Source organism: Azospirillum brasilense, assembly GCF_007827815.1.
GTDB classification, from domain to species: domain Bacteria; phylum Pseudomonadota; class Alphaproteobacteria; order Azospirillales; family Azospirillaceae; genus Azospirillum; species Azospirillum brasilense_C.
In genome coordinates, this window is sequence record NZ_VITH01000003.1 from 283,069 (window position 1) to 340,739 (window position 57,671).

General features: G+C 68.5%; 38 protein-coding genes (2 of these 38 only partly in view). 13 read left to right on the top strand and 25 right to left on the bottom strand.

What is annotated here, in order from left to right; all coding sequences use genetic code 11:
- The 5 genes in view from napF to FBZ83_RS08095 are tightly spaced (at most 45 nt apart) and all read left to right on the top strand, a layout consistent with a single transcriptional unit that may run on beyond the window.
- Positions 1–253 carry the 3' end of a ferredoxin-type protein NapF gene (gene napF, locus FBZ83_RS08075; RefSeq protein WP_145681957.1) on the top strand. It extends 269 nt beyond the left edge of the window, so only the last 253 of its 522 coding nucleotides appear in the window; its start codon lies beyond the left edge, outside the window; the stop codon is at positions 251–253.
- Complete coding sequence (locus tag FBZ83_RS08080) at positions 231–557, top strand: chaperone NapD (RefSeq protein WP_145681958.1); 327 nt, start codon at positions 231–233, stop codon at positions 555–557. The genes napF and FBZ83_RS08080 overlap by 23 nt, the downstream gene beginning before the upstream one ends.
- A gap of 45 nt (positions 558–602) precedes the next feature.
- Positions 603–3,095 carry a periplasmic nitrate reductase subunit alpha gene (gene napA, locus FBZ83_RS08085; protein WP_145681959.1) on the top strand — a complete coding sequence of 831 codons (2,493 nt, stop codon included), beginning with the start codon at positions 603–605 and terminating at the stop codon, positions 3,093–3,095.
- Positions 3,096–3,110: 15 nt separating this feature from the next.
- Positions 3,111–3,593: a nitrate reductase cytochrome c-type subunit gene (locus FBZ83_RS08090; protein ID WP_145681960.1), complete on the top strand. Its 483-nt coding sequence runs from the start codon at positions 3,111–3,113 to the stop codon at positions 3,591–3,593.
- Positions 3,590–4,276, top strand: coding sequence for a cytochrome c3 family protein (locus tag FBZ83_RS08095; protein ID WP_145681961.1), 687 nt, complete (start codon positions 3,590–3,592; stop codon positions 4,274–4,276). Before FBZ83_RS08090 ends, FBZ83_RS08095 begins: the two co-directional genes overlap by 4 nt.
- 69 nt (positions 4,277–4,345) lie before the next feature.
- Here the strand turns inward: FBZ83_RS08095 and FBZ83_RS08100 are convergent, their stop codons facing one another.
- From FBZ83_RS08100 to cyoA, 9 genes are all read right to left on the bottom strand, one after another.
- Positions 4,346–4,630, bottom strand: a complete 285-nt coding sequence (locus tag FBZ83_RS08100; protein WP_014241890.1) for an HU family DNA-binding protein — start codon at positions 4,628–4,630, stop codon at positions 4,346–4,348.
- 231 nt (positions 4,631–4,861) lie between these two features.
- Entirely contained in the window at positions 4,862–5,215 is a 354-nt protein-coding gene (locus tag FBZ83_RS08105; protein ID WP_014241891.1) for a hypothetical protein, read from the bottom strand.
- A gap of 126 nt (positions 5,216–5,341) precedes the next feature.
- On the bottom strand, positions 5,342–5,875 hold the full coding sequence (locus FBZ83_RS08110; protein ID WP_145681962.1) for a response regulator transcription factor: 534 nt from the start codon (positions 5,873–5,875) through the stop codon (positions 5,342–5,344).
- The gene (locus FBZ83_RS08115) at positions 5,865–7,139 is read right to left on the bottom strand and encodes an ATP-binding protein (protein ID WP_145681963.1); all 1,275 of its coding nucleotides are present in this window, start codon (positions 7,137–7,139) and stop codon (positions 5,865–5,867) included. The genes FBZ83_RS08110 and FBZ83_RS08115 overlap by 11 nt, the downstream gene beginning before the upstream one ends.
- A gap of 199 nt (positions 7,140–7,338) precedes the next feature.
- Positions 7,339–8,073 (bottom strand): SURF1 family protein, encoded by a 735-nt coding sequence (locus FBZ83_RS08120; RefSeq protein ID WP_211101630.1) that lies wholly within the window; start codon positions 8,071–8,073, stop codon positions 7,339–7,341.
- Positions 8,070–8,486, bottom strand: a complete 417-nt coding sequence (gene cyoD, locus FBZ83_RS08125) for a cytochrome o ubiquinol oxidase subunit IV (RefSeq protein WP_114857025.1) — start codon at positions 8,484–8,486, stop codon at positions 8,070–8,072. Before cyoD ends, FBZ83_RS08120 begins: the two co-directional genes overlap by 4 nt.
- The gene (gene cyoC / locus FBZ83_RS08130) at positions 8,483–9,118 is read right to left on the bottom strand and encodes a cytochrome o ubiquinol oxidase subunit III (RefSeq protein ID WP_114857026.1); all 636 of its coding nucleotides are present in this window, start codon (positions 9,116–9,118) and stop codon (positions 8,483–8,485) included. The genes cyoD and cyoC overlap by 4 nt, the downstream gene beginning before the upstream one ends.
- Before the next feature lie 3 nt (positions 9,119–9,121).
- Positions 9,122–11,128 (bottom strand): cytochrome o ubiquinol oxidase subunit I, encoded by a 2,007-nt coding sequence (cyoB, locus tag FBZ83_RS08135; protein ID WP_114857027.1) that lies wholly within the window; start codon positions 11,126–11,128, stop codon positions 9,122–9,124.
- 13 nt (positions 11,129–11,141) lie between these two features.
- The gene (cyoA, locus tag FBZ83_RS08140; RefSeq protein ID WP_145681964.1) at positions 11,142–12,317 is read right to left on the bottom strand and encodes a ubiquinol oxidase subunit II; all 1,176 of its coding nucleotides are present in this window, start codon (positions 12,315–12,317) and stop codon (positions 11,142–11,144) included.
- Positions 12,318–12,590: 273 nt separating this feature from the next.
- On the opposite strand from cyoA, the gene FBZ83_RS08145 reads away from it, so the two are divergent.
- Both FBZ83_RS08145 and FBZ83_RS31375 read left to right on the top strand, forming a co-directional pair.
- Entirely contained in the window at positions 12,591–13,835 is a 1,245-nt protein-coding gene (locus FBZ83_RS08145) for an MFS transporter (RefSeq protein WP_432612487.1), read from the top strand.
- Between the two features lie 525 nt (positions 13,836–14,360).
- Complete coding sequence (locus tag FBZ83_RS31375) at positions 14,361–14,534, top strand: hypothetical protein (protein ID WP_186466006.1); 174 nt, start codon at positions 14,361–14,363, stop codon at positions 14,532–14,534.
- A 25-nt stretch (positions 14,535–14,559) separates the two neighbouring features.
- On the opposite strand, the gene FBZ83_RS08150 is transcribed toward FBZ83_RS31375, so the two are convergent.
- The 6 genes from FBZ83_RS08150 to FBZ83_RS08175 all read right to left on the bottom strand — a co-directional run bounded on the left by FBZ83_RS08150 (position 14,560) and on the right by FBZ83_RS08175 (position 20,999).
- Positions 14,560–15,468, bottom strand: coding sequence for an NAD(P)H-hydrate dehydratase (locus tag FBZ83_RS08150; protein WP_186466007.1), 909 nt, complete (start codon positions 15,466–15,468; stop codon positions 14,560–14,562).
- A 24-nt stretch (positions 15,469–15,492) separates the two neighbouring features.
- Entirely contained in the window at positions 15,493–16,257 is a 765-nt protein-coding gene (locus FBZ83_RS08155) for a histidine phosphatase family protein (protein WP_145681966.1), read from the bottom strand.
- A gap of 83 nt (positions 16,258–16,340) precedes the next feature.
- Positions 16,341–16,715 carry a hypothetical protein gene (locus FBZ83_RS08160; RefSeq protein WP_145681967.1) on the bottom strand — a complete coding sequence of 125 codons (375 nt, stop codon included), beginning with the start codon at positions 16,713–16,715 and terminating at the stop codon, positions 16,341–16,343.
- Between the two features lie 84 nt (positions 16,716–16,799).
- Entirely contained in the window at positions 16,800–18,440 is a 1,641-nt protein-coding gene (locus tag FBZ83_RS08165; RefSeq protein ID WP_247888212.1) for a sensor domain-containing diguanylate cyclase, read from the bottom strand.
- Between the two features lie 199 nt (positions 18,441–18,639).
- On the bottom strand, positions 18,640–20,628 hold the full coding sequence (locus FBZ83_RS08170; RefSeq protein ID WP_145681969.1) for a BCCT family transporter: 1,989 nt from the start codon (positions 20,626–20,628) through the stop codon (positions 18,640–18,642).
- A 131-nt stretch (positions 20,629–20,759) separates the two neighbouring features.
- Positions 20,760–20,999 carry a hypothetical protein gene (locus FBZ83_RS08175; RefSeq protein ID WP_145681970.1) on the bottom strand — a complete coding sequence of 80 codons (240 nt, stop codon included), beginning with the start codon at positions 20,997–20,999 and terminating at the stop codon, positions 20,760–20,762.
- A 107-nt stretch (positions 21,000–21,106) separates the two neighbouring features.
- Between FBZ83_RS08175 and FBZ83_RS08180 the strand changes: the two genes are divergently transcribed.
- Complete coding sequence (locus FBZ83_RS08180) at positions 21,107–22,744, top strand: lysylphosphatidylglycerol synthase domain-containing protein (RefSeq protein ID WP_145681971.1); 1,638 nt, start codon at positions 21,107–21,109, stop codon at positions 22,742–22,744.
- Here FBZ83_RS08180 and FBZ83_RS08185 read toward each other — a convergent pair.
- The gene (locus tag FBZ83_RS08185) at positions 22,719–24,173 is read right to left on the bottom strand and encodes a TrkH family potassium uptake protein (protein ID WP_145681972.1); all 1,455 of its coding nucleotides are present in this window, start codon (positions 24,171–24,173) and stop codon (positions 22,719–22,721) included. The genes FBZ83_RS08180 and FBZ83_RS08185 overlap by 26 nt on opposite strands.
- Before the next feature lie 332 nt (positions 24,174–24,505).
- Here FBZ83_RS08185 and FBZ83_RS08190 point away from each other — a divergent pair, with 332 nt between their 5' ends.
- Entirely contained in the window at positions 24,506–24,877 is a 372-nt protein-coding gene (locus FBZ83_RS08190; protein ID WP_145681973.1) for an Rrf2 family transcriptional regulator, read from the top strand.
- A 388-nt stretch (positions 24,878–25,265) separates the two neighbouring features.
- On the top strand, positions 25,266–25,772 hold the full coding sequence (locus FBZ83_RS08195) for a hypothetical protein (protein WP_247888213.1): 507 nt from the start codon (positions 25,266–25,268) through the stop codon (positions 25,770–25,772).
- 79 nt (positions 25,773–25,851) lie between these two features.
- Here the strand turns inward: FBZ83_RS08195 and FBZ83_RS08200 are convergent, their stop codons facing one another.
- From FBZ83_RS08200 to FBZ83_RS08235, 8 genes are all read right to left on the bottom strand, one after another.
- The gene (locus tag FBZ83_RS08200; protein ID WP_145681975.1) at positions 25,852–26,577 is read right to left on the bottom strand and encodes a SapC family protein; all 726 of its coding nucleotides are present in this window, start codon (positions 26,575–26,577) and stop codon (positions 25,852–25,854) included.
- A 42-nt stretch (positions 26,578–26,619) separates the two neighbouring features.
- A complete protein-coding gene (locus FBZ83_RS08205) occupies positions 26,620–44,523 on the bottom strand; it encodes a filamentous hemagglutinin N-terminal domain-containing protein (protein ID WP_145681976.1) in 17,904 nt (5,967 codons plus the stop codon).
- Between the two features lie 21 nt (positions 44,524–44,544).
- A complete protein-coding gene (locus tag FBZ83_RS08210) occupies positions 44,545–46,104 on the bottom strand; it encodes a ShlB/FhaC/HecB family hemolysin secretion/activation protein (protein ID WP_247888214.1) in 1,560 nt (519 codons plus the stop codon).
- Between the two features lie 805 nt (positions 46,105–46,909).
- Positions 46,910–47,728 carry a FadR/GntR family transcriptional regulator gene (locus FBZ83_RS08215; protein ID WP_145681978.1) on the bottom strand — a complete coding sequence of 273 codons (819 nt, stop codon included), beginning with the start codon at positions 47,726–47,728 and terminating at the stop codon, positions 46,910–46,912.
- 149 nt (positions 47,729–47,877) lie between these two features.
- Positions 47,878–48,543 carry a GntR family transcriptional regulator gene (locus FBZ83_RS08220; protein ID WP_186466008.1) on the bottom strand — a complete coding sequence of 222 codons (666 nt, stop codon included), beginning with the start codon at positions 48,541–48,543 and terminating at the stop codon, positions 47,878–47,880.
- A gap of 124 nt (positions 48,544–48,667) precedes the next feature.
- Positions 48,668–49,432 carry an SDR family oxidoreductase gene (locus tag FBZ83_RS08225; protein WP_145681980.1) on the bottom strand — a complete coding sequence of 255 codons (765 nt, stop codon included), beginning with the start codon at positions 49,430–49,432 and terminating at the stop codon, positions 48,668–48,670.
- A 45-nt stretch (positions 49,433–49,477) separates the two neighbouring features.
- The gene (locus FBZ83_RS08230; RefSeq protein ID WP_145681981.1) at positions 49,478–50,677 is read right to left on the bottom strand and encodes a mandelate racemase/muconate lactonizing enzyme family protein; all 1,200 of its coding nucleotides are present in this window, start codon (positions 50,675–50,677) and stop codon (positions 49,478–49,480) included.
- Positions 50,678–50,777: 100 nt separating this feature from the next.
- Positions 50,778–51,818 carry an L-idonate 5-dehydrogenase gene (locus FBZ83_RS08235; protein WP_145681982.1) on the bottom strand — a complete coding sequence of 347 codons (1,041 nt, stop codon included), beginning with the start codon at positions 51,816–51,818 and terminating at the stop codon, positions 50,778–50,780.
- Between the two features lie 753 nt (positions 51,819–52,571).
- Between FBZ83_RS08235 and FBZ83_RS08240 the strand changes: the two genes are divergently transcribed.
- The 3 genes from FBZ83_RS08240 (at position 52,572) to FBZ83_RS08250 (ending at position 56,262) form a co-directional block, all read left to right on the top strand.
- Entirely contained in the window at positions 52,572–53,609 is a 1,038-nt protein-coding gene (locus FBZ83_RS08240) for a 2-hydroxyacid dehydrogenase (RefSeq protein WP_211101631.1), read from the top strand.
- 186 nt (positions 53,610–53,795) lie between these two features.
- Positions 53,796–55,199: an MFS transporter gene (locus FBZ83_RS08245; protein ID WP_145681983.1), complete on the top strand. Its 1,404-nt coding sequence runs from the start codon at positions 53,796–53,798 to the stop codon at positions 55,197–55,199.
- A 100-nt stretch (positions 55,200–55,299) separates the two neighbouring features.
- A complete protein-coding gene (locus tag FBZ83_RS08250; RefSeq protein ID WP_145681984.1) occupies positions 55,300–56,262 on the top strand; it encodes a DUF4862 family protein in 963 nt (320 codons plus the stop codon).
- Between the two features lie 54 nt (positions 56,263–56,316).
- Here the strand turns inward: FBZ83_RS08250 and FBZ83_RS08255 are convergent, their stop codons facing one another.
- Positions 56,317–57,671 carry the 3' portion of a heavy metal translocating P-type ATPase gene (locus tag FBZ83_RS08255; RefSeq protein WP_145681985.1) on the bottom strand. Its footprint extends 754 nt past the window's final position, so the window shows 1,355 of its 2,109 coding nt (coding positions 755–2,109); its start codon lies off the right edge, out of view — the gene reads right to left on this strand; its stop codon occupies positions 56,317–56,319.

Here is a 57,671-nt window from a genome sequence, read left to right on the forward strand (position 1 = left end):
CGCCCGCCCCTGGACGCTGACGGCGCGGATGGCGCCGTCCTGCCTCGCCATGAACCGCATCGTCTGCCGGAGCTGCCGCGACGCCTGCCCGGAATCGGCCATCCGCTTCGCCCTGGCGCCGGGCGGCGTGGCGGTTCCCACGGTGGAGGACGGCGCCTGCACCGGATGCGGCGCCTGCCTGGCCGCCTGCCCCGCCGACGCCGTCACCCTGCACCCAGCGGAGACCGTCCATGAGACCGTCCAAGCATCCTGACGCCCGAGACGGGCCGGCCGACGCGTCGGCGGAATGGCACATCGCCTCGATCCTCGTCCATCTGCGGCCCGAGCGCAGCCCCGACGTGCGCGCCGCCGTCGCCGCGCTGGGCGATGTGGAGGTCCATGCGGAGGAGCGGGGCCGCATGGTGGTGACCGTGGAAGGTCCCCACGAGGGCTGCATCGCCGACCGCATGACCGCCATCCACCTGATGCCCGGCGTGATGTCGGCGGTCATGGTCTTCCACCACGCCGAGCCGCTGTCGGCCCGGACCCCGGAGGAGGCCGGCCCGGCGCAGCTCTGACGCGTCCGGATTTCACATTCGTCAAGAAAAAGGGGGGAGGAACCCATGCTTGACCGGCGGGATTTCATCAAGGCGCAGGCGGTTGCGGCCGCCGCGACGGCGGGGGGCATCAGCCTGCCCGCCATGGCCCAGCCATCCATGGTGGCGGGCGAGGACGCCCAGCTCACCTGGTCGAAGGCGCCCTGCCGCTTCTGCGGCACCGGGTGCAGCGTCATGGTCGCCACCAAGGACAACCGCGTCGTCGCCACCCACGGCGACATGCAGGCGGACGTCAACCGCGGCCTGAACTGTGTGAAAGGCTATTTCCTGTCCAAGATCATGTACGGACAGGACCGGCTGACCCAGCCGCTGCTGCGCATGCGCGACGGGAAGTACCACAAGGACGGGGAGTTCCGCCCGGTGTCCTGGGACGAGGCCTTCGACGAGATGGCCCGCCAATGGAAGCGGGTGCTGAAGGAGAAGGGGCCGGACGCCGTCGGCATGTTCGGGTCCGGCCAATGGACGATTTGGGAGGGCTACGCCGCGTCCAAGCTGATGCGCGCCGGCTTCCGCACCAACAACCTCGACCCCAACGCCCGCCACTGCATGGCGTCGGCCGCCGTGGCCTTCATCCGCACCTTCGGCATGGACGAGCCGATGGGTTGCTACGACGATTTCGAGCACGCCGACGCCTTCGTCCTCTGGGGCTCCAACATGGCGGAGATGCACCCCATCCTGTGGACGCGCATCACCGACCGGCGGCTGGCTCACAACCATGTGAAGGTGGCCGTCCTCTCGACCTTCGAGCACCGCAGCTTCGAACTGGCCGACGTGCCGATGATCTTCGAGCCGGGGACCGATCTGGCCATCCTGAACTTCATCGCCAACCACATCATCCAGACCGGGCGGGTGAACAAGGAATTCGTCGAGAAGCATTGCAGCTTCCGCCTCGGCCAGAAGGACATCGGCTACGGCCTGCGTCCCGAAAGCGTGCTGGAGGTGCGCGCCGCGAACGCCAAGGACCCGACCGATTCCAAGCCCATGAGCTTCGACGAGTTCGCCACATTCGTCAGCGACTACACGCTGGACAAGGTGGCGGAGCTGAGCAAGGTGCCGAAGGAACGGCTGCTGGCGCTCGCCGAGATGTACGCCGACCCGAAGATCAAGGTCATGTCGCTGTGGACCATGGGTTTCAACCAGCACGTCCGCGGCGTCTGGGTGAACCACATGGTCTACAACATCCACTTGCTGACCGGCAAAATCGCCGAGCCGGGGAACAGCCCCTTCTCGCTGACCGGCCAGCCCTCGGCCTGCGGCACGGCGCGCGAGGTCGGCACCTTCGCCCACCGCCTGCCCGCCGACATGCAGGTGACCAACCCCACCCACCGTTCCCACGTCGAGGAGGGTTGGAAGATCCCTAAGGGGCTGCTGCCCGGCAAGATCGGCTACCACGCCGTCCTGCAGGACCGCATGCTGAAGGACGGGAAGCTCAACGCCTACTGGATCATGGTCAACAACAACCTCCAGGCGGCGCCCAACAGCGACAACGAGACCTATCCCGGCTACCGCAACCCGGAGAATTTCATCGTCGTCTCGGACGCCTACCCGACGGTGACCGCCGCCGCCGCCGACCTGATCCTGCCCGCCGCCATGTGGGTGGAGAAGGAGGGCGCCTACGGCAACGCCGAGCGGCGGACCCATTTCTGGCACCAGCTCGTCAACGCGCCGGGCGAGGCGCGCTCGGACCTCTGGCAGCTCATGGAGTTCTCCAAGCGCTTCACCACCGACGAGGTGTGGCCGAAGGAAATCCTCGACGCCAACCCCGACTTCCGCGGCAAGAGCCTGTTCGACGTGCTGTTCCGCAATGGCAACGTGGACCGCTTCCCCCTGTCGGAGATGGACCCCGCCTACGAGAACCGGGAGTCGAAGGCGTTCGGCTTCTACGTCCAGAAGGGGCTGTTCGAGGAGTACGCCGCCTTCGGGCGCGGCCACGGCCACGATCTGGCGCCCTTCGACACCTATCACGAGGTGCGCGGGCTGCGCTGGCCGGTGGTCGAGGGCAAGGAGACGAAGTGGCGCTACCGGGAGGGGCTTGACCCCTACGTCCCGAAGGGCGAGGGAGTGCGCTTCTACGGAAACCCGGACGGCAAGGCCAACCTGTTCGCCTTCCCCTACGAACCCCCGGCGGAATCGCCGGACAAGGACTTCGACCTGTGGCTGGTCACGGGGCGCGTGCTGGAGCACTGGCACTCCGGCTCCATGACCATGCGGGTGCCCGAACTCTACAAGGCCATGCCGATGGCGTTGGTCTACATGCACCCGGACGACGCGCAGTCGCGCGGCCTGCGCCGTGGCTCGGAGGTGCGGGTGATGTCGCGGCGCGGCGAGATGCGCACGCGGGTGGAGACGCGCGGGCGCAACCGGCCGCCGCGCGGCGTGGTCTTCGTGCCCTGGTTCGATTCGGCGCGCCTGATCAACAAATGCACGCTCGACGCCACCGACCCGATCAGCAAGCAGACGGACTTCAAGAAGTGCGCCGTCAAGATCGTGGCCGTCTGAGGGAGGACCGCAACCATGCGCCGCCATCTCATGCTCGCGCTGGCCGCGGCTTTGCCCTGCCTCGTGCCGGCACTGCTCGCCGCCCAGGGAACCGGACAAGTCCGGGAGCCCTTCCGCCCGCCGATCCAGTTCACCGACGAGGACCCCGCCCCGCCGATCCCCGCCGACGTCACCGACGACCGGCGGGTCGCCCGCAACTATCCGGAGCAGCCTCCGGTCATCCCGCACAACATCCGCGATTATCAGATCAGCCTGAACAACAACCAGTGCCTGACCTGCCACAGCCGCCAGTTCACCGGGGCCACCCAGGCGCCGATGATCAGCATCACCCATTACGTGGACCGCGACGGCCAGACGCTGGGCGCGGTCAGCCCGCGCCGCTACTTCTGCACGCAGTGCCACGTTCCCCAGACCATGGCCCAGCCCATCGTCCCGAACACCTTCAAGGACATGGACAGCCTCGTCAGCCGCCCATCGGACGGGGGTGACCGGCGATGAAGCTGCCCGACTTCCTGCTGCGGCCCTGGCGGATCATCGCGGGGCCGAGCCGCTACCTCAGCCTGGGTTTCCTGACGTTGGGCGGCTTCCTGGCCGGCGTGATGTTCTGGGGCGGCTTCAACACCGCCCTGGAGGTCACCAACACCGAGAAGTTCTGCACGAGTTGCCACGAGATGCGGGACAACGTGTTCGAGGAACTGAAGACCACCATCCACTTCACCAACCGCTCCGGCGTGCGGGCGACCTGCCCGGACTGCCACGTCCCGCACAACTGGACCGACAAGATCGCCCGCAAGATGCAGGCGTCGAAGGAGGTTTGGGGCAAGATCTTCGGCACCATCGACACGCGCGACAAGTTCCTGGAGAAGCGGCGCGAGTTGGCCGAGCATGAATGGGCGCGGCTGAAGGCCAACAATTCGCTGGAATGCCGCAACTGCCACAGCGCGGAATCGATGGACATCACCAAGCAGGGCGCGCGGGCGGCGCGCATCCATCAGCAGTATCTGTTCAGCGGTCAGCGCACCTGCATCGACTGCCACAAGGGCATCGCCCACCGCCTGCCGAACATGGACGGCGTGCCGCCGGGCTGGAGCGAGGCATCCAGCGATACGGGCAGCGAAACGGACGACCCGCTCGGCCGCTGGTTGGCCGACGCCACGCCGGGACCGGCAAACCCGCATTGAGCGGGCGGTGATATCCCCTCTCCCGGGGAGGGAGAGGGGTTACCGGCTCCGTTACTCGGCCTTGCCGCCTTACTCGGCCTTGCCGTTAACGGCGTCCTTGAGGGCCTTGCCGGCGGAGAACTTCGGCGCCTTGGAGGCGGCGATCTTGATCTCCGCGCCGGTCTGCGGGTTGCGGCCCGTGCGCTCGCCGCGCTCGGCGATCTCGAACTGGCCGAAGCCCGGCAGCTTGACCGTCTCCCCCTTGACCAGCGCGTCCTGCAGGCTCTCCAGAACCGCGTCCAGCGCCTTGCCGGCGTCGGCCTTCGTGCCGCCCAGCTTGCCGGCGATCGCGTCGATGAGATCGGCCTTCGTCATTCCCAAATTCCCCTTGTTCGTGGCGGAACCCCAGCATGTTCCAGGGCTCCAGGCGCCTTTGACCTACCCTGCCGGGCGGCGGCGCGCAAGATGCTCCCGCCCGGAATCGACCGGGCGCGACGCTGTGACCCGCAAAAAAACGGCGTTTCCCGCCAATCCGGCGGATTCGACTATGCCGAACAGGCGAGCCCTCCCCCGACCGACGTCAGTTGACCAAGTCAATCGTCCAAGTCAATTGACCAGGGCGGCCTTGACCAGCACCGCGGCGCTTTCCGTGGTGTCGCGCTTGTCCAGCTTCTTGGCGACCTCCTCGATCTCGGCGACCGGCATGACCCGGCGGGCCTGCTTGGCCGCGGTGACGAGGCGGCGCTGCGCGAGACGGACCTGATCGCCCAGCTCGGTCAGCGTCTGGTAAGCCTTGCGGCGGGCCTGGGTGTCGATGCTGCCGCTCGTCTCGGTCGCGCGTTCGGTCGCAGCAGCCAGATCCTTGCACGACTGCAGGTACGTGGAAATGGCGTCCGTCAGAAGACGGCGGGCCTCGGTCCGCGGATCGGAGGGGCTGCTGCTCGACGTGGAAAGAGACACTTCACACTGCTCCTTGCTGCTGCGTATGACACACGACTGTAACAGGCCGTGAAAAATGGGCGGACTGGCCGCCATTGTCCAGCGGCCTTGCGCATCCTTTGACCGACTGGACAGGAGAAAACGGAATCAGGGCACCTGTTTCTTCTCCAGCTTGCGGGCCAGGGTGCGCCGGTGCATCCCCAGCCGGCGGGCGGTTTCGGAGATGTTGAAGCCGGTTTCCGCCAGGGTTTCGTGGATGCGCTCCCACTCCAGCGTCTTCAACGAGGTCGCCCGCGCGCCCAGCGCGATGGAGGGGTCGCCCTCCGTCCGCTCGAAGGCCGCCTCGATGTCGTCGGTGTTGGACGGCTTGGCGAGGTAGTGGCAGGCGCCCAGCTTGATCGCTTCGACCGCCGTGGCGATGCTGGCGAAGCCGGTCAGGACGACGATCCGCGTCTCCGGGTCGCTGGCGTGCAGTTCCCGCACGCATTCCAGGCCGGAGCCGCTGCCCAGCTTCAGGTCGACCACCGCGTAGGCGAAGGGCACGGTGTCCAGCAGAGCCCGCAGCCCGTCCAGGGTGTCGCACCAGTAGACCTGATAGCCCCGGCGCTCGAAGGAGCGGCGCAGGACCTTGGCGAAGGCGGCGTCGTCCTCCACCAGGACGAGGGAACGGTCAGTCTCCATGGTTCTCTCCCGCGGACAGGGCGGCGAGCGGCAGGGTCATGGTGACGGAAGCGCCGCCGCTGGGGCGGTTGCGCGCGGCGACCGTGCCGCCCAGCTTGCGCACCACATTGACCACCAGGAAGAGGCCAAGCCCGCCGCCGGGCCGCCCCTTGCTCGACCGGTAGGGTTTGCCGAATTCCGCCAGCATCCGCTCCTCGAAGCCGGGACCGGCGTCGTTGACCGTCAGGACGAGGCTGTCGCCCTGCCGCCCGGCGGCGATGCCGACCCAGCCGGGGGACACCTCCAGCGCGTTGTCCAGGACATTGAAGATCACCTGCTTCAGCGCGAGATCGGAGATGATCCCCTCGCGCGAGCGGACGCTGTTGTCGTAATCGACGCAGGCCGGCGACCGGCTGGCCTTCCACTCCTCCACCAGATCGTCCAGGAAGGCGGTCACGGTGGTGCGCAGCGTCCCCTCCCCCCGCGCCTCGCCGGAGGACAGCAGGATGCCCGACACGATGGCCTTGCAGCGGTTGATCTGGTTCTGCATCTCGGCGATGTCCTCGGCCATGTCGGGGTCGCCCTTGACCACGGGCATCCGCCGCCAGTCGTTCACGATCACCGACAGCGTGGCGAGCGGCGTCCCCAGCTCGTGCGCGGCGCCGGAGGCGAGCAGGCCGAGGCGCACGATGTGGTCCTCCTCCATGGAGCGCTGGCGCAGATCGGCCAGATGGGCGTCGCGGGCGCGCAGGTTGCGGGTGATCTGGGTGATGAAGGGGACGATCAGGCTGGCCGTCAGCACGAAGCACAGGAACATGCCCTGGATGTGCAGCCCCAGCAGAAGCCCCTCCAGCCCCGGCGGCAGGGCCAGCGGGCGGTAGGCGCCGATCAGGAAGGTGAAGCAGGCGGTGGCGACCAGGACCAGCGCCCAGGCCGACCACGCCTCCAGCAGCACCGCCCCCAGGGTGATCTGCAGCAGGTAGAGCGAGATGAAGGGGTTGGAGGCGCCGCCGCTGAGGTAAAGCTGCACCGTGAGCGCCGACACGTCGATCAGCAGTTCCAGGAACAGTTGGGTGTTCGACACCGATGTCTGGCGGCGCAGATGCAGGACGCTGGCGATGTTCAGCGCGACCAGGAACAGGATCACCGCGCCCATCTGGTCGAGCGGCAGGGTGATGCCCATCCGGTGGTGCACGATCAGGATCGTGATCACCTGCCCGGCGACGGCGAGCCAGCGCAATTGCACCAGCAGGAACAGATTCTTCTTGTCGGTGGTGTCGCGCACGGAAAACGTCTGGCCCTTCGCCGGCTTCCTTCGGTCCCCATTCATATGGGCCCGACTCATATGGGCATGACGGCCCGGCTTGGCAGCCTTGACCCGGACTCCGTCCGGCCTTGATAGCACAAAAAAGCCAAGCGGAAGGGTCCGCGAGGCATCCCTTTCCAAACGGCAAAAAGACCATGAAGAAAAAGAGATTATTTCTTCAACCGCGGCGGCGCCATTCACTGCGCGCGACATAGAGGGCGGCGGCGATCAGCATGAGATCCAGAGCGAACCACGTCAGCGCATAGACGAGGTGGTTGTTCGGGAACTTCAGGACGGTCAGCCCGCCGACCGGAGAACCGCCTGGCGGGCTGGCCTCGGCGTCGATGAAATAGGGAGCCGCCTCCGTCACGCCGCGGGCGGCGGCGATGGCCGCCACGTCGCGGGAGTACCAGCGGTCCTGCGCGGGATCGTTGGAGCGCAGGAAACCGCCTCCCGGCTCCGTCACCCGCAGCAGGCCGGTGACGGTGGTGTCCACGTCGATCAGCCCGTCGGGGCGGCTGTCGGTGCTGCGCCGCTCGGGCGGCACGAAGCCCCGGTTGACCAGGACGGTGAAGCCCCGGTCGGTCCGGAAGGGGGTGAGCACCCAGAAGCCGCCGCCCCGCTCGGTCACCGCCTGGACCAGGGTTTCCTGGTCGTTCAGGAAACGCCCGGTGACGCCGACCCGCCGGTATTCCTGGCTGGCCGCCGTGACGGCGGGCCACTCCTCCGGGCCGGGGGCGGGAACGGGGGCGGCCCGCGCCCGTTCCTCCACCCGCTGGATCAGGTCCAGCTTCCAGAACAGCCGCTCGACCTGCCAGACGCCGAGCGACGTGAATACGGCGACTCCCGCCAGCGCCAGGATCCCGAGAAGGATCAGCCCCCGGCGCGGACGGTGGGTCGCCGTGCCGGTCACGGCAATTGGCTCGGGTCGTGGATCGGCATCATGTTGGTGTTCAGGTGGTACATCACCCACAGCGAACCGGCCAGCATGATGACCACGACGATCAGCGTGAAGATCAGCGACAGCATGGTCCACCCGCCTTCCGCCCGCCCGTTCATGTGCAGGAAGAAGATCATGTGGACGACGACCTGGACGGCGGCCAGAGCCATGATCGCCATCGCGGTCATGTTCTTGTCGAGGATCGTCCCGTCCATGACCAGCCAGAAGGGAATGACCGTCAGGATCACCGACAGGACGAAGCCGATCACGTAGCTGCCGAGCGTCCCATGGGCGTGCCCGTCGTCCCCATGGCCGTGGTCGTGATGGCCGGCCCCGTGGTGACCGGCCCCGTGATGACCGGAATGATGTTCGGCGTGAGAACTCATCGCAGCATTCCCATCAGATAGACGAAGGTGAAGACGCCGATCCAGATGACGTCCAGGAAGTGCCAGAACAGGCTCAGGCACATCAGGCGCCGGCGATTGGCCGGGATCAGACCGCGCTTGTTGACCTGGACCATCAGCGTCACCAGCCAGACGAGGCCGAAGGTGACGTGCAGGCCGTGGGTGCCGACCAGCGTGAAGAAGGACGACAGGAAGGCGCTGCGCTGCGGGGTCGCCCCGATGTGGATCAGGTGGGCGAACTCGTAGAGTTCGATCGCCAGGAAGGCGGCGCCGAACAGGCCCGTCACCGCCAGCCACAGCTGGGTCTGCGACACCCGCCCCTTCTCCATCGCCAGCATGGCGAAGCCATAGGTGATGGAGGAGAACAGCAGCATGGCGGTGTTCAGTGCCACCAGCGGCAGGTCGAACAGGTCCTTGGGCGCGGGCCCGGCGGCGTAGTTGGCGCCGAGCACGCCGTAGGTCGCGAACAGCACCGCGAAGATGAGGCAGTCGCTCATCAGGTAGATCCAGAAGCCCAGCATGGTGCTGGAGCCTTCGGGGTGCGCGTGCTCGTCCACAACGTGGAACACCGGAGCCTGGCCGCGGGGCCGCTCGGCTGTCAGGGTCGTGCTCATGCTTTACACCTGCCCAGAGAGGAGTCGGGTCCGCTCGTTCTCGGTCCGCACCACCACGTCCGCGGGGATGTGGAAGTCGCGGTGATAGTTGAAGGTGTGGTGGATGGCCGCCGCCAGCAGGGCGACGAAGCTCACCGCCGCCAGCCACCAGATGTACCAGACCAGGGCGAAGCCGAGGACCACGCTGATCCCGGCCAGGATCACGCCGGTGCCGCTGTTGCTGGGCATGTGGATCGCCTTGTAGCCGCCCAGCGGACGCTTGTAGCCGCGCTTCTTCATGTCCCACCACGCGTCGTTGTCGTGGATCATCGGGGTGAAGGCGAAGTTGTAGTCCGGCGGCGGCGAGGAGGTCGCCCATTCCAGGGTGCGGCCATCCCACGGATCGCCCGTGCGGTCGACCAGCTCACGGCGCTTCCAGACGCTGACGGCGATCTGGAGGAGGAAGGCACCGATGCCCGCGGCGATCAGAACGGCGCCGACGGCGGCGATCTGGAACCAGATCTGCAGCGACGGGTCCTCGAACACGCGCAGGCGGCGGGTGACGCCCATCAGGCCCAGGACGTAGAGGGGCATGAAGGCGACCCAGAAGCCGATCACCCAGCACCAGAAGGACACCTTGCCCCAGAAGGGATCGAGGCGGAAGCCGAAGGCCTTGGGCCACCAGTAGTAGATGCCGGCGAACAGGCCGAACAGCACGCCGCCGATGATGACGTTGTGGAAGTGGGCGATCAGGAACAGGCTGTTGTGCAGGACGAAGTCCGCCGGCGGGACGGCCAGCAGAACGCCCGTCATGCCGCCGACCACGAAGGTCAGCATGAAGGCGACGGTCCACATCATCGGCAGTTCGAACCGGATGCGGCCGCGGTACATGGTGAACAGCCAGTTGAAGATTTTCGCACCCGTCGGGATCGAGATGATCATCGTCGTGATGCCGAAGAACGAGTTCACGCTGGCGCCCGACCCCATGGTGAAGAAGTGGTGCAGCCACACCAGGTAGGACAGGATCGTGATGACCACCGTCGCGTAGACCATGGAGGTGTAGCCGAACAGCTTCTTGCCCGAGAAGGTCGAGGTGACCTCGGAGAAGATGCCGAAGACCGGCAGGATCAGGATGTAGACTTCCGGGTGGCCCCAGATCCAGATCAGGTTCACGTACATCATCGGGCTGCCGCCGAGATCGTTCGTGAAGAAGTTCGTGCCGACGTAGCGGTCCAGAGAGAGCAGGACCAGCGTGGCGGTCAGGATCGGGAAGGAGGCGACGATCAGCACGTTGGTGCAGAGCGACGTCCAGGTGAAGACCGGCATCTTCATCATGGTCATGCCGGGGGCGCGCATCTTGACGATCGTGCAGATCAGGTTGATGCCGGACAATGTTGTTCCGACACCGGCGATCTGCAACGCCCAGATGTAGTAGTCGACACCCGTCTCAGGGCTGTAGGCGATGTTGGACAGCGGCGGATAGGCCAGCCAGCCGGTGCGCGCGAACTCGCCGACGAACAGCGAGACCATGATCAGCACAGCACCGCCCACCGTCATCCAGAAGCTGAAGTTGTTCAGGAACGGGAAGGACACGTCGCGGGCACCGATCTGCAGCGGCACCACGTAGTTCATCAGACCCGTGACGAAGGGCATCGCCACGAAGAAGATCATGATGACGCCGTGGGCGGTGAAGATCTGGTCGTAATGGTGCGCGTTGAGGTAGCCCTCGCTGCCGCCGAAGGCCATGGCCTGCTGGAGGCGCATCATGATGGCGTCGGCGAAGCCGCGCAGCAGCATGATCAGGCCCAGCACCATGTACATGATGCCGATGCGCTTGTGGTCGACGGTGGTGAACCACTCCTTCCAGAGATAGCCCCACAACCGGAAATAGCTCAGCGCCGCGACGAGCGCGAGGCCGCCCAGCACGACCGCGACGAAGGTCGCGACCACGATGGGCTCGTGATAGGGGAAGGACTCCAGGGTCAGACGCCCGAAGAGCGGGTGGGTGGCGACGGTCGATGTGTCGATCATGGCGGTGGGCCGCTCAGGGATTGGCCGTCAGCCGCGGCCCGAACGCAGGGGCGGGCGCGGAGATCGGCGTGATGGAGGAGCGCGGCAGACCCGCGCCGGAAATCGGTGATGCGTCCGCGGGAGCGTTCAGCACGCCCAGCGACGACTCGACGGCGCGGCCGGTCAGCTCCTCGGTCGAGCAGATGCCCGCCACATAGACCGGAACCGGGCCGAGAACGGCGGTGCCGCGGCGGGACAGCTTGTCGTGCATCAGCGGCATCACGTTGTCGATGCCGGCCAAGCCGAGGCCGCCCTTGGCGTCGATGGCCATCATGTCGTGCATGCACATCTTGCCCGGCTCGACGCACATCCCGACGATGGCCTTGAACAGGCCCGAATCGACGGCGCCGTAGCGGCGCACCGGCTCGTTCTCGCTGGGACGCTCAAGCTGGAGATAGCCATCGCGGTCGAGCTTGCCGCCGCCCGCCTTGATGTCCGCCACCCACTTGTCGAAGCCGTCGGCGGCCAGACCGTGGAAGGTGAAGCGCATGTGCGAGAAGCCGGCGCCGCTGTAGTTGGCGGAGAAGCCCTTGTAGCTGCCCGGCTCGTTGATGACGGCGTGCAGCTTCGTCTCCATGCCGGCCATGGCGTAGATCTGCCCGGCCAGCGCCGGGATGTAGAAGGAGTTCATCACCGTCGAGGAGGTGATGTTGAAGCGGATCGGCCGGTCCACCGGGGCGGCCACCTCGTTCACCGTGGCGATGCCGTATTCCGGGTAGATGAACAGCCACTTCCAGTCGAGCGCCACGACGTTGACGTCGAGCATCTTGGTGTCGGCCGGGACCGGGCGCCCGGCGGCGATGCGGTCGAGCGGGCGGTAGGGGTCGAGCAGGTGGGTCGCCATCCAGGTGAGGGCGCCCAGGCAGATGATGATGAGCAGCGGGGCCGCCCAGATCACCAGCTCGAGCTGCGTCGAATGGTCCCAATCCGGGTCGTACTGGGCCGTGCTATTCGACTGGCGGTAGCGCCACGCGAACAGCACCGTCAGCACCATCACCGGAATGATGATGAGAAGCATCAGGAGGGTGGAAATGGTGATGAGGTTCGCCTGTTGGCTCGCCACGTCGCCGGACGGGCTCATCACCACAAGGTTGCAGCCGCTCAAAACCGCCATCAGCGGCAGGAGGGCCAAGGCGCGGAAACGGGTCAAGGCAGGACCTGTCAGCAGGGGTTCGCTTTGGATTTGGGCGAAGAGCTAACCCCCACGGGCCCGGTAGGACATTGGACAATTTGTCCAATGCGCCGCGATTCCACGCCGCCATTGACGCACATCAAAGCAATGCGCCCATGGGCGTGGCAGAATGCCGTTGCGGTGCCTATTTAATTCCCTCTGACGCAATTGCCAGACGGTGGGGGGACCATGGGATCATCGACCACGGCGACCGAAAGGGACGCAAGACTGGTCAATGCCCGCGACCACAGGGTGAATCCCGGTGAAATCGCGATTGGCGTCATCATCGGACGGACGTCCGAATTCTTCGATTTTTTCGTTTATGCCATCGCTTCGGTGATCGTCTTCCCGAAGCTGGTCTTTCCCTATCTTGACCCGCTGACCGGAACGCTGTGGTCCTTCGCGATTTTCGCGCTGGCCTTCGTCGCCCGCCCGGTGGGCAGCATGCTGTTCATGGCCATCGACCGTGCCCACGGGCGTGGCGCCAAGCTCACCCTCTCCCTGTTCCTGCTGGGCACCTCGACGGTCGCCATCGCCTTTCTGCCGAGCTACGAGCAGATCGGTGCTGCGGCGATCTGGCTGCTGGCGGCGGCCCGCATCGGCCAGGGGCTCGCGCTGGGCGGCGCCTGGGACGGCCTCGCCTCGCTGCTGGCGCTGAACGCGCCGGAGAACCGCCGCGGCTGGTACGCGATGATTCCGCAGCTCGGCGCCCCCATCGGGCTGATCGTGGCGAGCGCTCTCTTCGCCTATTTCGCCGGCAACCTGTCGGCCGAGGATTTCTTCAGCTGGGGCTGGCGCTATCCGTTCTTCGTGGCCTTCGCCATCAACGTCGTGGCGCTGTTCGCGCGGCTGCGCATCGTGGTGACGCCGGAATACACCCACCTGTTCGAAAGCCGCGAGCTTCAGCCGGTCCCGGTGACCGAAATGCTGCGCAACGAGGGCATGCGCGTCGTGCTGGGCGCCTTCGCCCCACTGGCCAGCTTCGCGCTGTTCCACATGGTCACCGTCTTCCCGCTGTCCTGGATCTTCCTCTACACGCAGGACACGCCGGCGGACTTCCTGCTGATCGAGGTGGTCGGGGCCTTCTTCGGCCTGGGGGCCATCATCGCCTCCGGCTGGATCGCCGACCGCATCGGCCGCCGCACCCTGCTGGGAAGCTGCGCCGCCGCCATCGCGGTGTTCAGCGGCGTGGCGCCCCTGCTGCTGAACGGCGGGCCGCTGGGCGAACTGGTCTTCATGATCGTCGGCTTCGTGATCCTGGGCCTGTCCTTCGGCCAGTCGTCGGGCGTGGTCGCGTCGGGCTTTACCCAGCGCTACCGCTACACTGGTGCGGCGATCACGTCGGACCTCGCCTGGCTGTTCGGGGCGGGCTTCGCGCCGCTGGTCGCGCTGGTGTTGTCCGCCAACTACGGCCTGTTCTCGGCCGGCGCCTACCTGCTGTCGGGCGCGGTCTGCACGTTGCTGGCCCTGTGGCTCAACAAGACGCTGGCCAAGTGACCTGAGCAGGCGTCGGGAACCGGACCGGCCTTGTCCTTGCGGGATGCGGCCGGTCCGGTTCCATCTTTTCATGCAGAAGGCGCAGGACGACGACAGCCGGCGCTTCGCAGCGCTCATGATGCGGCCGGTAATCGCCGGTCAATCGTCAATGTCGTTCAGGATGGCGGCAATGGGGCGGTCTTCCAGGCGGCCGTTTTTGCAGTCGTCGACGCCCATCAGGATGGCGCGCCGAAGCTTCCCCAGCTTTTCACGCTCGACCGCCTTTTCCCCGATGAAGCCGACGAAGCGCCTCGGGCGGGCCGCTGTTCATGCTTTGCATCGACCACGTCCTTCTTCCGAAGGACATCTCGGGACGATTGGCAATCTTTGTCAAGACGCCAGGAACTTTCCGAAATTGCTCACTCGAACGCGCTTCGCTACCCGGCGGCGGTACGCCGGAATCCCGCACAGCGGCTACCCCCGACTTTAATCGTCGTTAAGAGATCGGCGTGCATCCTGCCCTTACACACAGATCGGCAGGTCATCATGTCCCAGTACAATCCCGCTGTCGGCACCACCGAGACCGTTTCCTTCCCGCTCCCCCTCTCCGCTCCGGCCCCGGCCAAGAAGCTGCGCGGCCTGCCGCTGGTCGCCCTGTGGGGCGGGCTGATCGCCGCTCCCTGGGTCGTCCTCTATCAGGCCGCCAAACTGGTGTTCTGAGACTGGCGTTTCGAGGCCGGCGGTCTCAGGCCGACAGTTCGGCCATGATCTCCGGCACCTGGGCCAGCAGCTCGCGGGCCAGGAAACCCAGCGGGCCGCGGCGGGCCAGACGGTTGCCGGCCTCGCCATGCAGATGGACTCCCCAGATCGCCGCCTGGGCCGGGTCGGCGCCCCGCGCGGCCAGCCCGGCGATGACGCCCGCCAGCGTGTCGCCCGAGCCCGAGGTGGCAAGCCCGACATTGCCGCCGTCATAGGCCCACATCCGCCCGTCCGGCGTGACGATGTGGGTGCAGGCCCCTTTCAGCACGACGATCACTTTGTGAAGGTTCGCAACGCGGCGGGCGGCGGCGGGTGGGTCGGCCTCGACCTCTTCCCGGCTGATTCCGGACAGACCGGCCATTTCGCCGGCGTGCGGCGTGATGATCGTTCGCCCGCCGCGGCGGCACAGCGCTTCGTTGGCGTTGTCCAGGCCCATCAGCGCTTCGGCGTCGATGACCAGAACGGGGCCGCCCTCCCCGTCCAGCCCGGCGATCAGCGCGCCGGTCAGGTCGGCGACCGCCCGCTTGTCCATCATGCCGGGACCGACCAGCACCGCGGTGCAGCGGGCCGCCCGCTCGCACAGCGTGTCGACGCAGTCGGGGGCGATGCCGCCCTCCGCTGTCTCCCGCAGGCCGAGCACCAGCGCCTCCGGCACGGCAAGCCCGAGATGCGGGGCCACGCTGCGGCAGGTCGCCATCTGCAGCTTGCCCGCCCCGGCGCGCAGCGCCGCCGTCCCGGCCAGCAGCACGGCGCCCGGCACCTCGACGCTGCCGCCGATGACCAGCACCCGGCCCCGCCCGTCCTTGTCGGCACCATCGCCGGGATGAGGCAGCGGCATGGACCGCAGCAAGTCGCGGGTGACCGGGATCGAGTCGTTCATCGGAGAATCGTTCATCGGACGGCGCTCATCGGAAAACACTCATCGGACAGCCGCGTTGGCGTCGGGCTCGGCGGTCAACGGCGCTCCGGCCACCTCCAGCGGGGCGACGAAGTTGTAGCGGCGAAGCTGCATCCGCCCGCTGTGCCCCTGGTCGGGATCAAAGGCGTATTCGGTGACCCCGCAATTCGCCACGTCGCCCTCGCGGTCGATGGCGAGGATCTGCTCCTCCGTCATGCCTTCCAGCAGGTAGCGCAGGCACAGCACGACGACCTGATGGCTAACCACCAGCACGCGCTGCCCACCATGGTGCAGGCTGATGGTGTCGAGCGCGCTGCGCAGCCGCAGGATCACGTCGCACCAGCTCTCCCCGGCCGGCGGGCGGAAGTAGAATTTGCCGAGGATGCGGCGGAACTCCGCCTGCTCGGGGTGCTCCTGCGCGATGCCCAGCGCGGTCAGCCGGTCGAGGATGCCGAACTCCTTCTCGCGCAGCCGTTCGTCCACCACGAACTCCGTGGGCTCGACCGGCAGGCCGCCCCCGGCGTGGATGATCTCCGCCGTCCTCCGGGCCCGCAGATAGGGAGAGGTCAGCACCACGTCGGGCCGCTCGCCCGCCGGCAGCGCGGCGAACCAGCGCGCCAACGCCTCGGACTGCTGCTCCCCCTGGAGACTGAGCGGCACGTCGACGTCGCGCTCGGCGATGTCGATCCGTCCCACCCCGGCGGCATAGGCGGCGTCGCGCGCGACGTTGCCGGCGCTTTCCCCGTGACGGACGATCCACAACCTCTGCGGCCAGCGCTGCTGCATGGTGAACGACCCCTTCCCGCCTCAACCAAGGCTTTCAACGGGAAAAAGGCCGTTCCGTCACGCAGCAGTCCGTCTTTCCGCCATCAGGCCGTTCGGCGCTCGAAGATGCGTTCGGCGGTGGACTTGCCGGGGCGCCAGGGCACGATGCTGATGGGAGCCGCCGGGTCGAGGCTGCCGTTCGCCCGCAGACAGTCGATGGCGGCCAGCGGCTCGTCCCCATGGGGCAGGCCGGGCTGTTCGAGCAGATACCGGCGTTGGTTGTCGGTCACAGCCCAACCCGGCGGACGGCCGAGCGGGCTGGTGGCGACCACGCCGATCGGTTCGGAGACGAGCCACGCCTCGTCCGTGACGCTCCAGCCGACGAGGCGGCGTTCGCCGGGACCCGTCCCGGCACCGATATCGAGCCAGGCCCATTGGCGCAGGCGGGTGGTGCGGTCACCATCGACGCAGACGAACATGATCCCATCCTCTCCCGTCAAGAACCGGTCAGGCGGGTATTGTTCTTCTTTTGTTCCGACTCCGCAAGCGGATTCCGCACCCGGTCAGTCCGGATTCTTGCGGAGAATATCCTTGTAAAAGACATGGGTGCCGCGGCCCGCCTGCTTGGCCCGGTACATCGCGCCATCCGCCGCCACCAGCAGGCTGCGGGCGTCCGACCCGTCGGACTGGGACAAGGCGATGCCGACGCTGGCGCCGATCACGGCGGTCATCCCCTGCACCGGGATGGGCAGCGCCACCGCCTCGACGATTTTTGCCGCCACGCCACCGGCGTCCGCGGCGGAGGTTACATCCTCCAGCACGATGGTGAACTCGTCGCCGCCGACACGGGCCACCGTGTCGCTGCGGCGCAGGCATCCGGCGATTCGCGCCGCGGCGATGCGCAGAACCTCGTCCCCGCAATCGTGCCCCATCCGGTCATTGACCGCCTTGAAGCCGTCGAGGTCGATGAACAGGAGAGCCAGCGATCGCCCCGACCGCCGCGACCGGACCAACGCCACGTCCAGCCGGTCGAAGAGAAGTCGACGGTTGGGCAGCCCGGTCAGGGCGTCGTGGTTGGCGAGGTGGTCCTTCTCCGCCTCGCTCCGCCGCAGATCCTCCTCGGCGGCCTTGCGCAACGTGATGTCCCGCCCGACGCCGACCAGCCCGAGAAGCTCGTTGCCGGCGTCGCGAATCGGCGCCTTCAGGATTTCCACCCAAATCCGCCCACCGTCGGGCAGCGGAATGCTCTCCTCGTTGCGCCGCGGCTGACCCTCGGCATAGACCGAGGCATCGCCCGCGCGGATGCCGTCGGCCATCTCGTCAGGCCATATCTCGTGGCTGTCCAGCCCGATCAGCTGCTCCAGAGGGCGCCCGGTCCAGGAGGCGAAGGCGCGGTTGGCCTTGCGCAGCACGCCGTCGCGGTCCTTGAAAAAGACGGCGTCGGGGATGGTGTCGATGATCCCCTGCAACAGGGCGTGCTGCCGCAGAAGCTGCTTCTCCGTCTGCCGCCGCTCGGTGATGTCGCGGGCGATGCCGACGACGCCGAGCATTTTGCCGCTGCGGTCGAGGCAGACGGCCTTGGCGGTCTCCATCAGCACGCGGCGGCCGTCCGGGTGGACGAACCACTCCTCGCTGCGCGAGAATCCCTTCTGCATGGCGATCTGGTCGGTCCGCCGCCGCCGCACCGCTGTTTCCGCATCGAACAACCGGTGGTCGGTCAGCCCCAGCGGCGGTCGCCCCGCATAGTCGAGCATCGCCCGGTTGACCTTGAGATAGGTGCCGTTCACGTCCTTGAAGAAGACGATGTCCGGCATCGAGTCGATCAGGCTTTGCAGCATGGCGCGCTCGCGGTCGAGCGCCTCGGTGTCGGTCCGGCCATGGTCCGGATCGGCCAGGGGAGCGGCGAGCTGCGCCTCGTGCAGGATGCCCAGGCGCCCGTCCGGCAGCGCCATGCCGCTGCGCCGCACCCAGGCGGCAACCGGGCGTCCCTTGGGGTAGAAGGTCCAGCGGCCCGCCGCCGTCTCCCCTTCGGCCTGCGGCGCGTCCTCCGGCTGGCTGCCGAAGTCGCGGGTCTGGAAATCGGCGAGCGACGCGGCGTTCCACAGCTCCAGGGCGGCGCGGTTGCCCCAGAGCATCCGGCCGCCGTCCTGCAGCCAGACCGGCGCCCACAGCCCGTCGAGCAAGGGAAGGTCGGCAACGGTCATCGAAGCCGTCATTGGAGCCGTCATCGGGCGGCCCGTCGACGCGCACGCCTCCTCGCCGGGGGCGCCGACCCCGGACTGGTTCTGATCCGCCTGATGACCCATGGTGGTCGCCGCCGCCTCGGCACGAAGAAAGCACCGGACGGCTTTCTAGCATAATTCGAGGCAATCTTCTCCTGCTACCGCAAGAGGCCGCGCTCTTTCACCAGCCCCTCCACTTTCCATACTCCTGCACGAAGTCGCGGACGATTGCTTCCCGCCCGGCGAGCGCCGGCAACAATTGTTTGTGCAGGCCGCCGCGCAGGATCACCTCGACGCGCATCTGCCACCGCTCGTCCGCCTCTTTGAGATCGGGCAAGGCGAAGGTCAACGGGTGATAGGCCCGCGCGCGGATGTCGTAGCTGAACTCCTCCTCCCCGTCGCGCAGCACGACCAGACCGGCGTTGAAGGGGCCGACCTCGATGACCGCCCGGCGGCCGAGCCGCTCCAGCTCCGCCGCAATGTCGCGGAAGGCGGGCTCGACCGTTTCGGTGATGAAGCGGGCGACCTCGCGCCGCGCGCTGGCGGCACCGGGCGGGGCCGTCGCCGCGATGGCCGCCTTGCGCCCGATCACGGCGGCCAGCTGCTGACGCCAGTCGCCGTCGCCCACCGGCTGCACCGGGGCGCCGCCCTCCGACGCGGTGGGCACCCGCGCCACCCGCCGGTCCGGTCCCGCCCGGCGCTCCGCCCGCAGGCTGGTCACCAGCCCGACGCACATCAGCACCATGACCACCGCGAAGGGCAGCGCCGTCGTCACCGCCGCCGTCTGAAGCGCCTGCAACCCACCGACGAGGAGAAGCACCGCCGCCACCACGCCGCACAGCACCGCCCAGAAGATGCGCGTGGCGATGGGCGGGTCCTGGTTGCCGCCGGACCCGATGATGTCGATCACCAGGGCGCCGGAGTCGGCCGAGGTGACGAAGAAGGTGACGACGATCAGCGTCGCCAGCGCCGAGGTGATCACGCTGAGCGGCAGGCGGTCCAGCATGACGAACAGGGCCGTCGGCACGTTGTCCTTGACCGCCGCCGCCATGCCGCCGCCTTCGAACATCTCCATATGGATCGCCGTCTCGCCGAACACGGTGAACCAGACGAAGGTCAGGGCCACCGGGGCGAACAGCACGCCGCCGATGAATTCGCGGATGGTGCGGCCGCGCGACACCCGCGCGATGAACATCCCGACAAAGGGCGCCCAGGAGATCCACCAGCCCCAGTAGAACATCGTCCAGCTCGCCTGCCACTCCGCCCCGGTGTAGGGCAGCGTGCGGAAGCTGGTGTAGGGCAAGGTCCACAGATAGCGCCCGATGCTCTCCACCAGCGTGGACAGAAGGAACACCGACGGGCCGAGCAGGAAGACGAACAGCAGGAGCAGCAACCCCGCCAGCATGTTCAGCTCGCTGAGCCGGCGGATGCCCTTCCCGACGCCGCTGACCGCCGAGGCGGTGGCGATCGCCGTGATGACGGCGATCAGCACCATCTGCTGCACAGTGCCGACGCCGACCAGCCCGAGGTAATCGAGCCCGGCGTTGATCTGCATGACCCCCAGCCCCAGCGAGGTGGCAATGCCGAACAGCGTGCCGACGATCGCCACGATGTCGACCAGATGGCCCGGCCAGCCGCGCAACCGGTCGCCCAGCAACGGGTAGAGCGCCGACCGGATGGTCAGGGGCAGGTCGTGCCGGTAGGCGAAGTAGCCCAGCGACAGGCCGACGACGATGTAGATGCCCCAGGCGTGCAGCCCCCAATGCAGGAAGGCCAGATTCATCGCCTCGCGCGCCGCGTCGGGGGTTCCGCCCTCGCCGATCCGTGGGTTGGCGAAATGCAGCACCGGCTCCGCCACGCCGTAGAACAGCAGGCCGATGCCCATGCCCGCGCTGAACAGCATGGCGAACCAGCTCAGATAGCTGAATTCCGGCTCGTCGTCGTCCTTGCCCAGCTTGATCGATCCGTAGGGGCTGAAGAACAACCAAAAGGCGAACAAGAGGAAACCGGCAACGGTCAAGATGTAGAACCAGCCGAAGTTGCCGACGATGGCGGACTGGAGAGCGGCAACCCGTTCCCCGAACGGCTCGGTGAAGACGCTGGCGAGAAGGACAAACAGGAGAATCAGTCCCCCTGCGGTGAAGGAGACGGCTTTGTTGATCCCGTGCATGGTTTTTCTCCGGGTCCGGGCAGCGCACCCGAAACCGAGGCGCGGCGTCTTGGCCCAGACAACGGATCAACCCGGCCGGAGTTTCAAAAAAAAGCCGCGCTCATGCTTCCGGCGGACGGAGCGGCGCCCCGCTATTGCCGAAGGGCGCTGGCTTTGCGCTCCGACCGCGAGCGCCGCCGCAGGATCAGCGCGTACCAGACCAGCAGAACCGTGGTGAGCAGCGACAGGGTGAAGGACACGCCGTCCGGGCGCAGATCATAGCCCGTGGCGCCACCGAACAGCGTCACCGAGCTGTCCCAGAGATAGGCGAGCAGCAGGATCAGCGTGTTGGTCCCCGACAGGCCGGTGGCGAGATAAAGCACAAGATGCATCCGTTGCCTCCCGAAGAGCCCGGCCTGGCCATGCGCTTTTTCGGTGCGCGGTGTTGTTCTTGTCCAAAGCCCCGTCATCCTAGGCGCCCGGAGCGATCCTGTCAGCCATGGCCCACACCGAAAGCCCTCCGACCCGGACCCAGCGGCTCCTGCGCTACGGCACGGGGGTGCTGATCCTGGCCCTGCTGGCCGGGGCCCTGGTCATCCTGAACCGCTGGCTGGAACAATACAGCGTCGCCGACATCCGGCAGGCGCTGAACCGCATCACCGGCGTGCAGCTTCTCGCCGCCTCGGCGGCGGCGGCGGTCAGCTACTGGCTGCTGACGCTCTACGACCTGCTGGCCCTGCGCCACCTGCGGCGGCCCCTGCCCTACCGCTGGGTGGCCTTCACCGCCTTCACCAGCTACGCCTTCAGCCACAGCCTGGGCTTCGCCAGCATCATCGGGGCGACCGTGCGCTACCGCCTCTACGCGCCGCACGGGCTGGGCGGGGTGGAAGTGGCCCAGGTGACGCTGTTCGTCGTCACCACCTTCATGCTCGGGCTGGCGACGGTGATGCCGGTGGTCATGCTGATCGACCCCACGGCGCTGAAGGCGCTGCATGTCCCGCCGGGAAGCGCCGTTCTGCTGGGGCTGGCGGCGCTGACGATCCTGTCGGCCTATGCGGTGGGCGGATTCTGGTTGCGCCGGCCGCTGCGGCTGTTCGGGCACGCCATCGCCTTCCCCCGCCCGTCCATCGCGATTCGGCAGCTTCTGCTGGGGCTGTGCGACCTGTCGCTGGCCGCGCTGGTCCTCTATCTCTGCCTGCCGCCGAGTGACGCGGTGAGCTACGCCGACGTGCTGGTCGCCTTCGGGCTGGCGCTGGTCGCCGGCATCATCAGCCATGTGCCGGGCGGGCTGGGGGTGTTCGACGCCATCGTCCTGGTCAGCCTGACCCCGGCGATGCCGGGCAACGACGTGATGGCGGGGCTGCTGGTCTTCCGGCTGATCTATTATCTGGCGCCGCTGGTGATCGCCGGGCTGATGTTCGGCGGGGTGGAGGCCTTCCAGGCCCGGCGCCGCATCGGCGGCCTGTCGCGGGACATCTCCGCCGCCATCAGCCCGGCGGTGCCGCTGGTGCTGGCCGCCTGCATCTTCATCACCGGGGCCTTCCTGCTGTTCTCCCGCGCCACGCCGGAGGAGACGTTGCCCGCCCCCTTCGACGCCACGGCGCTGCCGCTGGTGGAGATGTCGCACTTCACCGGCAGCGTCGCCGGGGTGCTGCTGATCCTGCTGGCCCACGCAGTGCAGCGGCGGCTGCACGCCGCCTGGGTTCTGTCGCTGGTGCTGCTGGCGACCGGCTGCGCCTCGGCCCTGCTGAAGGGTGGCGACTGGCCCGAGGCCATCGTGCCCGGGCTGATCTTCCTGGCCCTGCTGCCGGCCCGCAAGGAATTCCACCGCCGCGGCAACATCCTGCGCAACCCCCTGACGCCGAGCTGGTTCATCGCCACCGGCGTGGCCCTGGCCAGCGCCTTCTGGCTCGGCCTGTTCTCCTACAAGCACATCGCCTTCAGCGACGAGCTGTGGTGGCACTTCACGCTGCACGGCGACGCCTCCCGCTTCCTGCGGGCGTCGGTGGCGGTCGGCGTGATCGCACTCGGCGCCGCCCTGGTCCATCTGGTGTCGGCGGCCAGCCGCGACCCGCGGGAACGGGAACGGGAGGAGAAGTCCCCCGGCCCCCTCACCGCCGCCAGAAGGACGGACTGAGCACGACCAGGATGGTGAAGAACTCCAGCCGCCCCAGCAGCATGCCGGCGGCCAGCGCCCATTTCGCGCCGTCCGGCAATGTGGCGAAATTCCCGGAGGGTCCGATGGTCGGGCCGAGGCCGGGGCCGACGTTGCTGACCGCCGTCGCCGCCCCCGACAGCGCGGACACCACGTCCACCCCGAGGAAGGCCAGGACGAAGGCCAGCACGAACACCGACATCAGGTAGACGAAGCCGAAACCCATCACCGAGATCATCACGTCGGCACTGACCGGCTTGCCGTTGTAGTTGAGCGGAATCACCAGATTGGGGCTGTAGAGGCGGCGCTGCAGCGCGCGCAGCACGATGAACAGGATCTCGAACCGGAAGATCTTCAGCCCGCCCGAGGTCGATCCGGTGCAGCCGCCGACGAAGGTCAGGATGAAGAAGACCACCGACGCCAACGGCCCCCACCGCTCGTAGTCGATGGAGGCGTAGCCGGTGGTGGTGACCACCGAGACGACGTTGAAGGTGGTCACACGGATGGCGTCATCCCACGGCACATCCCGCGTCAGAGTCAGCCAGATCGACATGCCGAAGGACACCGCCGCGAGGAAGCCGAGGTACCAGCGGATCTGCGTGTCCGCCCAGAAGCTGGCCGCCCGCCCCTGGGCAAGGCTGATGAAGCGGACGAAGGGCATGCCGCCCAGCACCATGAAGACCACCAGCACCCACTCGATGGCCGGGCTGTTCCAGCTGGCGATGGACGCGTCGCGGGTGGAGAAGCCGCCGGTGGACACCGCGGTCATCGCGTGGTTGACGGCGTCGAACCAGGACATTCCCGCATAGGCGAGCATCGCCGTGCAGACCGCGGTCAGGCACAGGTAGATCCAGCCCACCGCGATGGCGAGGTCGCTGGCCCGCGGCGTCACCTTGTCCGACCGGTCGGAGGATTCCGAGCGGAAGAGCTGCATGCCGCCGACCTGGAGGAAGGGCAGGATGGCGATGGCCATGCCGATGATGCCGATGCCGCCCAGCCATTGCAGCAGCGACCGCCACAGCAGCAGCCCCGGCGCCAGACCGTCCAGCCCGGAGATCACTGTGGCCCCGGTGGCGGTCAGCGACGACATCGCCTCGAAATAGGCGTCGGCCGCCGTCAGATCGATCTGCGACACCATGAAGGGCACGGCGGCGAAGGCGCAGATGACCACCCAGGACAGGGCGGTCAGCAAAAAAGCCTGGCGAACGTTCAGCGCGATCCGATCCATGCGGTTGGCCAGCATGAACTGGACGCCGAAGAACAACGTCAGGGCGCAGGCGATGGCGAAGACCATCCAGTCCGGATTGCCGGCCGCCAGATCGACGGACATCGGAAGCAGCATCGCGACGGCCAGGACGCTGAGAAGCGCGCCGATGATGAAGAAGACGGGGCGGGTGTCGAAACCAGTCATGCACGAGCCATAGCCGATCGGAATTGCGGCCTAAACTGTCATGATTGCGCCGGCTCGGCATTCCCGAACCGATCCGCGCGGCGATTTTTCCTTCGGGTTACCCCAATGGGCCGGATTGCGCCCGGCCACGCCGGCCAATTCACCCAGTGAGCACGGAAATACTCCGAAAGATGCCTGGAATCGGGCCGGATGCGCCCCCGCAAAGAGGGGCGCGGGGCTGGACGGCGGCGGACATCCTGTGCACACTCCGCCCAGACGTACGGCTCAAATCGTCGAGCCTTCCCGGATGATCGGGACCCGCGGGGAACTGGAACAGACAATGGACTGGCGGCGTGCTTTCGGACGATGCCCTTATCTTTCTTCAGCATTCGATCAAGACGGTGTGGACTCTGGAGATCCTTCTGATTTTGCGGCGTGATCCAAACCGGACATGGAGTTCGGAGGAAATCATTCGCGAATCGCGCAGCAGCACGCTCATCCTCCAGGAAGTCTTGGCGAATCTTCATCAGGCTGGTTTGATCGACGCGGAGGGTGACCATCCCATCCGCTACCGCAGCGCGACACCGGCCCTGGAGCGCCTGGTTGGGGAGATCGCCTCCGCACAGGCCCGACGCCCGGCGGCGGTCACGAAGGCACTGCTCTCCGTGTCGTCGGACAAGGTCCAGACCTTCGCCGACGCGTTCCGTGTCGGAAAAAGGACATGAGGGGTCGATCATAATTCACCCCGGAGTCGGGTCGGATTTTGCTAAACTCCCGTTCGAATCAACGGCAATTGCCCCGTCGCCGTTTCCTGAAGCGGGCGGACCGCCGCGATTGCTTTGAGCCGCCGACCGAATGGCTTCGATGTCCTGTGGAGTTTCCATTATGCCGTTTCACCGACCGGCCTTTGGGCGACCGGCCCTGGGGCTGTCCCTCGCCGCCCTTGCCCTGGCCGGAATTCTGACGGGCGCGGCCCAGGCCGCAACCACGGATCGCAACCCCGCTCCCGCGGCCCAAACCGCTCCAGCCACCGGGCCTGCCACAGGGCCCGCCGGCGCGGCCGAGACGGCCCCCGCCGCGAAGGTCACAGGCTTCCGCTCCGCGCGCTTCGGCATGACGGGGGACGAGGTCGCGAAGGCCATCGCCAAGGATTTCAAGATCGAGGGCAAGGACATCCGCCGCGAGACCAACGCGACGGAGCGGACCACCAGCCTGATCGTGAAGGTTGACGACCTGCAAACCGGCGCCGGCCCGGCGGTCGTCGCCTACATCCTCGGCCATTCGACGCAGAAGCTGTTCCAGATCAACATCATGTGGGGCGGCGCGGTGAATCCGAAGGTCGATCCCAACGCCCTGGTCGGCGCGGCCAACGCGCTGCGCAACTACTTCGTGGCGCAGGGCTACCGGCAGGAGGGCATGCTGCTCAACGCGCCGGTCGGCGACGGATCGCAGGTGGTGGTCTTTCGCGGCACCGACAGCCAGGGGCGCATGAGCCTGCTGACCCTCGCGGTCCCGCCGAAGCCGTCGGACGATACCCCGGCCCTGCCGCCGTCGCTCCAGCTCTCCTACATCGAGAAGCCGAACGAGCCGGACGTCTTCAAGATCGAAAAGGGCTTCTGATCGCCGGCCCTCCGCCGGTCCGCAACGAAAAAGGGCGGCGCCACCGTGGCGCCGCCCTTTCCGTTTCCGGCGGACCGGATCAGCCGCGGTGGGCGAGGCGGTCGACCAGACCCGACCAGCTGCTGACCGAGATCAGGTGGGCATAGACCAGCCCCAGCCAGCCGCGGTCGCGCCACTCCACCAGCGTCTCGGCGGGAAGCTGGTTGAAGGCCGCCTCGTCGATCACGTTGAAGCCGGCGAGGCTCAGCCGCTCGCCGTTGTTCAGGGTGATGTCGGCGCGCTTCTCCGACATCAGGCCGGCGGCGACCACCGCCTCGACAAACTGCGTGGTGTAGGCGCTCTGCGCCTGGACTTCCTTGACGAATTCCAAGGCGTTGTTGGTCAGGGCGGACGGCTGCCCATCGACGAAGAAGGGGTTGTCACGGCCGGGGACGACGGAATCCGCCGCCTCGTCGATGCAAAGGGTGAGCTGGGACTTGTCCTCGCTCTCCAGGAAAATGAACGGATAGCGGCGGACATAGGCGGGAATGTAAGCCCCCTCGTCCCACACACCGTTCGCGTCGACGAACAGATTCTCCCCGCTGCGCAGGCCGAGCAGCGCCACCGGCTGTGCCGTCGGGCCCTCCGAGAACAGGATGGGGAAGTGCTTGCAGGCCGCGGGGAACTCCGCCGCCATCAGCGGCACCGAGTTGGTGGCGGTCGCGAAGGCGAAGTTCGGCTCGGTCCGCAGCGACAGATCGGCGTCACGGGCGGCCACCAGCGGGCGGGGGTTCTTGTAGAACAGGGGCAGGGTTGGGTTGGTCATCGTTCGCTATCCAAAGGGGAAGGCCGTGGAGAAAGGCGCGCCTCAGCGCGCCTCCTCCTCCTCCGTTTGCTGGTTGCCAGTGGCGGACGGCGCGGGGCCGGTGGTCAGGATCTCCGGCTGCGCGCCGGCGCCGGTGGTGGACGGGGTGGTTCCGGCGCCCGTGGACAGAACCTCCGGCTGGGCCCCCGCGCCGGTCAGGGTCGGGGGCGTGCCGGCCAGGGTGAGAACCTGCGGCGCGGCGTAGGCGGCCAGGGCGTTCGGCGTGAGCCCGGCGCGGGTCGTCGTGCCGGTGAACAGGCTGGTGACGCCGGGGGTGCTGGGAACCGGGACCACCACCACCACGGTGGCGGCGACCCGGCTGACCTGCTCCGTCGGACCCCAGGGGGTGTTGTTGATGAAGTACGGGGCGGCCCGCAGCGGGCTGTCGATCGCACTGGCGGCCAACGCGTCCGTCTTGCCGGCCACGTTGCCGAACATCCGGGCGGACCCGGCCTTGGGGACGGTCAGGCTCAGCACGTCGATCTTCTGCAAGGCGGTCCCGATCTCCTGTCCGATGAGCAGCGCCCCGCCGTCGGACGCCATGGTCAGCATGGTGGCCTTGCCCTGGAGCCCCGCCATGGTGATGGGGCCGCCCGCCGCGATGGACGCTTGGCCGTCCGGCAGGGACGCCACGGCGCCCAGCGTGATCGGGCCGGTCTTGGCCGTAATGCTGGCGGGCAGAACAATGCCCGATCCACCGGATTGGGTAAAGCCTCCCTCCGTGACAACCGTGGCATCACGACCAAAGGTCACGGTGCCCGCCGCATCCGTCGTGACCAGGGCCAGCGAGCCCGCGCTGTTCACCGCCGCGCCGAAGGTGAAGCCGGCGCCGGTCAGGCGAAGGCCGTCCGTCCCGGTGGCGGTCAACGCCTTGGCGAAGCGGCTCTCGCCGCCCGTCGTCTGGGTCAGCGAGCGCACGGTCACCGCGCCGTCGTAGAAGACGCCGCCCGAGGTCCGCACCGTGACATCGCCCATCAGGCCCGACGCGCCGATGTCGCCCGACGCCCGGATGGACGCCCCGTCCAGCGACAGCGCCGAACGGTTGGCGCTGTCGACGGTCCCGCCGAACACGAGGTCGCCGCCGGTGCTGGACAGCGCGCTGGCGGCGGCCACCGTCAGGGCACCGCCGAAGCGCTGCGCCCCGGTGGTGGTGATGGTGGCTCCGTCCAGACGGGTGCCGCCGCTGACGGCGATCTGCCGCAGGGCGCCGGTCTCGCCGAAGACCCCGGCCAGGACGGCGTCGCCCTCGACCGTCAGCCCCTGCCCTCCGGCGCTGGCGGCGCTGCCGCCGTTCAGCAGGGAGACGGTCCCGCCGGTCAGGACGGTGTCGGTCCCCAGCGTCACCGCGCCGCCGAAGCTCTGCTCCGCCACGGTGGTCACCGCGCCGCCGTTCAGGGCGGCGGTGCCGGTCACCGACAGGCGGCTCAGCGCCTGCGTGCCGCCGACCGCGCCGGTGATGACGGCGTTGCCGGCAATGGTGAGCCCCTGCCCGCCGCGGGTGGCCGCGTCGAGCCCGCCGGCCAGCACGACCGTGCCGCCGGTCAGACGGGTGTCGGTCCCGAGCACCGCCCGTTCCCCGTAGGTCTGGGTCCCGGTGGTGTCGACGGAACCGCCGTTCAGGGCCAGCGTGCCCGCCACATCGGTGACGACCGAGGCCGCGCGGACCGACTGGGCGAAGCGGGTCTGGCCGGCGCTGTTCACCGCCAGGGCGCCCAGCCGCTCGGTCCCGCCGACCGTTCCGGCGAAGACGGCGTCGCCGGTCCCGCTGGTGACGGTCAGGGCCTGCCCGCCGTCCAAGGTCCCGGCGAAGGTGATGCCGATGCCGGTCAGGACCGACGGGGCGCCGGCCAGACGGACCGCGCCACCGTAGGCCTGCGCCCCGCTGGTGACGGCGGTGGCACCGGTCAGCAGCGTCTCGCCGCCGACGGTCAGCGCGGCCAGCGCCTGCCGGGTGCCAAGGGTGCCGGTGAGCGCCGCGTTGCCGGCGATCGTCAGGCCCTGACGGCCCGCCTCCGCCGCGTCGATGCCGCCGGACAGCGACACCTGGGTGCCGGTCAGGACGGTGTCGGTCCCCAGCGTCACCGCATCGGCGTAGCTCTGCACACCGGTGGTGTCGACGCTGCCGCCGTTCAGGATGGTGATCCCGGTGGCGTCGGTCGCCAGCGAGGCCGCCTTCACCGCGCCGGTAACGGTGGTGGTGCCGCCGCCGTTGATCGCCAGCGCCCCCAGACGGCTGGTGCCACCGACGGCACCGCCGAGCAGGATGTCGCCGCTGCCGCTGGTCAGCGTCAGCGCCCGCCCGCCATCGACGGTGGAGGCGAGGACGATCCCGCCGGTGCCGGTGATCCGGCTGTCGCCACCCAGCGTCACCGCCTTCGCCGCCGTGAAGACCGTGCCGGCCTGATAGGCACCGTCCAGCGTCGCCGCGTCGTTGTAGGTCTGGGCGCCGCTGGTCGTCACCGCCTTGAGGCTGGTGGAGCCGTCGGCATCGGTGGTCAGGCTGGCGAGCGCCGTGGTGTTGCCCACCGCCGCGTTGAACTGCGTGGCGCCGCTGCCGTTGATGGTCAGCGCCTGGGCACCGTTGACCGTCCCGTTGAAGGTCACCGCGCCGCTGCCGGCATCGACCGTGGTGGTCCCCGCCAGCGTCACCGGCCCGGCGACGGTGAAGGCGCCGTTGCCGGTGGCGTAGCTGCCCATCAGGCTGGTTTCGCCGCCGTAGCTCTGGTCCCCCGCCGTGGTCACGTTGACGAGGCTGGTGTAGCCCGTGCCGGTGGTCAGGCTGGCCAGAGCCGTCGTGCCGCCCACCGCCGCGTTGAACACCATCGCCCCGGTCGAAGTCGCCGTCAGCGCCTGGGCGCCGTTGACCGTCCCATTGAAGGTGATCGTGCCGTAGCCCGCATCCACCGTCGTCGTCCCGGCCAGCGTCGTCGCACCGTTGAAGGTGATCGCGCTGTCGGCGGAGGTGTAGGTGCCGTTGAGCGTCACCGCGTCGTTGTAGGTCTGGGCGCCGCTGGTCGTCACCGACTTCAGGCTGGTGGAGCCGTCGGCGTCGGTGGTCAGGCTGGCGAGCGCCGTGGTGTTGCCGACCGCCGCGTTGAACTGCGTGGCGCCGCTGCCGTTGATGGTCAGAGCCTGGGCGCCGTTGACCGTCCCGTTGAAGATCACCGCGCCGCTGCCGGCATCGACCGTGGTGGTCCCCGCCAGCGTCACCGGCCCGGCGACGGTGAAGGCGCCGTTGCCGGTGGCGTAGCTGCCCATCAGGCTGGTTTCGCCGCCGTAGCTCTGGTCGCCCGCCGTGGTCACGTTGACGAGGCTGGTGTAGCCCGTGCCGGTGGTCAGGCTGGCCAGAGCCGTCGTGCCGCCCACCGCCGCGTTGAACACCATCGCCCCGGTCGAAGTCGCCGTCAGCGCCTGGGCGCCGTTGACCGTCCCATTGACCGTCCCGTTGAAGGTGATCGTGCCGTAGCCCGCATCCACCGTCGTCGCCCCACCCAGCGTCGTCGCACCGTTGAAGGTGATCGGGCTGTTGACCGAGGTGTAGGTGCCGTTGAGCGTGGTGGCGGCGTTGTGGGTCTGGGCACCCGTGGTGGCGACGTTGAGGAGGCTGACGGTGGCGCCGGCGTTGGTGGTCAGGCTGGCCAGAGCCATCGTGCCGCCCACAGCCGCGTTGAACTGCGCCGTGCCCGTCCCGGCGATGGTCAGCGCCTGGGCGCCGTTCACCGTGCCGTTGAAGGTCGCCGTCCCGGCGTTCACCGTCGTCGCCCCGCCCAGCGTCGCCGCCGCGTTGGTCGTGACGGTGCCGCCGGTGTAGGTGCCGTCCAGCGTGACCGTATTGTTGTAGGTCTGCGCGCCCGTCGTCGTCACCGACTTCAGGCTGGCGCTGCCGCTGTCGGTGGTCAGGCTGGCGAGCGCCGTCGTGCCGCCCACCGCGCCGCTGAACGTCGTTGTGCTCTTGTTGTTGACCGCCAGGGCATGGGCGCCGTCCACCGTGCCGGCGAACAGCACCGCCGAACCGCCGTACACCGTCGTGTCGCCGGCCAGCGACGCCGCACCGTTGACGGTGAAGGCATTGCCCGCGCTGTAGAGGCCGTGCAGCGTGACCGCGTCGTTGTAGGTCTGCACGCCCGTGGTGACCACGTTGCGCAGGCTCGTCGTCCCACCGGCGTCGGTGGTCAGGCTGGCGAGCGCCGTCGTACCGCCCACCGTGCCGGCGAACGTCGTCGTGCCCTTGCTGTTGATGACCAGGGACTGGGCGCCATCCACTGTACCGGCGAACAGCACGCTCGACCCGCCGTTCACCGTCGTGTCGCCGGCCAGGGTCGCCGCACCGTTGGCGGTGAAGCTGCCGCCCGTGTAGGTGCCGTCCAGAGTGACCGCGTCGTTGTAGGTCTGGGCACCCGTCGTCGTCACCGACTTCAGGCTGCTCGTACCGGTGGCGTCGGTGGTCAGGCTCGCCAGAGCGGTCGTGCCACCCACCGTGCCGCTGAACGTCGTCGTGCCCTTGCTGTTGATGACCAGGGACTGGGCGCCATCCACCGTACCGGCGAACAGCACCGAACCACCGTTCACCGTCGTGTCGCCGGCCAGGGTCGCCGCACCGTTGGCGGTGAAGCTGCCGCCGGTGTAGGTGCCGTCGAGCGTCACCGCATCGTTGTAGGTCTGGGCTCCCGTCGTCGTCACCGACTTCAGGCTGCTCGTGCCGGTGGCGTCGGTGGTCAGGCTCGCCAGAGCGGTCGTGCCACCCACCGTGCCGCTGAACGTCGTCGTGCTCTTGTTGTTGACCGCCAGGGCGTGGCCGCCGTCCACCGCGCCGGCGAACAGGACCGCCGAACCGCCGTTCACCGTCGTGTCGCCGGCCAGGGTCACCGCCCCGTTGGTGGTGAAGGCGCCGCCGGTGGTGTAGGTGCCGTTGAGCGTGGTGGCGGCGCCGTGGGTCTGGGCTCCCGTGGTGGCAACGTTGAGGAAGCTGACGGTGGCGCCCGCGTTGGTGGTCAGGCTGGCCAGAGCCGTCATGCCGCCCACCGCCGCGTTGAACTGCGCCGTGCCCGTCCCGGCGATGGTCAGCGCCTGGGCGCCGTTCACCGTGCCGTTGAAGGTCGCCGTCCCGGCGTTCACCGTCGTCGCCCCGCCCAGCGTCGTCGCCGCGTTGGTGGTGACGGTGCCGCCGGTGTAGGTGCCGTCCAGCGTCACCGCGTCGTTGTAGGTCTGGGCCCCCGACGTCGTCACCGACTTCAGGCTGCTCGTGCCGGCGGAGTCGGTGGTCAGGCTGGCGAGCGCCGTCGTGCCACCCACCGTGCCGGCGAACGTCGTCGTGCTCTTGTTGTTGACCGCCAGGGCGTAGCCGCCGTCCACCGTGCCGGCGAACAGGACCGCCGAACCGCCGTTCACCGTCGTGTCGCCGGCCAGGGTCGCCGCACCGTTGGCGGTGAAGGCGCCGCCGGTGGTGTAGGTGCCGTTCAGCGTCACCGCGTCGTTGTAGGTCTGGGCCCCCGTCGTCGTCACCGACTTCAGGCTGCTCGTGCCGCCCGCATCCGTCGTCAGGCTGGCGAGCGCCGTCATGCCGCCCACCGTACCGGTGAACTGGGTTGCGGCCTTGCTGTTGATGACCAGGGACTGGGCACCGTCCACCGTGCCGGCGAACAGAACCGCCCCGCCGTTCACCGTCGTCGCCCCGGCCAGCGTGGTCGCCGCGTTGGCGGTGAAGGCGCCGCTGCCGGTGCTGTAGGTGCCGTCGAGCGTCACCGCGTCGTTGTAGGTCTGCGCGCCGGTGGTCGTCACCGATTTCACGCTGCTGGTGCCGCCGGCGTCGGTGGTCAGGCTGGCCAGAGCCGTCGTGCCGCCCACCGTGCCATTGAACTGCGCCATACCCTTGTTGTTGACCGCCAGGGCATAGGCGCCGTCCACCGTGCTCATGAACACAACGCTCGACGTGCCGTCCACCGTCGTGTTGCCGGCCAGCGTCACCGCGCCGATGGCCGAGAAGACCGCACCGGTGGTGTAGGTACCATCCAGCGTCACCGTGCCGCTGTAGGTCTGGGCGCCGGTGGTCGTCACCGATTTCACGCTGCTGGTGCCGCCGGCGTCGATGGTCAGGGTCGTCAGCGCCGTCGTGCCGCCCACCGTGCCGGTGAACTGGGTCGCGCCGCTGCTGGTGATCACGAGCGAGTTGGCCCCGTTCACCGTGCCGCTGAACAGAACGTTTCCACTGCCCGAGTTCACCGTGGTGCCGCCCGCCAGCGTCGTCGCGCCGGTCACCGTGAAGGCGCCGTTTCCGGTGGCGTAGGCGCCCTGGAGGCTGGTCGCGCCGGTGTAGGTCTGCGCGCCCGCTGTCGTCACGGCGCGCAGGTCGATGGTCCCGGCGGTGGCCGACAGAGAGGAAAGGTTGCTGGCCGCTCCGCCCAGCGTCACGCCGCCCTGCGCCGCGTTCAGGGTCGCCCCGTAGCCGCCGCCGTTCAGCGTGCCGGTCACCGACAGGTCGCCGCCGGTCGCGGTCACCGTGCGGTTGGCGCCCGACAGGGTCAGGTTCCCGGTGACGGTCACCGACTTGCCGGAGAGCGCGCCGCCCAGCGTGGTGTTGCCGGTGTAGGTCTGCGTTCCCGTGGTGGTGACGGTGCCCAGGGCGATGGTGGTGCCCTGCACCGTCACGCTCGCCCGGGTGTCGTCCGGCCCCGTGCTGCTCACCGCCTTGGTCAGGGCAACCGCCCCGCCCGTGGAGACCAGCGAGATGGTGCCGCTGCCCCCGGCCGTGATGCCGGTGGTGGCGTTGCCGTCGCTGATGGCGCCGCTGGCGGTGACGGCGATGTCACCGTTGGTGGTGGAAAGGTTGCCCAGGTTGAAGCTGGTGCCGGCCAGATAGATTCCACCCGTCCCGGTCACCATCGCCGAGATGTTGGCGATGCCGCTGGTGAAGGCGGTGCTGCTGGTCCCGATCCCGGTGTTCGACGTCAGGTTCAGCGCGCCGCCGGTCAGGCTGGTGCCGTTGCCGGTCAGCAGGCTGCCGCCCGCCGCCGACAGGTTGATGGTTCCGTTCGTCCCGGCGTTGACCGTGCCGACCGTCAGGTCGCCCGTCGTCGCGGTCAGGCTGACCGTGCCGACGCCGGTCACCGAGGTCGCGGTCATGCCGGTGCTGCTGCTGGCGGTGACGGTGCCGTTGGCGCCGAGGGTCGCCGCCGTCAGCGTGCCGGTGTTGTTGACGGTCAGGTTCTTGCCGGAGCCGGTCAGGCTGGCGTCGATGGTGCCGACCGTGGTGTTGAGGGTGGTGTTGCCGCCGCTGGAGCCGCTGGCGAAGGTCAGCGAACCCGCGGTGATCGACAGCGAGCGCGGCGAGGCGCCCGCGGCCACCACGTCGGTGGCGCCCTTCAGAGTCAGCGCGCCCGTGCCGAGGTTGATCGCCGCGGTCGGCAGGGTCAGCACCCCGCCGGACTGCAGCAGCAGGTTGCCGCTGGTCATCGACAGGCCGGCGCTGGCGTCCAGGTTGCCGGCCGTGCGGATGTAGGCGGACCCGCCCGTCCCCAGGGTGACGAGGTTGTTGCCCAGTGTCAGGGCGGCGCTGTTGATGTTGTCGACCGAGATGACCGGTGTGGAGCCGTTGGCGGTCAGGCCGGTCAGGCTGGACACGTTCATCTTGATCGGCGTGCCGGCGCCGGTGGCGGCGTCGATCACCGTGCCGATGCTGCCGCCGGTGGCGGTCAGGCTGGCCGAGTGGCCGGTCACATGGGTGCCGTTGCCGCTGCCCAGGATGGAGCCGGCGGCGGTCAGCGCCACCGCTCCGCTGGTGGTGTTGGCCGACACCGACTGGACCGTCATCGTCCCGGCCGACCCGATGGTGACCGAGCCGCTGGAGGCGGTGGCCGAAGCGACGGCGACGCCGGCGGCGGTGTCGTCGGTCACGTAGACGCTGCCGGTGGCGCTCGCCAGGGTCAGGCCGCCGGTGGTGGTCTGGACGGACCGGCTGGAGGTGCCGACGCCCTTGCCGCCGGTCAGCGAGACCGAACCGCCGACGATCCGCGTCTCGGCAAGGCCGTCGTCATAGACGCCGCCCCCGGTGGAGCTGAGGGTGACCGCCCCGCTGCCGGCGTTGATGCCGCCGACGATGATGTCGGCGTCCACCGCGGTGGAGGCGATGGTGATCGCCCCGCCGCCGGTGCTGGCGCTGACCACCTGGAGGCGGTCGCCGGCCAGCACGTCGATCTTGCCGCCGGTCGTCGCGGCGTAGGCCAGCGCGGTGGCGCCGGTGGTGCTCAGATAGATGTCGCCCGACCCGCCGTTCGCCTGCACCTGGGCGCCGCCCACGCCGACGCGGGCGGAGGAGGTGCCGATGCCGGCCTTGGCGTTGAGCACCACGGTCTTGCCGGTGACCGCGGAGCCGCCGTTGGCGGCCAGGATCTTGCCGCCGTTGCCGGTGGCGCTCAGCGTCACCGACCCGTTGTTGGCGCCCGCCGTCACCGTCCCGGCGGTGATCGACCCTCCGGTCGAGGTCACGGCGATGGAGTTGCCCGCCGCGTCGGTGGCGATGGCGACGTTGGTCAGCGTGATGTTGCCGCTGCTCGTCACCACCACCGGGCCGTTCTGGACGGCGGCCGTCAGCCCGCCCGTCAGAGACCCGGCGATGTTGAGATAGACTCCGCCCGTGCCCGTGACGTTGGTGGTCAATGCCCCGGTGCTGGACGTCGTGACCTTGAACGCCGAATCCGCCGTTCCGATGCCGGTCCCCGCCGTCAGAGTGGCGCTGCCGGAGCCGAGGCTCAGGCTGGAGCCCCCGCTGAGGATCCGGCCGGCCGTCGCCGTCAGGGTCAGCGCCTTGCTGCTGTCGTAGGAGAGGTTGGAGACGGTCAGGTCGCCGGCCGCCGCGATCACCGTCAGGGCGCCGCCCGTGGTGATCGAGCTGAGGTTCAGCCCCGCCGCGTTCTTGACGAACAGGCCGCCCGAGCCGCTGCTGGCGGTCAGGCTGGACACGTTCATGCCCAGCGCCGTTGCGCTGGTGCCGATGGAACTGCTGTTGCCCTGCTCGTTGGTCTTTTTCTGGGCGTCCAGCTTCAGCGAGCCGGCGGTGATGGTGGAGCTGTTGTTCACCGCCGTGATGCTGCCGGCGGTCGCGCTGTTGCCCGTCGCCGTCAGGCTGACCGTGCTGGAGGCGCCCGTGTTCACCGTGCCGATGGCGATGGCCCCCGGAGCCTTGAAGGTGAAGTCCAGGCCGGTGCTGTCGGTCAGCGTGGTAAAGGTGGTAACGCCGCCGCTGTCCGTGACGTTCCAGTTCAAGTTCGTCGCCGTCAGGCTCATCGTGCCGGCCGTGGCGGTTCCGGTGGACGGCGTGCGGTCAATGGTCAGCTTGGCGAGGTCGAGTGTGTCGGCGACCTTGAAGGTGCCGGGCGTCTTGATCGTCAGATCGGTCGTCGCGACGTTGAGCGTCGAGCCCGTGGCGGCGATGCCGCCATTGATCGCGGACAGCTCGACGCTGCCGCCGGACACCAGATTGCCGTTGCTGGCGTCGATGCTGCCGTCGCCGCTGGTCAGCGACACCGACCCGGTCGTGGTGATGGTGCCGGCGGTCAGCAGGCCGGCCCCCGTGGAACCGGTGGACAGCTTGATCGCACCACCGCCGGTGCTCACCACCGACTGGGCGATCAGGCTCTTGCTTTCCGACACCGCGATGCTGCCGGCGGCGCTTGCGGTCAGCGTGGTGCTGGTGGAATTGGCCTGTGTCGCAATGGCGGTGACGTTGCCGATGGACCCGGTCGCCGTCAGGTTCACCAGATTGCTGCCGCTGATCGTGCCGCTGAGGATCGAACCGCCCTGGTTGTTGATGTACGCGTTGGCGCCGTTCATGGAGATGGAGCCGAGCGCGATGTCGCCGATGGAGTTGTTCAGGGTCAGCGCACCGCCCATGACCATCTCGTCGATGTACGTCGAGCCGCGCAGGTTGATCACCGCGCCGTCGTTGGCCTTCACCGTCAGGTTGCCGGCGGTGACCGCGATGAACTCGCCCCCGGTCTTGCCCACCGCGCCGGAAGAGGCGGTCAGGCTCGCGATGCCGGCGTTGATCTTCAGCGTGGAATGGCCGACCCCGACGATCCCGGGCGCCGCGTTCAGGGTGAGCGTCCCGGTCTTGCCGACGTCCAGGCCGCCGATGGACAGCTTGCGATGGCTGTCGAAGGAGAAGCGCACGCCGTCGGCGTCGTTCAGCGAGACCAGCACCGCCTGTGCGCTGCTCTCCATGCCGCTCAGCGCGATGGCCGCGCCCGCCCTGTTCACCGAGGTCAGGCTGTAGGTGCGGTCGTTGATGGTCGACAGGGCGCTCTTGATCTTGAGCGTGCCGATGCGGGTGTCGGATTCGACGTAGAGATCGCCCTTCACGTTGAAGGTCGCCGACGACGCCGACAGGTGGATGTTGTTGCTGGAGGAGCCGATGCCGCCGCCGCTGCTCAGGGTCGCGGTGCCCGCGGTGATGCGGTTGGCCGGGTTGCCGGCGTTCGCCGAGGCGGCGCCGGTGATGGCGCCTGCGCTGGTCAGGTCGACGGTGCCCCAGTTCTGCACGTTGAGCGTGCCGATGGACAGCGCGTGCTGGGTGTTCAGCTTGAAGGCGAGACCGGTGGTGTCGGTCAGATTGGACAGCGTGGTGGTGGTGCCGTCGTCCGTCATGGTGAAGACGAGCTGCGGCGCGGTGATCTGGTAGGTGCCGGCGCCGGTCGTCCGCGAGCTGGTCAGCGACAGGCCGGTCAGGTCCTTGCCGTTGTCCACGAAGGCGTCGGTCGCCGTGGTCAGCGCCAGCGTGTCGGCCAGCGTCGCGATGTGGTTGGAGGATGATCCCGCCTGACCAATGCCGCCGGTCGCGGTGAGGGTGACCGTGCCGGCGGTCACCATCGAGCTGCCGTTGCTGAGGATGTCCTTGCCGGTGCCGGTGGTCTCAATGGTCACATTGCGGGCGAGTCCGCCGTTGATCGTTCCCAGCGCGACGCTGTTGTCGCTCTTGAACGAGAAGTCGAGGCCGCTCGCGTCCACGACGTTGCCGAGGGTGTACTGGCTGCCGGTGTTGGTGTCGGTCAGTGCGAAGGTCAGCGCCTCCGACCGGATGTCGTAGACGTTCTGCGCGCCGGTCGAGGCGTGCCGGACATCCAGGCTGAGGGCGTGCAGGTCGGCGCTGTTCGTCAGATAGACATTGCGCCCGGCGGTCACCTGCAGGGTCCGCGTCTCGGTCAGCAACGGCGTGCCGGACGCCCCGATGGAGCCCCCTTCGACCGTCAGCGTCACCCTGTCCGCGCTCAGCGGCTTGGTTCCGGACTGCAGCAGCGACCCGTTGCTGGTCACCTTGATGTCCGCCGAGGAACCGGCCTTCACATCCTTCAGCGTCAGGGTGCCGGTGTTGCTGAGCGTCAGCGACCCCGTCAGATTGGCCGACAGCGTGCCGACCTGGGTGGTGAAGTACGAGCCGCTGCCGTTGGTGTGGCCGACGCTGGTCGCCTTCAGCGTCAGGCTGCCCGCGGTGATCGCAGCGCCGCTGCTGTTCGAGGCGTTGATGGCGGACGTGCCGGCATTGGCCGTCAGGTCGACGGTGCCGCTGTTCCCGACATCGATCTTGGCGATCCGCAGGGCCTTGTCGTTGCTGATGTTCAGCTTCAGCCCGCTCTGGGTGACGTTCGTCACCGTCAGGCCTTCCTGGGTCGTCGCATCGCTGAAGGACGCGGTCAGGCCGGTCGAGCTGATGGAATAGGTGTTGGTGCCGCCGCCGGACTTGTTGTGCCGGAAGTCCAGCGTCAGATCGGTCAGGGTCGTGTTGTTGCTGACCGCCACGTTGCCGCCCGACGCGATGGACAGCTTCTGCGTGCTGGTCTGCACCTGGTTGGTGCCGCCGACGTTGCCGCTGCCGCCGGTCGCGGTCAGGGAGACCGAGCCCGCCGTGATCGTGCCCGACCCGTTGATCGACGGCCCCCCCGACGCGCCCGAGGCCGACCCGGTGGAGATCAGCGCCACCGATCCGGTGGAGCTGGTGCCGGCGTCGATGGTGCCGGCCACAATGCCGCGATCCACGCTGTAGCGCAGATTCATGCTGCCATTGCTCGGCGTGGACAGGGCCAGCGTCTGGATGCCGTTGGCTTCCGTCACCGTGAAGCTGCGGTTCGAGCCGAGGGCGTTGAACTGATAGGTGCCCGTAGCGGTGGACGTCTTGTGCGTGACGGTGACATCCAGCGCGGTCAGCGCGGTGTTGCTGTTGTTGATGTAGAGGTCGCCGTTGCTCACCAGGGTCAGCGAGGAGGCGGAGGTCTTCACCGCCCGCGTGCTGGTGCCGATGGAGCCGCCGTTGGTGCCGGTGCCGTTGGCCGACAGGGTGACGGAGGACGCCGCGATGGCCCCGCCACCCGACATGGTGATCGTGGAGTTCTCCCCGCCGCCCGCCGTCGTCAGGCTGACCGAGCCGCCGGTGGCGACGATCTCGGAAACCACGATGTGCTTCTTGCCGGAGAAGCTGAAGTTGCTGTTGCCCGCACCCGTGATGTCGATCGTGTTCGTGGTGCCGTTGTCGGCCAGCGAGTAGATCTGGGAACCGGTGCTGCCGATCGAGAAGGTGCTCGCGGTCGAAGAGCTGACAGTGCTGTTCGTGCTGGCGATCGCCAGGCTGTTGAAGGCACGCCCGTTGTTGTCGACGTAAATGTTCCGCCCGGCGGTCAGCGACAGGTCGCCGGTGTCGAGGTTGATGGCCCCGTAGAGGGTCGAATCGCCGATGGAGGAGCTGGTTCCCGCCTCCAGCGACACCTTGCCGGCGGTGATCTTGCTGCCGTTGCCGGTGTTGGTGACGCCGCTGGACGAGACGATGGCGACGCTGCCGCCGGACCCGACGTTGACGGTGCCGACCTTGACCGCGCGCGACGAATTGAAGGCGAAGTTCAGCGCCGTGCTGCTGGTGACCGTCTGGATCGTGGACTGCGACGAGCTGTCCGACAGGGTGAAGACCTGCCCGTTGACCGTGGTGATCCCGATCGTGCCGCCGGAGTAGGAGCCGCGCGTCAGCGTCAGGTCGGTCAACGCCATCGTGTTGGTGATGCCGATGGACCCGCCCGTCGTGACCGACAGGTTCGCCGTCGCCAGGTTCAGCGCGCTGGTGCTGCCGACGCCTCCGTTGGCGCTCAGGATGACCTTGCCGGCGGCGATGAGCGTCGCGCTGTTCGAATCGTCCTGGATGTTGCCGTTGGTGTTCGTCAGCGTGACCGTTCCGGTGCCGCTGTTGGCGTTGACCGATCCGACGGTCATGGTTCCGCTGGACTGCGTGACGCTGATGTCGCCGCCCGCCGTCAGGCTGTTCAGCGCGACCGCGTTCCCGCCCGTCAGGCCGAGCCACAGGGAGCCGCCGGCATTGGCCACCACCGTACCGCCCCTGACGGTGAGGGCGTTGGACGCGGAGCCGATGTCCTTCCCGGCGGTGAGGGTCACCGTTCCGGTGTCGCCACCACGCAATGTGGCGCTGTTCGGGTTCAGGATCGACCCGTGGGTCGCTGTCACCGTGATGTCGCTGCTGGCGCTGGACGAGAAGCCGGAGCCGAAGGCGATGTCGCCCCAGGTCGCCGTCACCACGATGGGGTTATTGGCGGCGCTGAAGAAGCGGCTGCCCAGCGTGACGAGGTTCTTCTGGTTGCTGACGCCCGTCGAGGTCGGCAAGGTGACGTAAATGCCGCCGTCCGACGCACGGGCGTTCAGGACGGGGGTGACGACGTCGAGATATTCGGTGCCCGTGCCGCTGCCGATGGCCTTGCTGGCGACCAGATTGACCGAGCCGGCCAGAACCACCGTGGTCTTCGAGCCGTCGTCCAGGATGGAGCCGTTCGTCGTCTCGGCGTTGAAGATGCTGTAGGTTTCGCTGGGCGAAGGCGTGCCGTTGTCGGGAAGGACGCCGTTCTTGTAGGTCAGATCGACCCGGCCCAGCCGGATGTCGCGGTCACCCTTGAAGGAGAAGATCTGGCCGGTGGTGTCGACCAGCGTGCGCAGCAGATAGCCGTTGGTGGCGTCGTCGGTCAGGTCGAAGATGAAGTTCGGCGCGGTGATCGTGTAGCCGTTCACCACCGTCGTGTCGGCATGGGTGCTGGTGACGGTCAGCTCCGCCATGTCGGACAGGTTGGTGACGTGCAGGTCGCCGCCGGTGGTCAGCGTCAGCTTCGTGGCGTTGAGCCCCAGCGGAGCGGAGACGTCGCCCAGGCTGCCCGACGCGGCGCTCAGCGTCACGGTGTCGGCGTCGATCCGCGTGTTCACGCTGCCGTCGTCGCGGATGCTGCCGGTGGTGGAGGTCAGCGTGACCTTGCCGCCCACCCCCACCGTGGCCAGATCGCCGACGATCAGGTCGATGTCGCTGTTGAAGCTGAGGGTCGACAGCTTCGGGCTGCCGATCGCTTCCAGAATGGTCGCGGTGCCGTTGTCGCCGACCACGAAGTTGAAGTATTCGGAGGTCAGGTCCAGCGCGTTGGCGGCCCCGCCGACATGGCGGTTGGTGATCGCCAGGCCGGTCAGGATCACACCGCTGTTGTCGAGATACAGATCCCCGACGTTGCTCAGCGTCAGAGACCCCGTCGAGGTGCGCAGATGGGTGGCGGAGCTGCCGATGGCCCCGTCCGTGGTCAGGCTGATGATGCCGGCGGACAGCCGGTTGCCGGCGTCCTTGCCCAGGATCGCGCCGCCGGTCGCCGTCACGGAGATCCCGCCGGAGTTCGACGCCTTGATGGTTCCCAGCGTGGCGGCGCCGCCGGTGACGGTGAGCGAGACCGACGTGCCGGTGGAGGTGATGTTGTCCACGGTCACGGCGCCGGTCTGCATGACCGTGACGTTGCCCGCGTTGTTGGTGACCGTCAGCCGCTTCGCCGCGGTGTTCACCGTCACGGCGGAGGTGTTGCCCCCGGCGGCGAGGGTGACGTTGTCGCCGGTGATCGTGCCGGACAGGGCGGAGATGCTGCCGTTGGCGGTCGTGAGGGTGACGTCGCCGTTGGCCCCGGCATTGACCGTGGTCGCGGTGATGTCCGACGCCGCGCCGTTCGCCGTGACGGCGATGGTGCTGGTTCCGTTGGCGCTGGTGATCGTCCCGATGGCGGTGGTGCCGCCGGTGGTGATGGCGACGTCGCCGTTGGTCGAGACGATGGAGCCCAGCACCGCCGAACCCGACGTCGTCAGGAAGACGCCGCCCGCGCCGGAGGTGGCGTCGATGTTGTAGGAGCTGGCGGTCAGGGCCGTGCCGCTGGTGCCGACGCTGCCGGCGGCGTTCAGGACCAGGCTGTAGGAGCTGATGGTGGTCGAGGCGTCGGCGTCGTTCAGGATGCTGCCGCCGCTGCTGGTCAGGGTCAGCGTGTTGCTGCCGACGGACACCGCGCCGACCGTCAGGTCGCCGGAGGCGGTCACGAAGGTGCCGCCGCTGGTGGTCACGCTGGTCAGCGCCAGAGCCCCGGCGTTCGACAGATGCAGGCCGCCGCTGCCGGCCGTGGCCGTCAGGCTGGCGCCGGCGGTGTTCAGCGCCTGCAGCGACGTGCCGATGCCGCCGTTGCTGCCCGACGAGCCTTTGGCCGTCAGCGTCAGCGCGCCGCCGGTCAGCAGGCTCGCGCCCGTGCCGGTGATGTTGCCGGCGGTGCTGGCCAGCGCGACGGCCCCCGTTCCGGCGCTGACCGTGCCGACCTGGATGTTGCGGTCGCTGGTGAAGGCGAAGCTGTTCAGGCCGCCGGTCTGGCCGACCGTGTCGAGCGCGGTGGTGCCGGCCGAATCGGTGACGGTGAAGGTCAGGCCCGTGGAGGCCACGAAGAACTGGCTGTCGACCCCGGCCGCCCGGTGCGTGCTGGTGACGGAGAGGTCGGTCAGCGTCCGGTCGTTGGTGACGAACAGGTTGCCGCCGGTGACCAGGGAGAGCTGGGTGCTGCTGGTCGACACCGCCGCGCCGGTGGCGCCGATGTCGCCGCCGGCGGTCAGGGTGACCGGGCCGCCGACGATCCGGCCGGCGTCCAGCGCGCTCAGCGAGCCGCTCTCGGCCTTGACGGAGACCGCGCCGGCGGCGCCCGAGGCCGGCGTGGTGTCGATCAGGTTGGCGAGCTGGACGTTGTTGGTGGCCGTCAGCCGCACCGCGCCGCCGCGGGTCGTCAGCTTCCCGATGTTGGTCAGGTTGCTGGCCATGCCGTTGGCTTCCAGCACGATGTCGCCGCCGTTGGTGCGGATCTCGTAGCTGGCGTCGGTGAAGGCGATACCGCTGGAGGTCAGCGACCGCAGGGTGAAGCTGTGGCCCGTCGTGGTCTGGAGGTCGAGGCTGGTCTCCACCGTGATGAGGCCCGACGCCTCCAGCACGATGTTCGCATTGCCGGCGATGCTCTCCAGCACCTGCTTCGACACCGTGTTGACGTTGTCGCCGGTGCCCTGGTTGGGGTCGTTGACGCCGATCGTGCCGTCCGCCGCGGCGCCGTTCTGGCTGCCCCCGGCGGAGCTGACGATGCGCAGGCTTTCCGGGTCGAGCAGGAAGGTGCCGGCCGCACCCTTGGGTGCTGTCAGGTCGACGCTGCCGGTCAGCGTGATGTCCTTGTGGCTGGACACCTCGGCGAAGCCGCCGTCGCCACCCTCGGCGCCGCCCCGGGCGGAGATTTTACCGGCGTGCCTTGTGCTTTTCTGCGACAGCACCGTCACGCTGCCGCCCTTGCCGGACTTCACGGCATCGGCGGACAGGGTGGCACCGGCCTCGACCGTCGCCTTGTCCGACCAGGTGCCGGAGCGGCCCGTCTTGCTGCCGATGGCGACCTCGCCGCCGCCCTTGCTGCCGGAGGCGTCGACGCGGGCGTTCTTCTTGACGACGATCTCGGCACCGGTGGCGACGACGGTGCCGCCGGTCTGCCCCTCCCCGCGCCCGCTGGCGTCGACGGTGCCGCCGATGGTGACCTTGCCGCTGTCGCCGCCCGACAGGACGATCTTGCCGTTGGCGCTGCCGACCGAGGTGGCCTTGATGACGCCGTCGGTGTTGATGACGTTGTCGATCACGCCCTTCACGGCGCGCGCCGACAGTGTGACGCTGCCGCCCTCGGCGGCGATCTCGCCGGAATTGACGACCAGCGCCGCGACCGGCTTGCCGTCCGCGTCCTTCGCCACCGTCTTGACGGCGGAGCTGGCGTCGAAGCTGATCAGCCCGTCGCCGTGGAAGTCGAGCGTGAAGGTCTCGGCGCCGCCCAGCGCGACCTTGCCCAGCTTGGCGCGGATGACGCCGGAGTTGCGGACGTGCGGGGCCACCAGGGCGGCCAGGCCGCTGTCCTTGACGGTGATGTCGCCCTCGTTCACCACCATGGCGTTCGGCTTGGTGGAGGCTTGGTCGAACTGGTACTTGCCCGCCATGAAGTTGGCGTCGGAGATGTTGGCGGTGGTCGCCACCAGCCCGCCGACGTCCACCTTCGCCCCGGCGCCGATCACCACGCCGTTGGGGTTGACCAGCATGACCGTGCCGTTGGCCGACAGGCTGCCCATGATCTTGGACGGGTCGGCGCCGGTGACCCGGTTCAGCGTGACGCTGGCGGCCGAGGGCTGCTGGAAGGTGACCTTCTCACCGGCGTCGATGCTGAAGGACTTCCAGTTGATGATGGCTTTGTCGGTGGACTGCAGGATCTCCATCGACTTCGGGGTCGACGACTGGATGGTCGCAGCACCCGCGGTGACGGTGCCCTCCAGCGGGTTGGCGTAGGCCGCGCCCGCGAACAGGGTGGACAGCGCCACGCCGATCACGCTGCGCAGCGCCAGCCGCGCGAAGTCGATGCCGCCCCGGGCCTTCGCCGCGCGGCGCTGGCGCCGGGTGCCGCCGCCGCGCTGCGGCGCCTCCGTCGCGGACGACAGCAGCAGCCGCTGGCGCAGCGTCTGGCGGTGACGGCGCGCGCCGGGGATCTCGGTGAAGCCGGAGGTGGTGGTGACGTTGCCCTTGCCCATGTCCTGTTTCCCCCGGCCCTATCAGTATTGCGCAGTGATGTTGAAGAAGACCCGCATGTCCTTGTCGCCCTCGGTCGCGACGCGGCGGGTCAGCGGCTTGTCGATCTCAAGCGTCGCGAACAGCCGTTCCACGAGGCTGGCGCGCACGCCGCCGCCCACGGAGACCAGCGAATTGCGGCTGTTCTGCTCCAGGCTGGAGCGGTTCCACACCTCGCCGCCATCGACGAAGCCGTAGATCTGGACGGCCTGCGCGAAGGCGTTCTCCGGCACCACCGGCGTGTAGCGCAGCTCCAGCGACCCGGCCCAGCCGCTGTCGCCGGAGATCTCGCCCTCGTCGAAGGCGCGGCCGTAGCTCGGCCCGCCCAGCGCGATCTGCTCGCTGGCCAGCAGCGGCGTGCCGGCGGCCTGCATGGTGGCCGTCGCCAGGATGCTGAAGTTGGCCGGCAGCTGCTGCACGCGGGTGATGTCGGCGGTCAGCTTGGTGAAGTCGCTGCGCCCGCGCTCGCGCGAGGCGTAGGCGGAACCCAGCTTCGTCGCGTCGAGGATGTCCAGCCCCTGGTGCACGAGGCCGCGCACCGCGGTGATGCCGTCCCAGCCGTCCGTCCGGTCGTAGCTGAAGCCGCCGCGCAGGATGCGCAGGCGGTCGCGGTTGAAGCGGTCGCCGGAAATGTCGGTGTTCACGTCGCGGTATTCGAACTCGCCGACGGCCCGGAGGTTTTCCAGGCGCGAGCGGATCACCGGATAGCTGAGCGTTCCCACGCCCGCCGCCACCCAGCTTTCCACGTCCAGCGGGTCGAGCGTCAGGCCGGGCCGCGACTTGGAATAGGAACCGGTGGCGGAGAAGGTCAGCCCGTCGCCGGTCACCAGCGCCTGGTAGCCGGCGCCGACCGACCAGGCCCGCGATGCCGGCGAGGACACGCGCCCGCTGAGGTTCACCGTGTCGGCGTTCGGCCCGAAGGAGTTCAACGCCGCCGTCGCGGTCGTCTGGGCGGTGCCGAGATAGGGCGTGTTGCGGTTGCTGACCGACACCAGGGCGTCCACCGCCTTGCGGTCCGTCTTCACCACCACCACCGAGGCGCCGAGCGTGTCCGGCGCCGGCTCCAGGCTGGCGCGCACGGTCAGGCCGGCAAGGTCGTTCGCCAGGAGAAGGCGGCGCTCGACCTCGGCGACGTTGATCGGCTTGACGCCGCGCAGCGGCTCCACCAGCCGCTTCACCGCGACGAGCGCCGGGCCGATGTCGTCGGGATAGGTGATGTCGGACACGAAGCCCTCGACCACCTGGAGGCGGAAGGTGCCGTCCTCGATCGTCTGGGCGGGAACGATGACCCGGCTGGTGATGAAGCCGTCGTTGCGGTAGCGGAACTCGATGTCGTTGGCGATCTTGAACAGGTCCGCCACCGACACCTCGCGGCCCAGCAGGTCCTGATAGGCGGTCTTCAGGCTGTCCTGGCTGTAGGCGGTGGCGCCCTCGATCGTGACGCCCCGCAGCGTCAGGCGGTAATTCTCGGCCCCCGCCGGGGCTTCCGCCGCCGGAGCCTTCGGCACGGTCACCGCACCGCCCGGCACGGAGGGCAGCGGCATCACCGGGCGCGGCGCCTCCGGACGGGGTTCCGCGCCCGAGGGGAGCTGCGCCGGCAACTGTTGAGCGAATGCAGGAGCCACGAATCCAGCAAGAATAGCGCTTGCTGCAACGCACGCCCACCTTGACGCTTTTTTCTTATCCATATCTTTTTTAAGGACAGGGATTGAAGGGGCGGCTTTGGTGGACAAATTCATGGGACCGATACCTTCGCGCGATGGTCGTTGCTAACTTTTGATTAACGAAGACCCCGTCGGATCTCCATCTGAGGTAGCTATTTCTATCATACGATTTTGGAGATGGTGTTAGTCCTAGTTTGTCGGAATTTGTAACATTCATAACCTTGTCATGAGGACTTCCGGAGCGGCGAGCCGCAACCTGACATAGGTCCTCGCACGCGCCGACCTCACGCCGACCCGCGCGTTTTCAAGGTCATGGATGGCAGGATCATCGCGTTGGGCGCGTGGGCGGGCCGTGTTCGACGCCCTGATCCCTGGCACGTTTCCACCCTGAGTTCACAGCCCGTCCAGCAAGCAGACGGACAGGAAAAAAGGCCGGTTCGGCGAGGAACAGGTTATTGAAATCCGGCGCGAACACGGGAGCAGCGCGAGGCGACGTTCATCCGGCGGCCGAAGACGCTGGCGGGCACGAAGACCCGCCGGATTCGTCTTCTGGCCGCGACGATGCGCGACGGCGCGGCGCTCAGGCGCCTCGCCGCAAGAAACTGACGACGCCCATGGCGGGACGGGCGGCTTTGGCTTGTGCGCGGGCCGAGCGCGGAATCAGCGAGTGGCGGAGGTTGCGCCCTTATTCGGGCTCCCGCAGGGACTTCGCTCCCTTGGCGCGCCGGGTGCGCGCCGGCTTGTCGCTCCTGGCCCCGTCGTTCTCAGGGTGATCGTACGCGCTGCCGTTGCGGCGGTAATGCTCGTAGGACTTGTCGATGTGCTGCTTCATCAGCCGTTCGGCCTCCTCCGGCTGACGGCGCTCGATGGCTTCGATGATCGCATCGTGCTCGTTCGCCGCGGCGTGCATGCGGCCATCCTTGTACGTGGCGTGCTGATGCGAGAAGCGGAGCACGTCCGGCCCCATCAGGGCGATCAGCGAACGGAGCAGATTGTTGTTGGTCGCCTCCGCGACCTTGAGGTGGAAGAGAAGATCCTCCTCCAAGGTGTAGGCGTTGGCTTCCGCCTGCTCGCGCATCCGCCGCTGGGCCTTGCGGATCTCGTCGATCTGGCCGCCGTGCGCGCGCTCCGTCGCCAGACGGGCGGACAGGGCCTCCAGGGCGCCGCGCACCTCGATCAGCATCTCCGGGCTGGTGTCGTCCGCGTTGAGGATGTTGTTGATCAGGCCGAGCAGCACATGCTCGCTGAGATTCTCCACCACCGTGCCGCTCTGCGGCGAGGTGCGGACGATCCCGAAGAATTCCAGGCGGCGGAGCGCCTCGCGCACCGTGCCGCGGCTGACGTCGAAACGCTCGGCCAGCACCCGTTCCGCCGGCAGCTTCTGTCCCGCCTTGATGATGCGGCGCGCGATCAGGTCGCTGATCTGTTCGATGATGATGTCGGGTGGGCGCCGGACCTTGATTTTCTGCAGGTGGCGGGAGACGTCGAATTCGGGATCATCCATGCCGCTCTCCGGTCGCTGAACTGGTTCGCTGGTACGCAGCGGTTCCAGTTCTTTAGGCATCCGTGGCGGACAAGTCAACCGCACGCCTGGGCAGAAAGGGGCTGCCGCCACCAATCGGCGGCATGGCACCGGCCCTCCCCGCGCGTGTCTCAGCGAGAGAAAGGCGGGTCGTCGGGTTCGTAAAAATAGCATGGAACCACGCGGCGCAAGGTGGCGATCGTCCCGGCCACGCCGTCGAGGTGGCTGGCCATCAGCGCGGCGGCCCGGTCGGGCTCCCGCGCGGCGATGGCCGCGACCAAGGCATCATGCTCCTCGATGGCCGGCCCCATGCTCCCGAAGACCAGCAGGCCGAGGCGGCGGCAGCGGTCGATCTGCGCCTTGATCCGCCCGACGGTGTCCCAGAAGCCCGGATGGCCGGCAACCTCGGACAGCAGAGCGTGAAACGCCTCGTCCGCCGCGTGGAAGCCGTCGATGTCACCGGCCGTCTCGCAGACGCGCTGCCGTTCGACGGACGCGCGCAGGCGCGCGATCTGATCGGGCGTCGCCCGGCGGGCCGCGTAGCGGACGACGCGGGTTTCGAGGGCCTTGCGCATTTCCCCGGCCTCCGGCAACGCCCGCAGGGGAATGCGCGCCACCCGCATCCCTTGATGGTGCGGGTGGCGCTCGACCAGCTGTTCGTCGGCCAGCCGGTTGATCGCCTGCCGAACCTTCGGGCGGCTGGCGCCATAAGCCTCGGCAAGGGGACGCTCGGCGAGCGTCTCGCCCGGCCGGCGGCGGAACGCGACGATGGCGTTGCGCAGATCCCGGTGGATCATGCGGGAGTCGGCATGCCAAGGCCGCGACGGGGTCGGCTTCATTTTGGTCGGACCTGTTCCGATGGGACCGGCTACTCCCATCCGCCCGCAACGTGGGGGCGGACGGGGGAGCGCCGTTGCGCGTTCAGTAGATGGCCATGAAGCCGCCATCGACGAAGATCAGCTGGCCGTTGACGAAGTCGGAGGCCGGGGAGGCCAGGAACACCGCCGTCCCGACCAGATCCGTCGGGTTTCCCCAGCGCCGCGCCGGCGTGCGCTTCTTCACCCAGGAATCGAACTCCTCGTTCTCGATCAAGGGCTTGTTCATCTCGGTGACGATGTAGCCCGGACCGATGGCGTTGACCTGGACGTTGAACTCCGCCCACTCCGCGGTCATCGACTTGGTAAGGAGGCGGATGCCGCCCTTCGCCGCGGCGTAGGGCGCGACGGTGACGCGGGCCTGTTCGCTGGTCAGGGAGCCGATGTTGATGATCTTGCCCGCCCGCCGCGCGACCATGCGGCGGCCCGCCTCGCGGCCGACGAGGAAGGCGCTGGTCAGGTTGGTGTCGATGACCTTGCGGAAATCCGCCACCGGGAAATCGACCAGCGGGCTGCGGATCTGGATGCCGGCGTTGTTCACCAGGATGTCGACGGTGATCCCCTGCGCGTCGAGATCGGCGAAGGCCTTCGTCACCGCGTCCTCGTCCGTCACGTCGAAGGCCGATTCGTGGACGGTGTAGCCCTTGTCGCGCGCCCTGGCCGCGGCGTCGGCCAGGGCGGTGGGGTTGATGTCGCTGAGGATGATCGCGGCGCCGGCCTCGGCCAGCCCTTCGGCGATGGCGTTGCCAAGGCCGCGGGCCGATCCCGTCACGAGCGCGGTCTTGCCGGTCAGGTCAAACATGGTCGTCATGATGGCGGGTCTTTCGTTGAAATGCTGCCGGTTGAAAGCTGCCGGTCAGAGGCTGCTGCGGCGGACGCTCAGGTCGGGGCGCTCGAAGACGGCGGGCAGGAGTTCCGTGCCGAGGCCCGGCCCTTCCATCGGCAGGACGTGGCCGTCGACGATGCGCGGCACTTCGGTGACCAGCTCCGTGTACCAGCCCGTGTAGAAGGCCCGGACCGATTCCTGTATCAGCGTGTTCGGGTTGGACAGCGAGGAGTGCACGGCGGCGACGTAGGCCACCGGCCCGGTGCAGTCGTGCGGCGCGTAGGGGCGATGGTAGGTGTCGGCGAGCGCGGCGATCTTGCGCCCTTCGGTCAGGCCGCCGGTCCACACCAGATCGGTCATCACCACGCCGATCGCCCCGGCCTCCAGCATGTCCTTGTAGGGGAAGCGCGAGCCCAGCGTCTCCGACGCGCAGATCGGCACGCTGGTCGAGCCGGCCAGCTCGGCCAGCGCGTTGACCGAGTTCATGCGGATCGGGTCCTCGTACCAGGTCGGCTCGTAGTCCTCGAGGACGCGGGCGATCTTCTTGACGGTCGGCAGGTTCCACAGGCAGTGGAACTCGACCATGATCTGCATCCGGTCACCGACGGCCTTGCGGATCTTCTCGAAGGGCTCGACCGCGCGCTTCATCTGCTCGGCGGTGATGAAGCGCCCGTCGTTGGCGATGGCCGCGGGGTCGAACGGCCAGATCTTCATGCCGGTGATGCCCTGCTCCAGCAGGCTCTCGGCGAGCCGGCCGGCGTCGGTCATGAAGCCGTTGAGGTCCTCGTAGGGACCCTCGCTGGAGCCGAGGTTCCAGGTGTCGACCGGCTTGATCTTGTTGGACCGCACGTAGCCGTAGCCGGCGCAGGTGTTGTAGACCGGCACCCGGTCGTGGCAGAGGCCGCCGAGCATCTGGTGCACCGGCTGGCCGCACACCTTGCCGAGGATGTCCCACAGCGCGAGGTCGATGGCCGACGCGGCGCGGTACTCGGCGCCGGTCGAGGATTGCGCCATCGGCAGGTTCACCAGCTCGCGGGCGTGGGCCTCGATGCGCAGCGGGTCCTTGCCGAGCAGGCGCGCCGCCAGGACATCGTGAATGTGCGCCTCGACCGCGCCCGCCCCGTAGAAGGTCTCGCCGAGCCCGACGATTCCGGCGTCGGTGTGGACGCGGACCCAAACGACGTTGGAGAACTCCTCCGTCCTCAACGTTTCCAGTTGCGTGATTTTCATTGGTCACTCGCAAAGCTCTTGCGGACGTCCGCAAGCGGTCGGTTCCATGGCGGACCCCGCCGGAGCGGGCGGGTCCGTCGGAAGGGCTCGGTCCGGGGGATCAGCCGAAGATGATCTGCACCTTCATGTTCCGGCTGCGGTCGTGCGCCGCGTCGAACGCCTCGGCGGCGGATTCGAACGGGAACTGCGCGGTGGCCAGCGGCGACAGGTCGACGCCGCCCGTGGTCAGGGCGGCGACGGCCCAGCCGAACTCCTCGTGGAAGCGGAAGGAGCTTTTCAGCGTCACCTCCTTGGCGAGCAGCCGGTTGAGCGGGATCGGGGTGAGGCCCGGCGCCAGCATGCCGACCTGGACGACCACGCCGCCGGGCCGCGTGCTGAGGACGCAGGTCTCCACCGCCCTGGCGCTGCCCGACGCCTCGAAGCTGACGTCGAAGCAGCCGCGGTCGGCCTGCCAGCCGTTGGGCGTCGCGCTGTCGGACAGGACGTTGACCGTCTCATGGGCGCCGACCTTTGCGGCGATCTCCAGGGCGTTGTCGGACAGGTCGGTGATGGTGACGTGGGCGGCGCCCGCCCGCCGCGCGGCGACCGCGATCAGGCAGCCGATCGGCCCGGCGCCGGTGATCAGGACGCGCCGGCCGAGCAGGCTGCCGGCCTGCGCCACCGCGTGCAGGGCGACGGCGAAGGGCTCTGCGAAGACCAGATTGCTGTGGCGCGTGTCCTGCGGAACCGGGAAGCACTGGAAGTCGCGGACCACCAGCGTTTCGCGGAAAGCGCCCTGGACGTGGGGGAACCGCGAGGCGCTGCCGAAGAAAACCATGTTGGCGCACAGGTTCTCCCGGCCGCCCAGACAGTGCGGGCAGGTGTGGCAGGGCTTGCCGGGGTTGACGGCGACGCGGTCGCCGACCTTGGTCCGGGTGACCTCCGGCCCGACCTCGACGACGTCGCCGCTGATCTCGTGGCCCAGCACCATCGGCTCCCGGACGTTGAAGTCGCCGACGCGCCCCTCGAAGAAGTAGTGCAGATCAGACCCGCAGATCCCGCCTGCGGCAATCTTGACCCGGACCTCGCCGGGACGCAGGGACGGCTCGTCCAGCGCTTCGAGGCGGAGATCCTTTTGTCCGTGCAGAACACAGCCGCGCATTTGATGTCTCCTGAAGGCGGTCCGGCGCGTCGTCGCGCCTGGAACCGCGTGAGATGTTGATCGAGGGGGGACGACGGGCCCCGGTCCCGTCCGGTCCCGGCAAAATCCGTTGCCGTGGTTCCAGAGAACCAAACTGCAAATTGGTCTACTGGTTTAATAGCTACGATCGGCGCACCGGCTTGTCAACACGAAGAGTGAGGATCGCGCGCATCGTCCCAAGGCTTGTGGGGCATTGCCCCTCCGCGCAGGGCGCACTCCACTCCGAGCCGACAATCCGTTTATCAAGCTGCATCAGAGACTTGCTGTGGTCTTGGCGATGCCCCCGCGAGTCCGGCGGAGCGCGATGCCCGGCGCCGGCCACCCGTCCGTCACGCCGACGAGACGCGCGCGGGCCGAAGGAAAGCGCTTTCTGCTGGAACACGCTGCGACCGTTGGCCGCACGACCTCGCAACATTTCGCATGCCCAGCGTTATGCTGTTGACAGGCGACGGCGCGTTGTCCTATCCAATGATTCAGAAGACCAGTGTACCAATATCCCAGAAACGTCGGCATCGCGGTCCTGCGGGAACCGCCGGGAGTTGGGAGGCCTCGCAGGGGCCGCAATGGCGGCCCCCGCGACGCATGGCTTCCCGAACGCGGAACGGTCAGGGCCGGGCGGCGGGGGAACGGGTCGGACAATCGGTTTCACCGACGGCGCTGCGCCGTCACCAAACGATGCCGAGTGAATAATTTCTAGAGGGAGTCATCTGCGCCATGCCCAACGGGACATCACAGGCCGGCGACCGCGACGGCGTCGCACCACCGCCACACCCACTGCGCGTCGTCATCGCCGACGCCAACTTCGTGCCTCACCGCGCGCTGATGGAGGCGCAGCTTCCGGCGGGCAGCGTCGTCTCCTGGCATCCGGCCTTCGACGAAGCGGCGGTCGCGGCCGATCTGGCGGGCGCCGACGTCTTCGTCGGCCCGCGCTTCACCGCCGCGATGGGGGCCGCGGCCGACTCCCTGCGTCTCGTCCATGTCGGCGGCGCCGGCTATGACGGCATCGACACCGGGGCCCTGCCCGACGGCGCCGTCTGCGCCAACACCTTCTGCCATGAATCCTCGATCGCCGAATATGTGGCGGCGACCAGCGTCGTCATGCGCCGCCAGTTCCTGCAGCAGGACCGCGCGCTGCGCACCGGTCATTGGGATTCGTCGGTCTATGAATCGCAGCGCTGTCAGCTGAACTCCCTGGCCGGGGCCACCGTCGGCATCGTCGGCTACGGGCACATCGGGTCGCGCACCTGGCAACTCATGCGCGCGTTCGGCGCGGCGGGCGTCACGGTCACGCCGCGTCCGGTCGATGTGGAGCGGGAAGGGCTGCGCTGGGCGGCCGGCATCGAGGGGCTGGACCGGCTGCTGGCCGAGAGCGACGTCGTCGTGCTGTGCCTGCCGCTGCGGCCGGACACCCGCCACATGATCGACGCCGCGCGGCTGGCCGCGATGAAGCCCGACGCCCTGCTCGTCAACGTCAGCCGCGGCCCGCTGGTCGATCCCGAAGCGCTGTACGAGGCGCTCAAGGAGCGCCGCATCGGCGGCGCCGTCATCGACGTCTGGTACCAGTACCCGGCCGGCGGCGCCCACGCCCAGCCGTCGCCGCTGCCCTTCGCCTCGCTCGACAACGTCCTGATGACGCCGCACATCTCCGGCGTCACCCGCCAGACCTTCGAAGGCCGGGTGCGGGACATCGCCGCGAACATCGGTCGCCTCGCCGCCGGCGAACCGCTGCGCAACGTGGTCTTCCCCCGCTAGGACCGCCCGTCCCGGCCGGACCGGTTCGCCGATTTTCCGGCGGACCGGGGACGGCCCGCGACGCCCCCCCTTCATCGCCCTGCACGGCCGGACCCGTTCCCCCCGTGGGGCGCCCCACGACCGCGTGCCGCGCGTCGCGTGCCATCATCACTCCACCCTTCCGGTGGTTCGTGAAGGAAGCAGCCTATGACCGAGATATCCAGCACCATCGCCCAACCGGGCACCGCCGCCCAGGACACAGCCACACAGGACACGGCCCCCGCCGACGCCGCCAACGTCCGACGGGCCGCCCTTGCCGGCCTGATCGGCACGATGCTCGAAAACTTCGACTTCGTGATCTACGGCACGGCGTCCGCCCTGATCTTCAGCAAACTGTTCTTCCCGACGATCTCGCCGGCGGCGGGAATCATTGCCAGTTTCGGCGCCTACGCGATCGGCTTCCTGGCGCGGCCGCTCGGGGGGCTCTTCTTCGCGCATTACGGCGAGAAGTACGGCCGCAAATGGGTGCTGGTCACGACGCTGTTCCTGATGGGCGGGGCGACCTTCGCCATCGGCTGCCTGCCGACCTATGAGACGGCCGGCATCTGGGCGCCGCTCCTGCTGGTTCTCTGCCGCTTCCTGCAGGGCTTCGGCGCGGGCGCCGAGCAGTCGGGCGGCGCCACGCTGCTGACCGAGACGGCCCCCCTCGGCCAGCGCGGCCGGCTCTCGTCGCTGATCATGGTGGGTGCGGCCTTCGGCACGGCGCTGGGCGCCATCGCCTGGATCGGGGCCCAGCAACTCCCCACCGACATGCTGATGAGCTGGGGCTGGCGCGCCATCTTCTGGAGCAGCATCCTCGTCACCATCGCCGCCTTCATCATCCGGCTGAAGCTCGCCGAGAGCCCGATCTTCATCGAGCTGAAGAAGAAGGTGGACGTCAAGAACCAGGCCCCGCTCAAGGTCGTCGCCAAGCACGGCAAGAAGAACGTCGTCAAGGTGATCCTGATGAACTGGGGCGTGTCGACGCAGTCCTACATCTATCAGGTCTTCATGATCACCTATCTGGTGAGCGTGGTGGGCGTCGACACCCACTTCATCCCGCCGGTGCAGCTGGCCGCCGCCATCGCCGCGTCCTTCGCCGCCTTCCTGACCGGCATGCTGTCTGACCATTTCGGCCGGCGCCGCATGACCCTCATTCTGACCGGCCTGCTCACCGTCACGCCGTTCCTGGTCTTCCCCGGCCTCAACACCGGTTCGCCGGTCCTGATCACCGCGATCATCGTGTTCGGCTACATGGTCGCAGCCCAGGGCGTGACCGGGGTGCACATGAGCTTCTTCCCCGAGATCTTCGGCAGCCGCTACCGCTACGCCGGGGTGACGCTGGGCCGCGAATTCTCGTCCATCATCGGCGGCGGCATCGCCCCGCTGCTGAGCGCCGCGCTGCTGGCCTGGTACGCCAACTCCTGGGTCCCGGTGGCGATCTACATGGCCGTCACCATGCTGGTCTCCTTCCTGGTCACCTATTCGCTGCCCGAGACGCTCAACCGTGACCTGAGCACGCCGACGGACGCCGAGTGGGGCGAGGCCCGGCCGTCCGAATCCCGCGCCTGACCGGGGCGTAATCCACGAACCGGGGCCGCCCCTCCGACCAGGGGAGCGGCCCCGAACGTCCGACCTTCGGCGCGTCCAAGCCAAGCGGAGAGGCAGCATCATGAATTCCCATCACAAACCGTTTCGCATCGTGGGGGCCTACGCCGCCCAGCCGGACACCGCGGCGGAGCGCCAACCCTATCTGGAGGGCGTCCTGTCCCTTCCCGGCGTCGACGGCCTGGAAATCTCCTGGGGGGCGCCCGGCTGGGACGAGGATGAGCGGATTCTGGCCGCGCTGTTCGACAGCCGTGGCGCGCAGGGGCGGCATGTGCTGACCCTGATCGGTGCGGCCGCCAGCGCGGCGGCGGCGGACCCAAGGGTCGGGCTGGCGTCCACCGATCCGGCCGGGCGTGCCCGCGCCATCGCACTGGTTGCCGCGGCCCACCGGGCGCTCGCGGGCTTCGCGGCGCGCGGGCAGCGCATCCTGGCCGTCGAGGTCCACGCCTTCCCGACCCTTCCGCCGGCGGCGGCCGAAGAGGGAGGCCACGCGCTGGAATCATCGCTTCGGGAGATCGCCTCCTGGGACTGGGGCGACACGACGCTCGTCGTCGAACATTGCGACGCCCGCCCCGCCGCTGGTCCCTGGCAGAAGGGCCTGCTTTCCCTCGCCATCGAGAGCGCCGCGGTGACGGCCGCCGCCGCCGGGGCAAGGACGCCCTTGGGCATGGCCGTGAACTGGGGACGCTCCGCCATCGAGGAGCGGGACGCGACGGCCCCCGAGCGGCACGCACACCAGCTGCGCTCGGCCGGGCTGCTGCGTGGGGTGATGTTCTCCGGCGCGACCGGCGATGACGGTTCCTATGGCCCGGCCTGGAGCGACGTGCATCCGCCGCTGCGCGAACAGGTCGTCGAGTCCGTGATGGAGCGGGGCCATGTCGCGGCGACGCTCGAAGCCGCCGGGCCCGATCTGCTCTATGAGGGCGTCAAGGTGGCCGTTCGGCCCCGGCAGGCCGCCATGGCGGACTGCATCGCCCTGATCCGCGGCACGCTGGATGCGGTCGACACGGCGCGTTCGGCGCGCTGACCGCCTGCCGGTGCCTGCCGCCGCCTCATCACCGTTTTCCCGGGCGAGCCAGGCTTATCCGACGGTCCGGGAAACGGGGACCGCCTCCCGGCGCAAGGCGTTCAACAATATCCCGATCGTGGTCCCGTTGTGCAGCACGGCGGTGCCCACCGGGGACAGCAGGCCCAGCGCGGCGGCGCCGAGGATCGCGCTGTTCAGCCCGACGGTCAGGCGGTAGTTGCGGGCGATCAGCGCCAGGGCGGCGTTCGCCGTTTCCTTGGCGTCGGCCACCCGCTCGATCCGGTCCTCCAGAAGCGCCACGTCGGCGGTCAGGCGGGCGATGTCGGCCCCCTTTTGCATGGCGATGCCGACATGGGCGCCGGCCAGCGCCGGGGCGTCGTTGATGCCGTCGCCGACGAAAGCGATGCGCGCGCCGCCGCGGCTGAGATCCTCGATGATGCGGGCCTTGTCGGTGGGCAGCAGGTCGGCGTGGAAGCCGTCGAGGTGCAGCTCGGCGGCCAGCTCGGCGGCACGGTCGCGATGATCGCCGGTCAGCATCAGCACCCGCTTCACCCCGGCCCGCCGCAACCGCGCGATGGTCGCGGCACTGGCCGCGCGCACGCTGTCCTTCAAGGCCAGCACGCCGACCAGCACCCCGCCGAAGCCGATGAACAGCAGCGTCTTGCCGTCGCGGTGCAGCGCGTCGATGGCCTCGCGGTGGGCCGTGGTGTCGATGCCCTCGTCGTCCTCGATGAAATGGCGGGACCCGACGACGATGCGCTTGCCGTCGATGACGCTGGCCACCCCGTGGGCGACGATGAACTTCACCTCCTGGTGGTCGAAATGGCGGTTGTGCGTCTCCTTGGCGGCGTTGACCACGGCCATCGCCAGCGGGTGGAAGTAATGCTCCTCCACCGAGGCGGCGAGGCAGATCAGGTCGTCGGGGCTGAAGGTCGGGTCGAAGGCGATGGAATCGGTCACCTGCAGGTCGCCGGTGGTCAGCGTGCCGGTCTTGTCGAAGATCACCGTGTCGGCCTGGGCCAGCCGTTCCAGGGCGTTGGCGCCCTTGATCAGGATGCCCGCCTGCCCCGCGCCATACATGGCCGACTTGAAGGCCACCGGGGTCGCCAGCTTCAGCGCGCAGGAGTAGTCGGCCTGCAGCACCGACGCCGCGCTGCGCCAGTCGCCGGTCATCAGGAAGGAGCCGCCGGCCAGCTTCAGCACCGTGGGAACCAGCCGGTCGGCCAGCCGCGCCGCGTCGAGCTGCGCTTCGCTCTTGGCGGTCAGCGACTGTTCGACGTAATCGGCGATGCGGGCGGCGGCGGTGTGGCTGCCGACATGCTCGGCGTAGACGACCAGCCGTCCCTCCTCCATCAGCGTGCCGGACAGGACGGTGGAGCCGCGCTGCTTGACCACCGGGGCGCTCTCGC

What these genes read in the sequence shown, in the direction of transcription:
- FBZ83_RS08245 (WP_145681983.1), top strand. Translation starts at nt 53,796, where the DNA reads ATGACCGAGATATCCAGCACCATCGCCCAACCGGGCACCGCCGCCCAG.
- FBZ83_RS08185 (WP_145681972.1), bottom strand. Translation starts at nt 24,173, where the DNA reads ATGACTGGTTTCGACACCCGCCCCGTCTTCTTCATCATCGGCGCGCTT.
- FBZ83_RS08215 (WP_145681978.1), bottom strand. Translation starts at nt 47,728, where the DNA reads ATGGATGATCCCGAATTCGACGTCTCCCGCCACCTGCAGAAAATCAAG.
- FBZ83_RS08195 (WP_247888213.1), top strand. Translation starts at nt 25,266, where the DNA reads ATGACGGGGGACGAGGTCGCGAAGGCCATCGCCAAGGATTTCAAGATC.
- FBZ83_RS08090 (WP_145681960.1), top strand. Translation starts at nt 3,111, where the DNA reads ATGCGCCGCCATCTCATGCTCGCGCTGGCCGCGGCTTTGCCCTGCCTC.
- FBZ83_RS08200 (WP_145681975.1), bottom strand. Translation starts at nt 26,577, where the DNA reads ATGACCAACCCAACCCTGCCCCTGTTCTACAAGAACCCCCGCCCGCTG.
- FBZ83_RS08240 (WP_211101631.1), top strand. Translation starts at nt 52,572, where the DNA reads ATGCCCAACGGGACATCACAGGCCGGCGACCGCGACGGCGTCGCACCA.
- napA (WP_145681959.1), top strand. Translation starts at nt 603, where the DNA reads ATGCTTGACCGGCGGGATTTCATCAAGGCGCAGGCGGTTGCGGCCGCC.
- FBZ83_RS08150 (WP_186466007.1), bottom strand. Translation starts at nt 15,468, where the DNA reads ATGAACGATTCTCCGATGAACGACTCGATCCCGGTCACCCGCGACTTG.
- FBZ83_RS08080 (WP_145681958.1), top strand. Translation starts at nt 231, where the DNA reads ATGAGACCGTCCAAGCATCCTGACGCCCGAGACGGGCCGGCCGACGCG.
- FBZ83_RS08250 (WP_145681984.1), top strand. Translation starts at nt 55,300, where the DNA reads ATGAATTCCCATCACAAACCGTTTCGCATCGTGGGGGCCTACGCCGCC.
- FBZ83_RS31375 (WP_186466006.1), top strand. Translation starts at nt 14,361, where the DNA reads ATGTCCCAGTACAATCCCGCTGTCGGCACCACCGAGACCGTTTCCTTC.
- FBZ83_RS08210 (WP_247888214.1), bottom strand. Translation starts at nt 46,104, where the DNA reads ATGCCGCTGCCCTCCGTGCCGGGCGGTGCGGTGACCGTGCCGAAGGCT.
- FBZ83_RS08175 (WP_145681970.1), bottom strand. Translation starts at nt 20,999, where the DNA reads ATGCATCTTGTGCTTTATCTCGCCACCGGCCTGTCGGGGACCAACACG.
- FBZ83_RS08235 (WP_145681982.1), bottom strand. Translation starts at nt 51,818, where the DNA reads ATGCGCGGCTGTGTTCTGCACGGACAAAAGGATCTCCGCCTCGAAGCG.
- FBZ83_RS08220 (WP_186466008.1), bottom strand. Translation starts at nt 48,543, where the DNA reads ATGATCCACCGGGATCTGCGCAACGCCATCGTCGCGTTCCGCCGCCGG.
- FBZ83_RS08160 (WP_145681967.1), bottom strand. Translation starts at nt 16,715, where the DNA reads ATGTTCGTCTGCGTCGATGGTGACCGCACCACCCGCCTGCGCCAATGG.
- cyoB (WP_114857027.1), bottom strand. Translation starts at nt 11,128, where the DNA reads ATGATCGACACATCGACCGTCGCCACCCACCCGCTCTTCGGGCGTCTG.
- FBZ83_RS08155 (WP_145681966.1), bottom strand. Translation starts at nt 16,257, where the DNA reads ATGCAGCAGCGCTGGCCGCAGAGGTTGTGGATCGTCCGTCACGGGGAA.
- cyoC (WP_114857026.1), bottom strand. Translation starts at nt 9,118, where the DNA reads ATGAGCACGACCCTGACAGCCGAGCGGCCCCGCGGCCAGGCTCCGGTG.
- FBZ83_RS08205 (WP_145681976.1), bottom strand. Translation starts at nt 44,523, where the DNA reads ATGGGCAAGGGCAACGTCACCACCACCTCCGGCTTCACCGAGATCCCC.
- FBZ83_RS08180 (WP_145681971.1), top strand. Translation starts at nt 21,107, where the DNA reads ATGGCCCACACCGAAAGCCCTCCGACCCGGACCCAGCGGCTCCTGCGC.
- FBZ83_RS08165 (WP_247888212.1), bottom strand. Translation starts at nt 18,440, where the DNA reads ATGACCGTTGCCGACCTTCCCTTGCTCGACGGGCTGTGGGCGCCGGTC.
- FBZ83_RS08095 (WP_145681961.1), top strand. Translation starts at nt 3,590, where the DNA reads ATGAAGCTGCCCGACTTCCTGCTGCGGCCCTGGCGGATCATCGCGGGG.
- FBZ83_RS08230 (WP_145681981.1), bottom strand. Translation starts at nt 50,677, where the DNA reads ATGAAAATCACGCAACTGGAAACGTTGAGGACGGAGGAGTTCTCCAAC.
- FBZ83_RS08170 (WP_145681969.1), bottom strand. Translation starts at nt 20,628, where the DNA reads ATGCACGGGATCAACAAAGCCGTCTCCTTCACCGCAGGGGGACTGATT.
- FBZ83_RS08100 (WP_014241890.1), bottom strand. Translation starts at nt 4,630, where the DNA reads ATGACGAAGGCCGATCTCATCGACGCGATCGCCGGCAAGCTGGGCGGC.
- FBZ83_RS08225 (WP_145681980.1), bottom strand. Translation starts at nt 49,432, where the DNA reads ATGACGACCATGTTTGACCTGACCGGCAAGACCGCGCTCGTGACGGGA.
- FBZ83_RS08110 (WP_145681962.1), bottom strand. Translation starts at nt 5,875, where the DNA reads ATGGAGACTGACCGTTCCCTCGTCCTGGTGGAGGACGACGCCGCCTTC.
- cyoD (WP_114857025.1), bottom strand. Translation starts at nt 8,486, where the DNA reads ATGAGTTCTCACGCCGAACATCATTCCGGTCATCACGGGGCCGGTCAC.